Source organism: Streptomyces sp. NPDC086549 (assembly GCF_044746205.1).
In the GTDB taxonomy this organism is placed as follows: Bacteria; Actinomycetota; Actinomycetes; order Streptomycetales; family Streptomycetaceae; genus Streptomyces.
This window is the reverse complement of the sequence record NZ_JBIVBS010000020.1, coordinates 1-56022: the sequence shown is the minus strand read 5'-3', so window position 1 is coordinate 56022 and position 56022 is coordinate 1. Positions and strand designations below refer to the sequence as shown.

General features: G+C 68.8%; 50 protein-coding genes, 1 tRNA gene and 8 pseudogenes. 30 read left to right on the top strand and 29 right to left on the bottom strand.

What is annotated here, in order from left to right; all coding sequences use genetic code 11:
• Positions 1 to 378: 378 nt before the first annotated feature.
• Positions 379 to 2025 carry an IS1182 family transposase gene (locus tag ACIPSA_RS42010; RefSeq protein WP_402645089.1) on the top strand — a complete coding sequence of 549 codons (1647 nt, stop codon included), beginning with the start codon at positions 379 to 381 and terminating at the stop codon, positions 2023 to 2025.
• 83 nt (positions 2026 to 2108) lie between these two features.
• Here the strand turns inward: ACIPSA_RS42010 and ACIPSA_RS42005 are convergent, their stop codons facing one another.
• A complete protein-coding gene (locus ACIPSA_RS42005; protein ID WP_402645086.1) occupies positions 2109 to 2627 on the bottom strand; it encodes a transposase family protein in 519 nt (172 codons plus the stop codon).
• Positions 2628 to 2915: 288 nt separating this feature from the next.
• The gene (locus ACIPSA_RS42000; RefSeq protein ID WP_402645083.1) at positions 2916 to 3098 is read right to left on the bottom strand and encodes a hypothetical protein; all 183 of its coding nucleotides are present in this window, start codon (positions 3096 to 3098) and stop codon (positions 2916 to 2918) included.
• Positions 3099 to 3902: 804 nt separating this feature from the next.
• Here ACIPSA_RS42000 and ACIPSA_RS41995 point away from each other — a divergent pair.
• The 6 genes from ACIPSA_RS41995 (at position 3903) to ACIPSA_RS41970 (ending at position 8893) form a co-directional block, all read left to right on the top strand.
• Positions 3903 to 5465, top strand: a complete 1563-nt coding sequence (locus ACIPSA_RS41995; protein ID WP_402645081.1) for a sensor histidine kinase — start codon at positions 3903 to 3905, stop codon at positions 5463 to 5465.
• Between the two features lie 71 nt (positions 5466 to 5536).
• On the top strand, positions 5537 to 5929 hold the full coding sequence (locus ACIPSA_RS41990) for a roadblock/LC7 domain-containing protein (protein WP_402645299.1): 393 nt from the start codon (positions 5537 to 5539) through the stop codon (positions 5927 to 5929).
• 3 nt (positions 5930 to 5932) lie between these two features.
• Entirely contained in the window at positions 5933 to 6319 is a 387-nt protein-coding gene (locus ACIPSA_RS41985) for a DUF742 domain-containing protein (RefSeq protein WP_402645078.1), read from the top strand.
• Complete coding sequence (locus ACIPSA_RS41980; protein WP_402645076.1) at positions 6297 to 6920, top strand: GTP-binding protein; 624 nt, start codon at positions 6297 to 6299, stop codon at positions 6918 to 6920. The genes ACIPSA_RS41985 and ACIPSA_RS41980 overlap by 23 nt, the downstream gene beginning before the upstream one ends.
• Complete coding sequence (locus tag ACIPSA_RS41975; protein WP_402645073.1) at positions 6883 to 7497, top strand: GAF domain-containing protein; 615 nt, start codon at positions 6883 to 6885, stop codon at positions 7495 to 7497. Before ACIPSA_RS41980 ends, ACIPSA_RS41975 begins: the two co-directional genes overlap by 38 nt.
• Before the next feature lie 931 nt (positions 7498 to 8428).
• Positions 8429 to 8893 carry a site-2 protease family protein gene (locus ACIPSA_RS41970; RefSeq protein WP_402645071.1) on the top strand — a complete coding sequence of 155 codons (465 nt, stop codon included), beginning with the start codon at positions 8429 to 8431 and terminating at the stop codon, positions 8891 to 8893.
• Positions 8894 to 9103: 210 nt separating this feature from the next.
• Here ACIPSA_RS41970 and ACIPSA_RS41965 read toward each other — a convergent pair whose 3' ends face one another.
• The 3 genes from ACIPSA_RS41965 to ACIPSA_RS41955 form a co-directional block, all read right to left on the bottom strand.
• Positions 9104 to 9562, bottom strand: a complete 459-nt coding sequence (locus tag ACIPSA_RS41965) for a Fur family transcriptional regulator (protein WP_402645069.1) — start codon at positions 9560 to 9562, stop codon at positions 9104 to 9106.
• The gene (locus tag ACIPSA_RS41960) at positions 9559 to 10065 is read right to left on the bottom strand and encodes an ATP-binding protein (RefSeq protein WP_402645066.1); all 507 of its coding nucleotides are present in this window, start codon (positions 10063 to 10065) and stop codon (positions 9559 to 9561) included. The genes ACIPSA_RS41965 and ACIPSA_RS41960 overlap by 4 nt, the downstream gene beginning before the upstream one ends.
• 428 nt (positions 10066 to 10493) lie before the next feature.
• Complete coding sequence (locus ACIPSA_RS41955; RefSeq protein ID WP_402645065.1) at positions 10494 to 11294, bottom strand: alpha/beta fold hydrolase; 801 nt, start codon at positions 11292 to 11294, stop codon at positions 10494 to 10496.
• Between the two features lie 171 nt (positions 11295 to 11465).
• On the opposite strand from ACIPSA_RS41955, the gene ACIPSA_RS41950 reads away from it, so the two are divergent.
• A complete protein-coding gene (locus ACIPSA_RS41950) occupies positions 11466 to 11729 on the top strand; it encodes a hypothetical protein (RefSeq protein ID WP_402645063.1) in 264 nt (87 codons plus the stop codon).
• A 131-nt stretch (positions 11730 to 11860) separates the two neighbouring features.
• Here the strand turns inward: ACIPSA_RS41950 and ACIPSA_RS41945 are convergent, their stop codons facing one another.
• The gene (locus ACIPSA_RS41945) at positions 11861 to 12286 is read right to left on the bottom strand and encodes a hypothetical protein (RefSeq protein ID WP_402645060.1); all 426 of its coding nucleotides are present in this window, start codon (positions 12284 to 12286) and stop codon (positions 11861 to 11863) included.
• A gap of 124 nt (positions 12287 to 12410) precedes the next feature.
• Here ACIPSA_RS41945 and ACIPSA_RS41940 point away from each other — a divergent pair, with 124 nt between their 5' ends.
• The 4 genes from ACIPSA_RS41940 (at position 12411) to ACIPSA_RS41925 (ending at position 22542) form a co-directional block, all read left to right on the top strand.
• Complete coding sequence (locus ACIPSA_RS41940; RefSeq protein WP_402645057.1) at positions 12411 to 12959, top strand: CGNR zinc finger domain-containing protein; 549 nt, start codon at positions 12411 to 12413, stop codon at positions 12957 to 12959.
• Positions 12960 to 13644: 685 nt separating this feature from the next.
• A complete protein-coding gene (locus ACIPSA_RS41935) occupies positions 13645 to 17418 on the top strand; it encodes a S8 family serine peptidase (protein WP_402645055.1) in 3774 nt (1257 codons plus the stop codon).
• 104 nt (positions 17419 to 17522) lie between these two features.
• On the top strand, positions 17523 to 18527 hold the full coding sequence (locus ACIPSA_RS41930) for a helix-turn-helix domain-containing protein (protein ID WP_402645052.1): 1005 nt from the start codon (positions 17523 to 17525) through the stop codon (positions 18525 to 18527).
• A 490-nt stretch (positions 18528 to 19017) separates the two neighbouring features.
• A complete protein-coding gene (locus ACIPSA_RS41925) occupies positions 19018 to 22542 on the top strand; it encodes a S8 family serine peptidase (protein WP_402645050.1) in 3525 nt (1174 codons plus the stop codon).
• On the opposite strand, the gene ACIPSA_RS41920 is transcribed toward ACIPSA_RS41925, so the two are convergent.
• Positions 22517 to 22882, bottom strand: a complete 366-nt coding sequence (locus ACIPSA_RS41920) for a transposase family protein (RefSeq protein WP_402645047.1) — start codon at positions 22880 to 22882, stop codon at positions 22517 to 22519. The genes ACIPSA_RS41925 and ACIPSA_RS41920 overlap by 26 nt on opposite strands.
• 115 nt (positions 22883 to 22997) lie before the next feature.
• On the opposite strand from ACIPSA_RS41920, the pseudogene ACIPSA_RS41915 reads away from it, so the two are divergent.
• A pseudogene (locus ACIPSA_RS41915) lies at positions 22998 to 23449 on the top strand (Dyp-type peroxidase); the annotation flags it as partial.
• Between the two features lie 54 nt (positions 23450 to 23503).
• Positions 23504 to 23989 carry a MarR family winged helix-turn-helix transcriptional regulator gene (locus ACIPSA_RS41910; RefSeq protein WP_402645044.1) on the top strand — a complete coding sequence of 162 codons (486 nt, stop codon included), beginning with the start codon at positions 23504 to 23506 and terminating at the stop codon, positions 23987 to 23989.
• 449 nt (positions 23990 to 24438) lie between these two features.
• Here the strand turns inward: ACIPSA_RS41910 and ACIPSA_RS41905 are convergent, their stop codons facing one another.
• Positions 24439 to 25515, bottom strand: a complete 1077-nt coding sequence (locus ACIPSA_RS41905; RefSeq protein WP_402645042.1) for a PP2C family protein-serine/threonine phosphatase — start codon at positions 25513 to 25515, stop codon at positions 24439 to 24441.
• A gap of 268 nt (positions 25516 to 25783) precedes the next feature.
• On the opposite strand from ACIPSA_RS41905, the pseudogene ACIPSA_RS41900 reads away from it, so the two are divergent.
• Both ACIPSA_RS41900 and ACIPSA_RS41895 read left to right on the top strand, forming a co-directional pair.
• Positions 25784 to 25873 (top strand): annotated as a pseudogene (locus ACIPSA_RS41900) (DUF6766 family protein); the annotation flags it as partial.
• A 241-nt stretch (positions 25874 to 26114) separates the two neighbouring features.
• Positions 26115 to 26339, top strand: a complete 225-nt coding sequence (locus ACIPSA_RS41895) for a DUF5133 domain-containing protein (RefSeq protein ID WP_402645040.1) — start codon at positions 26115 to 26117, stop codon at positions 26337 to 26339.
• 390 nt (positions 26340 to 26729) lie between these two features.
• On the opposite strand, the pseudogene ACIPSA_RS41890 reads toward ACIPSA_RS41895, so the two are convergent.
• Positions 26730 to 28310, bottom strand: a pseudogene (locus ACIPSA_RS41890) (transposase).
• Positions 28311 to 28814: 504 nt separating this feature from the next.
• Between ACIPSA_RS41890 and ACIPSA_RS41885 the strand changes: the two are divergent.
• Positions 28815 to 29423 carry a YdeI family protein gene (locus ACIPSA_RS41885; RefSeq protein ID WP_402645297.1) on the top strand — a complete coding sequence of 203 codons (609 nt, stop codon included), beginning with the start codon at positions 28815 to 28817 and terminating at the stop codon, positions 29421 to 29423.
• Positions 29424 to 29677: 254 nt separating this feature from the next.
• Here the strand turns inward: ACIPSA_RS41885 and ACIPSA_RS41880 are convergent, their stop codons facing one another.
• Positions 29678 to 30427, bottom strand: a complete 750-nt coding sequence (locus tag ACIPSA_RS41880; RefSeq protein WP_402645037.1) for a serine/threonine-protein kinase — start codon at positions 30425 to 30427, stop codon at positions 29678 to 29680.
• A 690-nt stretch (positions 30428 to 31117) separates the two neighbouring features.
• Between ACIPSA_RS41880 and ACIPSA_RS41875 the strand changes: the two genes are divergently transcribed.
• Positions 31118 to 31513 (top strand): hypothetical protein, encoded by a 396-nt coding sequence (locus ACIPSA_RS41875; protein WP_402645034.1) that lies wholly within the window; start codon positions 31118 to 31120, stop codon positions 31511 to 31513.
• Between the two features lie 36 nt (positions 31514 to 31549).
• Here ACIPSA_RS41875 and ACIPSA_RS41870 read toward each other — a convergent pair whose 3' ends face one another.
• Positions 31550 to 33082, bottom strand: a complete 1533-nt coding sequence (locus ACIPSA_RS41870) for an FAD-dependent oxidoreductase (protein ID WP_402645032.1) — start codon at positions 33080 to 33082, stop codon at positions 31550 to 31552.
• Positions 33083 to 33200: 118 nt separating this feature from the next.
• Between ACIPSA_RS41870 and ACIPSA_RS41865 the strand changes: the two genes are divergently transcribed.
• On the top strand, positions 33201 to 33695 hold the full coding sequence (locus tag ACIPSA_RS41865) for a MarR family winged helix-turn-helix transcriptional regulator (RefSeq protein WP_402645029.1): 495 nt from the start codon (positions 33201 to 33203) through the stop codon (positions 33693 to 33695).
• Between the two features lie 110 nt (positions 33696 to 33805).
• Here ACIPSA_RS41865 and ACIPSA_RS41860 read toward each other — a convergent pair whose 3' ends face one another.
• From ACIPSA_RS41860 to ACIPSA_RS41835, 6 genes and pseudogenes are all read right to left on the bottom strand, one after another.
• Positions 33806 to 34231, bottom strand: a complete 426-nt coding sequence (locus ACIPSA_RS41860; protein ID WP_402645027.1) for an FAD-dependent oxidoreductase — start codon at positions 34229 to 34231, stop codon at positions 33806 to 33808.
• Between the two features lie 129 nt (positions 34232 to 34360).
• Positions 34361 to 34558 (bottom strand): annotated as a pseudogene (locus ACIPSA_RS41855) (flavoprotein); the annotation flags it as partial.
• A 126-nt stretch (positions 34559 to 34684) separates the two neighbouring features.
• Positions 34685 to 35656 carry a hypothetical protein gene (locus ACIPSA_RS41850; protein ID WP_402645294.1) on the bottom strand — a complete coding sequence of 324 codons (972 nt, stop codon included), beginning with the start codon at positions 35654 to 35656 and terminating at the stop codon, positions 34685 to 34687.
• A gap of 281 nt (positions 35657 to 35937) precedes the next feature.
• Positions 35938 to 36240 (bottom strand): annotated as a pseudogene (locus ACIPSA_RS41845) (Tn3 family transposase); the annotation flags it as partial.
• A gap of 480 nt (positions 36241 to 36720) precedes the next feature.
• Positions 36721 to 36794, bottom strand: a tRNA-Met gene (locus tag ACIPSA_RS41840).
• A gap of 125 nt (positions 36795 to 36919) precedes the next feature.
• Positions 36920 to 37267: a fic family toxin-antitoxin system, toxin component gene (locus ACIPSA_RS41835; protein ID WP_402645291.1), complete on the bottom strand. Its 348-nt coding sequence runs from the start codon at positions 37265 to 37267 to the stop codon at positions 36920 to 36922.
• Between the two features lie 184 nt (positions 37268 to 37451).
• Here ACIPSA_RS41835 and ACIPSA_RS41830 point away from each other — a divergent pair.
• The 3 genes and pseudogenes from ACIPSA_RS41830 to ACIPSA_RS41820 all read left to right on the top strand — a co-directional run.
• Positions 37452 to 37583: pseudogene (locus ACIPSA_RS41830) on the top strand (IS5/IS1182 family transposase); the annotation flags it as partial.
• Complete coding sequence (locus ACIPSA_RS41825) at positions 37578 to 37796, top strand: S8 family serine peptidase (protein WP_402645288.1); 219 nt, start codon at positions 37578 to 37580, stop codon at positions 37794 to 37796. The pseudogene ACIPSA_RS41830 and the gene ACIPSA_RS41825, both read left to right, overlap by 6 nt.
• Positions 37797 to 38048: 252 nt before the next feature.
• Positions 38049 to 38951 (top strand): NADP-dependent oxidoreductase, encoded by a 903-nt coding sequence (locus ACIPSA_RS41820; protein ID WP_402645025.1) that lies wholly within the window; start codon positions 38049 to 38051, stop codon positions 38949 to 38951.
• A gap of 20 nt (positions 38952 to 38971) precedes the next feature.
• On the opposite strand, the pseudogene ACIPSA_RS41815 reads toward ACIPSA_RS41820, so the two are convergent.
• Positions 38972 to 39725: pseudogene (locus tag ACIPSA_RS41815) on the bottom strand (transposase); the annotation flags it as partial.
• A 160-nt stretch (positions 39726 to 39885) separates the two neighbouring features.
• Positions 39886 to 41019, bottom strand: a pseudogene (locus ACIPSA_RS41810) (FAD-dependent oxidoreductase).
• Positions 41020 to 41130: 111 nt separating this feature from the next.
• On the opposite strand from ACIPSA_RS41810, the gene ACIPSA_RS41805 reads away from it, so the two are divergent.
• Entirely contained in the window at positions 41131 to 41859 is a 729-nt protein-coding gene (locus ACIPSA_RS41805) for a TetR/AcrR family transcriptional regulator C-terminal domain-containing protein (protein ID WP_402645022.1), read from the top strand.
• Between the two features lie 126 nt (positions 41860 to 41985).
• The gene (locus ACIPSA_RS41800) at positions 41986 to 42384 is read left to right on the top strand and encodes a hypothetical protein (protein WP_402645020.1); all 399 of its coding nucleotides are present in this window, start codon (positions 41986 to 41988) and stop codon (positions 42382 to 42384) included.
• Positions 42385 to 42460: 76 nt separating this feature from the next.
• Here ACIPSA_RS41800 and ACIPSA_RS41795 read toward each other — a convergent pair whose 3' ends face one another.
• From ACIPSA_RS41795 to ACIPSA_RS41785, 3 genes are read right to left on the bottom strand one after another with little or no spacing between them, the layout of a single operon-like run.
• Positions 42461 to 42871 carry a hypothetical protein gene (locus tag ACIPSA_RS41795; RefSeq protein ID WP_402645018.1) on the bottom strand — a complete coding sequence of 137 codons (411 nt, stop codon included), beginning with the start codon at positions 42869 to 42871 and terminating at the stop codon, positions 42461 to 42463.
• Between the two features lie 30 nt (positions 42872 to 42901).
• Positions 42902 to 43498 (bottom strand): NADPH-dependent F420 reductase, encoded by a 597-nt coding sequence (locus ACIPSA_RS41790; RefSeq protein ID WP_402645016.1) that lies wholly within the window; start codon positions 43496 to 43498, stop codon positions 42902 to 42904.
• A gap of 41 nt (positions 43499 to 43539) precedes the next feature.
• Positions 43540 to 44358 carry a 3'(2'),5'-bisphosphate nucleotidase CysQ gene (locus tag ACIPSA_RS41785; RefSeq protein ID WP_402645014.1) on the bottom strand — a complete coding sequence of 273 codons (819 nt, stop codon included), beginning with the start codon at positions 44356 to 44358 and terminating at the stop codon, positions 43540 to 43542.
• Between the two features lie 139 nt (positions 44359 to 44497).
• Between ACIPSA_RS41785 and ACIPSA_RS41780 the strand changes: the two genes are divergently transcribed.
• A complete protein-coding gene (locus ACIPSA_RS41780) occupies positions 44498 to 45406 on the top strand; it encodes a LysR family transcriptional regulator (RefSeq protein ID WP_402645013.1) in 909 nt (302 codons plus the stop codon).
• A gap of 353 nt (positions 45407 to 45759) precedes the next feature.
• On the opposite strand, the gene ACIPSA_RS41775 is transcribed toward ACIPSA_RS41780, so the two are convergent.
• The gene (locus ACIPSA_RS41775; RefSeq protein WP_402645010.1) at positions 45760 to 46758 is read right to left on the bottom strand and encodes an NADP-dependent oxidoreductase; all 999 of its coding nucleotides are present in this window, start codon (positions 46756 to 46758) and stop codon (positions 45760 to 45762) included.
• A gap of 122 nt (positions 46759 to 46880) precedes the next feature.
• Between ACIPSA_RS41775 and ACIPSA_RS41770 the strand changes: the two genes are divergently transcribed.
• A complete protein-coding gene (locus ACIPSA_RS41770) occupies positions 46881 to 47756 on the top strand; it encodes a LysR family transcriptional regulator (RefSeq protein WP_402645007.1) in 876 nt (291 codons plus the stop codon).
• 519 nt (positions 47757 to 48275) lie between these two features.
• Here ACIPSA_RS41770 and ACIPSA_RS41765 read toward each other — a convergent pair.
• Positions 48276 to 49832: a M4 family metallopeptidase gene (locus ACIPSA_RS41765; protein WP_402645004.1), complete on the bottom strand. Its 1557-nt coding sequence runs from the start codon at positions 49830 to 49832 to the stop codon at positions 48276 to 48278.
• A 376-nt stretch (positions 49833 to 50208) separates the two neighbouring features.
• On the opposite strand from ACIPSA_RS41765, the gene ACIPSA_RS41760 reads away from it, so the two are divergent.
• Complete coding sequence (locus tag ACIPSA_RS41760; RefSeq protein WP_402645001.1) at positions 50209 to 50451, top strand: transposase; 243 nt, start codon at positions 50209 to 50211, stop codon at positions 50449 to 50451.
• Between the two features lie 111 nt (positions 50452 to 50562).
• Here the strand turns inward: ACIPSA_RS41760 and ACIPSA_RS41755 are convergent, their stop codons facing one another.
• Complete coding sequence (locus tag ACIPSA_RS41755) at positions 50563 to 51057, bottom strand: hypothetical protein (RefSeq protein ID WP_402644998.1); 495 nt, start codon at positions 51055 to 51057, stop codon at positions 50563 to 50565.
• 75 nt (positions 51058 to 51132) lie between these two features.
• On the opposite strand from ACIPSA_RS41755, the gene ACIPSA_RS41750 reads away from it, so the two are divergent.
• The gene (locus ACIPSA_RS41750) at positions 51133 to 51462 is read left to right on the top strand and encodes a transposase (RefSeq protein WP_402644995.1); all 330 of its coding nucleotides are present in this window, start codon (positions 51133 to 51135) and stop codon (positions 51460 to 51462) included.
• Here the strand turns inward: ACIPSA_RS41750 and ACIPSA_RS41745 are convergent.
• Positions 51431 to 51832, bottom strand: coding sequence for a hypothetical protein (locus ACIPSA_RS41745; RefSeq protein WP_402644993.1), 402 nt, complete (start codon positions 51830 to 51832; stop codon positions 51431 to 51433). The two genes, ACIPSA_RS41750 and ACIPSA_RS41745, sit on opposite strands and share 32 nt — an antisense overlap.
• A gap of 241 nt (positions 51833 to 52073) precedes the next feature.
• Here ACIPSA_RS41745 and ACIPSA_RS41740 point away from each other — a divergent pair, with 241 nt between their 5' ends.
• Positions 52074 to 52658 (top strand): GNAT family N-acetyltransferase, encoded by a 585-nt coding sequence (locus ACIPSA_RS41740; protein WP_402644990.1) that lies wholly within the window; start codon positions 52074 to 52076, stop codon positions 52656 to 52658.
• 30 nt (positions 52659 to 52688) lie between these two features.
• Here the strand turns inward: ACIPSA_RS41740 and ACIPSA_RS41735 are convergent, their stop codons facing one another.
• Both ACIPSA_RS41735 and ACIPSA_RS41730 read right to left on the bottom strand, forming a co-directional pair.
• Positions 52689 to 53225 (bottom strand): transposase, encoded by a 537-nt coding sequence (locus tag ACIPSA_RS41735; RefSeq protein ID WP_402644987.1) that lies wholly within the window; start codon positions 53223 to 53225, stop codon positions 52689 to 52691.
• A gap of 277 nt (positions 53226 to 53502) precedes the next feature.
• Entirely contained in the window at positions 53503 to 54039 is a 537-nt protein-coding gene (locus tag ACIPSA_RS41730) for a hypothetical protein (RefSeq protein ID WP_402644984.1), read from the bottom strand.
• Positions 54040 to 54233: 194 nt separating this feature from the next.
• Here ACIPSA_RS41730 and ACIPSA_RS41725 point away from each other — a divergent pair, with 194 nt between their 5' ends.
• A complete protein-coding gene (locus ACIPSA_RS41725; RefSeq protein WP_402644981.1) occupies positions 54234 to 55025 on the top strand; it encodes a class I SAM-dependent methyltransferase in 792 nt (263 codons plus the stop codon).
• A 554-nt stretch (positions 55026 to 55579) separates the two neighbouring features.
• On the opposite strand, the gene ACIPSA_RS41720 is transcribed toward ACIPSA_RS41725, so the two are convergent.
• Positions 55580 to 56022 (bottom strand): transposase (locus ACIPSA_RS41720; protein WP_402644978.1); only part of this gene is annotated, 443 nt, incomplete at its 5' end.

Genomic DNA, 56022 nt, shown 5'->3' with positions numbered 1-56022 from the left:
CGAGGCGAACCCCGCACCTCGACGCACGACCCTGTCGTCTCGCAGGCGGGACGGCGGGACGCACAACGACTCACCTCGAGATCACACTTGACAACGTTGTCTTGAAGACGGAATGTCCGAACGAGTACTGCAGGGAGCCGAGAACCTTTCTCACCTCTCCAGCCGCTGGACACCAGACCGGCCTGGAGCACTGTCGCAACGTAGCTACCGGACGTGCCCACGTCAATATTGCGCGATAGGCCGGACCGCCTCTCCGGCGCGCAGGGTCATGTCCCCTGTGGGAAACCGTTGGCGAATTCTGCGGTGTGTTCCAACTGGCCGCCGCTGGGGGGATGATGGAGTGACCATGTGCGGGGACGTCGCGATGAGGTGAGTGTCGTGTCGCTGCATCCCCGTGTTCTCGGCGAGGTGCCGGAGCAGACTGCCGAAGTAGCCCGGCTGGCGTTTCCCAAGGGCTGCTTGTGCATGCGGATCCGTGAGGTGCTCGGGCCGCTGTTCCGTGACCAGGACTTCGCGGAGCTGTATCCGCGACGCGGTCAGCCCGCCTGGCCGCCCCACCAGCTTGCCCTCGTCTCGGTGCTCCAGTTCGTGGAGGGCCTGTCGGACCGCCAGGCCGCGGCCGCCGTCCGGGCGCGCATCGACTGGAAGTTTCTCCTCGGGCTGGAGCTCACTGATCCAGGGTTCGATCATTCGTTACTGACCGAGTTCCGTGATCGCAATCTCGCGGGCGGGAGCCCGGAGCGTCTGCTCGATCTGGTGCTGGAACGCCTGCGCGCAGTCGACCTGCTTAAACGTCCCGGCGGGCAACGCACCGATTCCACCCACGTCCTGGCAGCGGTGCGGCGACTGAACCGTCTGGAGCTGACCGCTGAGCAGCTGCGCGCGGCACTCAACGCGCTGGCTGCGGCAGCCCCCGAGTGGTTGGTCGAGTCGGTCCCGGTGGACTGGTTCGACCGCTATGGGCGCCGGATTGAGGACTACCGCCTGCCGCGCGGCGAGCGGGCCCGCACCGAGTACGGCGAGCGGACCGGAGCCGACGGCCCGCGGTTGATGGCCGCCGTCCACGCCCCCGATACTCCCGCCTGGCTGCGGCAGCTTCCGGCCGTCGAAACCCTGCGCACCGTGTGGATCCAGCAGTTCTGGGTGGACGACGGGCAGGCACGGATGCGAGAACCGAAGAACATGCCGCCGTGTCACTACCGCGTCGAGTCGCCCTACGACCCGCAGGCCCGCTACAGCATCAAGCGAGCGGTCGACTGGAGCGGCTACAAGGTGCACCTGACCGAGACCTGCGACCCCGGCGCCCCGCACCTGATCACCCACGTCGCCACCACCGTTGCCACCGTCACGGACGTGGAGATGACCCGGCCCGTCCACGCCGATCTGGCCGCCGTCGGCCTGCTGGCCGGCGAGCACTTCGTCGACCGCGGCTACGTCAGCGCCAACCTGCTGGCCACCAGCCGCAGCGAGTACCAGGTCGAGCTGGTCGGTCCGGTCCGTCACGATGTGACCTGGCAGGGAAGGGCCGGTGAGGGCTTCGACGTCGACGGCTTCGTCATCGACTGGGATGCGCAGCAGGCCATCTGCCCCCAGGGGCATCACAGCACCGGCTGGCGTCCACACCGGCAGCGGCCCGACTACGTTCAGTCCCTGGTCACCTTCGATCCGAAGCACTGCACCCCGTGCCCGGTCCGCGCCAAGTGCACCCGCTCCGCCAACTCACCCCGCAAGTTAGCCCTGGGACCACGTGAGGAACACGAAGTGATCCGCCGCGTTCGCCAGGCACAGCAGACGCCGCAGCGGCAGCAGCACTTCAACATCCGAGCGGGGATCGAGGGCACCATCGGCCAGGGCCTTCGCCGCTGCGACCTGCGCGGATCCCGCTACCGCAGCCTGGACAAGACACGATTCCAGCACGTGCTGACAGCCGCCGCCCTCGACTTCCTCCGCATCGACGCATGGCTCACCGGCATCCCACTGGCCACGACAAGGGCCTCCCGCTTCGCCCGCCTACGGCCCGGATAGCGCACCGCCGAATTCGCCAACGGTGTCCTCCCACGGACGTGACCCATCGGCGTCGGACGAGCAGCCGCCACACAGCACAATTTTCACGGCTGCGCCGACGTCCGGTACGCCGGATACAGATACTCATTGGTTTTCTCGCCCACGTCGAGCTGGGCCAGGACCAAGCCGCGGACGGGGTCGCATGCGGCGAGCACGTGTACCTTCCGGCCCTTGGCCCTGCCTGCTCCGCGCAGGCTCTTGCCGTCGACCGCCAGTGCGCGTAGCTGGCCGTCGGTGCCGGGGCACCGGTCAGCCAGCCAGCCGCCCACTGCCCGGTCCAACGCGTCGCCGTCGATGCGGCCCAGCAGCCGCCGTACCGTCGTTTCTGTAGGCGTGCACCGCTTCGGGAACAGCGGATCGGGCCGTATACCAAGGCGCTCCAGGACACCGGACGGGGCGTCAGCGATCCACTCGCCAACCGCCAGCAGAGAGGTCGCCCCGGCCAGAACCGCGCACGCGGTCAGCGCGAGCACGGCGACCAGGGCGTGCCGCACGCCGCGCGGGTCCCGGGGGTCGGGCACCTCGGCCAGTCGCTCCAGCAGGCCCGGAATCTCCTCGGGCACGGCCTCAGAATGCCGGCGGAGTTGGTCAAAGGCAGGCGGGATCGGCGATGATGCGTCGGCAGGCACGGTCTTCCAGTCGGATCACGGGGCGTCGAGAACTCCATGATCTTGGAAGCCCGTGCCTGCCCCGTTCCGGCGCCCCACCAAGCTGACAGACCGCCACGAAACTGACCCCACACGAGTATCCTGAAGTCCTGCCAGCCGGATAATCGGTGATCTGGACTCCAACAAGGTTCTGCGTCGCAGCTGGACCCACGGACTCACTGCACAGGCCCCCGACCACCCAGGTCAGCACCGCAGCTCCGCCTCGCGCTCGCACATCACCTCCACGGCGTCGGACAGCTGAGGTCGCGGCCCCGGGTGGGCCTCCCGGATGAGCTTCACCGCGTGAAGCCGCCGACCACTCCTGATCAACTCGTCCACCTCTTCCCGGACCACCGGCAGCAACGCGCCCCAGATCGAGTTCTCCATGCGCCGATCCAAGCAACTCATGCTCTCCCACCACCACCGTATTGACGGTGCGCCCCGCGCGAAGACCAGACCGCCGCCACGACATATCGGGGCAACCCGCTCAAGCCATGACTACGCCGAAGCCCTGCTGCACAGCATCCTGGAAAAAGGGCGTCCCCGGCCCGGATCGGGACCCGGACCTGAACCTGGTCTACCGGCAGCTACGCGGCGCACTGGTGGCGCAAGGGCTGCCGCGACCGCAAGAACGCGTCCGCAACACCGCCGGACGGCTCATCCTCACCCGCAATCACGCTTGTCAGCCCCCAAACGCCACCCCGACCGGCCCCGCGGGTCTGGGCTGGCCCGACCCGCAGCAATGGCGGCGCCGACCCGCCTCCGTCTGCTGTGTACCGCAGCGGGCCCGAGAGTTGCCTGCGCAGCACCGTGTTCTCGCGCCGGAGCACCAACAGCTCCGCGTCCTTGGCTGCGTCCCGGCGCAGCCAGCACCGCCGGGACGGAGAACAGCTTCCGAGTCACTCGGTACACGAGTGAGACGATCATCCGCACAGGGTTCCAGCAAGCTGTCACAGCGCGCCAGACCCACACCGAGTAGCAGCGATCAGTTTCCGAACGGTACAGGGACCAGCCTTCTGGCGACGGCTGCAGGCATGGTGCTGTCCCCCCTCGCACGCCGGGATCGGGTACCTTCGAAACGAAGGTGAGGACAACGGTTCGAATTCTATACGTGTCAGGGGCTGACATCCGGGTCCTTGTGCGCGGTAACGTGCGCGCTCGGCCCGATCATCGCACTGCTCAGGGACTGTTATGCCTGATCCTTCCATGCCGCCGGGCGACCGGCTGGCGTCGCCCGTGACCTCGTATGTGACCGAGGCGCGAGCCGGGTCCTTGAGGCGGCGTCTGGTGCTGTCGTCCGTACTGCCGACGGGCGCGGTCGCCGTTGCCGGTGCGGTGGCCACCGCGTTGGCCCGCGATGGTTACCTGGACCGTGTGGACCAGGGTGTGGTGTTCGGGGGTCTGGTCCTCACAGGCGCCATGGCGGCCGGGATCGCGGGTATACGGGCTTCGGCAGAGGCACGAGCAGTCACGAAGCACTGGGCGCAATTGTCCCGTTCGGCCGACCGGAACCGTGCCGAGCTGGCCGAGCTCACCCGTACCACAGCCGAGAGCCGGGCAGAACTGGAGTCACTGTGTCGTCGGTTGAGGGCTGGCGAGCATCCTGTACGGCGTCGGCCTGAACTGCCGCCGGAGACCGGCCCGGACGAACTCTCCCGCCTCGGATTCGAGATCGCCGCAGCCCGGCACGAGGCGGAGTCAGCCCTGCTTGAGACCGCCGCCCGTGCGGTCGGTGCGGAACACGGTTCCCGGCTGGAGCAGTTCGAGGTGTTCGCCAACCTGGCGCGCCGGCTGGAGTCCCTGGTGCACCGCGAAATCGGCCTGCTGGACAGCCTGGAGAACGAGGTCGAGGACCCCGACCTGCTCAAGGGGCTGTTCCGGGTGGACCACCTGTCCACCCGGATCCGCCGCTATGCCGAGAACCTGGCCGTGCTCGGTGGCTCGAACACCCACCGCCAGTGGACCCGCCCCGTCGGCCTGACCGACGTGCTGCGTTCCGCCATCGCGGAGATCGACCAGTACGCCCGGGTCAAGCTGGTCCCGCCCATCGACGGAGCGGTCAGCGGCCACGCCGTGGTCGACGTCGTCCATCTGCTGGCCGAGCTGTTGGAGAACGCGACGGTCTTCTCACCGCCCCAGACCACCGTGCACGTGCGGGTGGAGCCCGTTGCCGCGGGGATGGCGATCGAGGTCGAGGACCGGGGCCTGGGCATGTCCCCGGCCGAGCGCAACCAGATGAACAGCGTGTTGAGCGCACCCGACAAGGTCGCCCTCGGCGAGCTGCTGCGGGACGGCAGGATCGGCCTGTACGTGGTCTCCGTCCTGGCCCTGCGGCACGACATCGCCGTGCAGTTGCTGAGCAACGTCTACGGCGGCACTCAGGCCGTCATGGTGCTGCCCAGTGCTCTGCTCGGCCCGCAGCCGGCAGCTCCCGCGCGCCACACCGTCCCGACCCCTGACGCGGTACCGCAAGACCCGGTGGAGCCCGAGGCGGCGGACCCCCGGGCCACAGCGATGACCGTTGTCGCGAATCCGCGCGTGTCCGATTCCGAACCCCAGCCCGCCCCGGTGCCCTCCGACGGCGAGGGCGACCGTCCGCTGCTGCCTCAGCGCCGCCGCCGGGACCACTCCGCCGAACAGCCGCACCCGGTCCGCAGCGCCGGTGCTTCCGAGGACGTCGCACACGACCCGGGCCTGATGGCCGCGTTCCAGACCGGACTGCGCAGGGCCGAGGAAGCGGAGACGCCCTCATGACCGAGGTCGCCCCGCAGCCCGGGGCCCCGTCCAGCAAGCCGTTTCCTTCTGTCGAAGAGGAGTACTCGATCGTGGCGAGCGAAGACCTTTCCTGGCTGTTGACGGGTCTGGTGAACCGGGTGCCGCACACCCGAAGCGCCTTGTTGCTGTCCTCGGACGGGCTGGTGAAAGCAGCGGAGGGGCTCGACAAGGACGCCGCGGACCAGTTGGCCGCGCTCGCCAGCGGGCTGTACTCGTTGGCGCGCAGCGCGGGCCGGCACTTCGACGACGGCGGTGACGTGCGACAGATCGTGACGGAGCTCAGCACCTCGCTGCTGTTCGTCTCGGCCGCCGGGCACGGCGCGGTGCTCGCCGTGCTGGCCGGACGCGACGCGGATTCGGCGGTGCTGGGCTATGAGATGGGGATGATGGTGAAGAGCGTGCGCCCGCACCTGGCCACGCCGCCCCGCCACCCGGTGGGATAGCCGATGAGGCCGGTCCTTTCAGACGCGCCGCTGATCGACGAAGCGGTCGGGCGGCTGGTCCGTCCCTACACCCTGAGCGACGGCCGGACCAGGGCCACCTCCCACTTCACGCTGGTGACCATGGTGCGGGCCACCGGCGCACAGACGCAGGGCGCCTTCGGCCTGGAGCATGCGCAGGTACTGGCGCTGTGCGAGCAGCCTGTGAGCGTCGCCGAGGTCGCGGCCCGGATGCAGGTACCCGCCGCCGTGGCCAAGGTCCTGTTGTCCGATCTGGCCGAGGGAGGCGCGGTGGTCGCAGGCGACGCGACCCCGGCGGCCCCTGGCCACTACGCACAACCTGATCGAGACCTCCTGGAAGCGGTACGCGATGGCCTCCTCAAACAACTATGACCCGGTGAGCGCCGAAGTCCTGCCAGTGGGCATCAAGGTGCTGATCGCCGGCGGGTTCGGGGTGGGAAAGACCACCTTCGTCAACGCACTCAGCGAGATCGAGCCGCTAAGCACCGAGGAGATGCTGACCACCGTCAGCGCGGCCACGGACCGGCTGGACGGAGTGGAGAACAAGGCCACCACCACGGTGGCCCTGGACTTCGGCCGGATCACACTTAGTCCGTCCCATGTCCTGTACCTGTTCGGAGCGCCTGGACAGGAGCGCTTCTGGTTCATGTGGGACGAACTCTCCGAGGGAGCGCTCGGGGCGGTGGTTCTCGCCGACACCCGCAGACTGGAGCACTCCTTCGCGGCGGTGGACTTCTTCGAGCGGCGCGGCATCCCCTTCGTCGTCGCCGTCAACGAGTTCGACGGGGCCCACCGCTACCGCGGGGAGGAGGTCCGGACCGCGCTCGACCTCAGGCATGAAGTGCCGGTGGTGCTGTGCGACGCCCGCGTCCCGAGGTCGGGCATACGCGTGCTGCTCGGACTGATTCAGCATCTGATCACTACAAGGAGTTCCCATGGCGCCGACATCGACCAACCCCTCCTCCGGGCCTGAGTCCGGGATCGCCCTGCGCCACCTGCTCCTCCCCCCGGAGGATCCACAGGTGCGTGTCCGGTCCGAGCGACTGCGCGAGCTGGGCATCAATGCCCGTCCGGATGCGGAACTCGACGCCTTTGCACGGGAGCTGGCACACCGTACCGGCGGCTGCTACGCCGGGGTCAACTTCTTCCTCGACGCCGACCGCCAGTATTTCGCGGGGTTGTACAGCGCCGCACAGGACACCACGGCCCACGTGGGACCGCCGTTGCTGGAGGAACCGGTGCCCGGCCGCGTCATGCCCCGCGACATCGACATGGGCATCTGCCCGCACGTAGTCAAGCGCCGCCGGGCGCTGGTGCTGGAGGACATCCGGGACTTCCCGCGGTTCGCCGGTAACCCGGTGGTCGACGCGATCGGCGTCCACTCCTACCTTGGCGCACCGCTGATAGACAGCACCGGCGTGGTGCTCGGCACAATCTGCGTGGTCGACCAGGACCCGCAGCCGTGGGGGCACAAGGGACTGGAGACCATCAAGGCCATGGCTGCCGAACTGGTCAAGCGGCTGGAGGAGTCGGCGTGCGGTCGCAGCTGACCGGCGCCGCCGGACTCGCACGCGGCCGCCCCGGAGGGTCCCCGGCGCGGCCGTGCAGCACCCGACCACGGTCCTGCACTCCGGCTCTCGGCCCGAGGACCGCGTCCGATCCGCTTTCCGCACCAGCCGCCATTCCGCAGGCGGCAGCCGCTCGCCGAGCGTCCAGCAAGCGAGCCTACCCGTTCACGTCGAGCCCCGCCGTCACCGACCCGATCGTCAGACCGGAGAACCGGCCCGGTGGGCGCGAGGCGTCGGGGCGTTCACGGCGCGGGTTGACCAGCAAGGTCCATCTCTGTCCGACGACCGGACCCGCCCGCTGACCTGGGAGACCTCGCCCGGCCAGCGCGGCGACAGCCCGATGTTCGTCCCTATGCCGGCCGGCTTACGCATCCGCCGACGCGGCCCGAGCCGGCCACGCAGCCGACCGGACCGCGTGCGCGGCGACAAGGCCTATTCCAGCCGCGACAATCGTGCCTACCTACGGCGGCGCGGGAACAAGGCCACCATCGCGCAGCCGGATGACCAGCAGGCCCGCCACAAGAACCGGGGGCGGCCCCGGCCTTCGAGAAGGCCCAGTGCCGTCGTCGCAACGCGGTCGAGCGATGCGTGAGCAAGTGGAAGCAGTTCCGCGCCGTGGCCCACTCGGTGCGACAAGCTCGACTACACCTTCAACGGCACCCTGACCATCACAGCGATCGTCATCTGGCTTCGCGACACCGTCCAAGAGCCATCAGAAACGCCCTGGTCGGCTGATGTTTGCGGTGCTGCGGCTCCTGGGCCGATCGTCCCTGGCGCGAGCCGATCGGCCCCTCCCCGCGAGGCCACCGCAGCCGGACGATGAAGGCGCCACGGACCTGCTCCCAGCAGGGAGATCGGCGCCGCCCGCCCGAGCGACGCACGCGGAGCCGGTCGGAGGGTGAGGTGAGATTTCATGACCGAGACGCTGTCCCTCGGCCGGATCGCCGGCGTGCGGGTCGGCCTGCGCTGGAGTGTCCTGGTCATCGTCGCCCTGGTGACGGTCGCGCTGGCGCGCGGCCGGTTTCCCGGTGCCCATCCGGGCCACTCCCCCATCGTGTACTGGGCACTCGCCCTGCTGACCGCCGTCGTCTTCGTCGGCTCACTGCTGGCGCACGAACTGGCGCACGCCGTGGTCGCCCACCGCAGCGGCGTCCAGGTGGACGGCATCACCCTGTGGATGCTGGGCGGCGCGGCCCGCCTGCACGACGAGGCTCCGACACCGGCGGCGGAGCTGCGCATCGCCGGCGTGGGGCCGCTCACGAGCCTTGTGGTCGGGGGCGTAGTCGCGGGTGTCGCCGCGGGGCTGGACGCGCTCCACACGGAACCGTCGAGGAGGTCGGCGAGGGCGCCGACGGCTTCACGCCGGGAGACGAGGTGATCGGCTTCGACCGAGGGGTTCCGGCACGTGTGCGGGAGCGTCGGCGATATGACTGCGCGGGGGTCCTTCCCCGGCTGACCGACCGGCCTGCGAGGACCGACCGCCTCCTTGGTGGCGTGCCGGTCCGCGGCCCTGCGGACCAGGGCGGCCGGCGCCTCTCAGCATCCTGGTCGCAGCTCCGGTCCGTGCGGTCAATAGCGTCCCTTGCCGTTACGACGCCAGGGCCGCGGCCCGGCAGTCAGGACATAGGCCCCAGAACGTCACTGCGGCCTCCTGGATGTCGTACTCCTCCGGCAACTGTGGCTCCATACAGGGAGCCGCACCCACGGTGCACTCCACATCCCGGATGCCACCGCAGCAGCGGCAGACGAAGTGGTGGTGGTTGTCGTGGCGCTCGGCCTCATAGCGGGCCGGCTGGCCTGGAATCTGAGTGCACCGGACCAGACCGACGTCCGTGAGGGCGCGCAGCACGTTGTAGGTGGCCTGCAGTGACAGGTGGCCCGTGATCTGCTGCGCGCGCTCACGCAGGGTGTCGGCATCGAGGTGGCCGGCCGAGTTGGAGACAGCCGTCAGCACGGCCATGCGCGGAGCGGTCACCCGCATGCCCACCGTGCGCAGCCGCGCCGCGGCCAGCGCCATGGGTTCCTCGGCGGTGGTCGCGGCTGTCACGTTGCCTCCCACGTCCTGTCACCCTTCGCGATGTCCAGCCCATCCAGGCAGGTCTCGCCCATCCAGGTTGCTTCCCGGCCCTCCCGGGCGCCCCTCCCTTCCAGGTCAGGTGTGTCCGGGTCGGCATGGAGCTCGAACCACACGCTCTTACCCACGGGCCCGTGCTCACAGCCCCACCGCGCGGCCAGCATGTCCACCAGCGTGAGTCCGCGGCCGTGCTCATCCGCCGGACCTGCCTCCGTCGGACGGGGAGGTCGCGAAGAGCCGTCGCTGACCAGACAGCGCACATCGGATACCCGCTCGAGGGTGAGGCGCAGCGGACCGGCTGCATGACGCAGTGCGTTGCTCACCAGCTCGCTGACCAGCAGCTCGGCGATCGGGACCAACTGCCCCAGACCCCATCGAGGCAGTACGTCGCGTATGGCGGTCCGCGCCAGGGCGCACGCGCTCGGCGACCACGGCAACGACCACGGCCCGCCCACGAACGACTCCACACGGGCCACGCCCAGGGGCGCACCGGACAGAAAGTGCGGAGCTGAGCGCGGGCCAGGACTGGCCGCGTCGGCAATCGTTCCAGCCGGGCAGGATTCTCGGGGAGATGTGCGGTCCATGAGGGCGCACCTTCGGGGACGGTTTCAATCTCTCTTATGACCGTACGCCTTATCTGGAGTCGGTCAAGTATCTAGAAGCAACAGACATCATGATTCATGCAAGTATCTGGAGAATTCCCAGGAAACGCTGCCCGCAGTCGACGCACCGTGATGCGGTGCTCGGGCCGCGGCGCGGCCCAGCCGAAGAATTGCCTCTCCCCACCAAGGCGCCGCGATCAGCACCCCGAAGAGAACGCAGATGGTCGGGGGCAATACTCGGTGCCCGAGCGGGGAACTCGCGCATGCGCGAGTTCCCCGCTCCACGCCGTGTTCAGTCGTGGTCAGCGGACGGTGGCACGGGCGGCCTGCTCGATGAGGCGGGTGACCGCGCCCGGGTGGGAGACCGGTACGGCGTGGGAAGACTTGACCTCTACGGTGTGCGCGTGGGCTCGCTTGGCCATGAAGCGCTGCTCGTCCGGCAAGATGGCCTTGTCCTGAGTGGTGATCAGATCCCAGGAGGGGATGGCCTTCCAGCCTGCCTCGGTGGGCTTCTCGCCGAAGACCGACGCTGCCACCGGCCGCTGGGTGGCGGCCGCCAGGTCGGTGAGCGACTTCGGCACATCGGCGGCAATCACGTCGTGGAACTTGTCAGCCTTGACGTACAGGTCGGTGCCGGTGCCACCGCCGGGGAGCGGGAAGGGCACGGCGTCGAGGGCCGAGGAGAGCTCTGCTCCGGGGAACTTCTCGCCCAGTTCCCCCGGGGTCTCGCCCTTCTCGGGCGCGAAGGCGGCGATGTAGACCAGCGCCTTGACATCCGGGTCGCCCGCGGCGGCCTGACTGATCACGGAACCGCCGTAGGAGTGGCCGACAAGCACGACCGGCCCCTTGACGCTGTCCAGGAAGCTACGCAGGTAGTCCGCGTCGCCGGCCAGCCCGCGCAGCGGATTGGCCGGGGCCACCACCGGATAGCCCGCGTGCTGGAGGCGTGTGATCACACCGTTCCAGCTGGAGGCGTCCACGAAGGCACCGTGCACGAGCACGACCGTGGGTTTCGTCCGCGTCGGGCGGTGCTCGGCCTGGACGGCGTCGGCCGGACCGGTGACGGCCAAGGTCAGTGCCGCCACCGCCGCGGCGGCGCCCACAGCTGCGACGTGCTGCGGGCCGGACGGAACACAGTCTTCAGGTTCATGGTGACTCTCCTTACGGATACGGCCAGGCAGGCCTGGCCCGGTGACCCGGTGCGGTCGGACCGCGGTGGTGTGGAGGGTGACGGGGAGGTTGTCGCGCGGGGCCTTGGAACAGGGGCAGGTCTGGTGGGCGGCGTTGCCGAGTTCGATGGCGGTTTCCTGGTCGACGCCTCCGAGTTCGAGGTGGAGGACGGCGGTGAGGCCGAAACCGCCGTCGTCGCAACGCGGTTTGCAGAACGGCCGTCATCGGACCGCACTCGGCCGCCGTTGCGACCCTCGCTCCTCACGCTCACATCGGTGGTGCAGCCGGTTGCCATCGCGTTCCTCATGTCACGTGGCGAAAGAATCCGCTCGACGGGACTCTCCCCGCATCACCTGTTCAAGAAGTGACTCACGGCAGTGACGGAGAGGGGTCGGATCGTCGCCGTGCGCCCCCGCGGCTTCCCCGCCACTCCTCACGGCACGCCCTATACGGGTACGAGGCCGACCCGCCAGGCCCCGCACCTCTCCCCCAGGTGGGGCTACCTGGCCTTCAGGGGGTGCCGGTAGGACCTGCGCAGGGACGAGGCGACGAAGGGGAGCAACGGGGCAAGCATCTTGCCCTTGAGCGTGCTGGGATGACGGGAGAGTTCGATATCGATCCGCGTGCCGTCGCCTTCGGGGGTCAGCTGGAAGACCCACCCGCCACCAGGCCCGAAGACCTTCGAATCGTGCGTGGCGATGACGACCCTCCCCTGCGCGGCATCCCACTCGTAGCGGGCGCGTTCCCATGCGGAGCTGGTTCCTTCGGTCACTTCAGCCCAGGTGTCACCGATCGCGTGGACCGTGAGGTGCTCGGCGTCGATCGTGGGCCAGTTCCGGGCTCGCGCGGGACCGAAGTCGGTCAGCACCGCCAGTACCTCTGACGGGCTGAGCGAGGAGTTGAGATGAAAACGTGCGACGGCCATGTGGCGCCCCTCACAGTGAAAAGTAACCGCTCTGAACGGTGACTACCGTCGCATGGATCGAAGTAACCAGTCAAGCCGGTTATTCATGGTTGCAGACTCCAGGGTCACCGGCCAGACTGGTTACATGGAGCATGCCTTTCCGTGCGGGACACCCGCCCTCGACTTCTTGGGCACCCTGCGCGCCCGTCGCAACCCGGCACCCACGGAGAAGCTCGCCTCCCCCGAGCTCCTCGACTCCTGGTTCGTCGAATCCCGCATGCTCGACAACGCGCCGGGTTCCGATGGGTCGGACCTCGAAACGGCCCTGGAGCTCCGGGAATCGATCTACTCACTGGTCGAAGCGCGAGTCGCGGGCGCACAGCTCCCCGCTGCAGCAGTCGCCCTTGTGAACCGGCACGCAGCACAACCGCCAGTGGTGTTGCGACTCGGGCCCGAGGGCGCAAGCCGCCAAGGATCGGCGTCACAGGGCCTCGCGACCATCGCCCGCCAAGCCGTCGAGATCATCGGGGGCGGGGACGCCGCTCTGCTACGCGAATGCGGACGCCCCGAATGCACCCAGGTCTACCTCGATCGCTCCCGAGGCCACCGACGCGAATGGTGTGCCATGAGAACCTGCGGAAACCGCGTCAAAGCAGCCGCCTTCCGTGCACGCCGCCGCAGCCCCAGCAACTGAACATCAACCGGCAAGTCAAGCCTGCCGGGTGGTGTGTCGGGCCTCCGTGATCACCATGGCCGACCTTGGCCATCCAGCCGCTTGCGGTACCTCGACGAGCCGGGCAGCAGCGGTCCGCCGGACTTCCACGGCCGCATCCCCTGGCCCCGTGCCCGAGCCGGTCTCCCCGACCGGTCCAACCATCCCTCGTGGTGCCGGTCCTTCTGGGGCCCGAGGAGACGGCGGACAACATGCTCACCGGCAGGGCGTTCGCCAGGCCGGCGAAGCTGCTGGAAACGCTCAGGGCGCTCGACGCCAGGGTCGTGGAGGCATTGCCGAGCCATAGGCACGAAGCAGCTCTCAGGGCGTACAGCCCCGTAGGGGAGGCAAGCGCACCCGCGCCGCCACACTCTCGCCGGAACGCATCGAACAACTCTCCGCCATCGGCATGCGCCGGCCATAGAAGCCCTTCGTACGACCTCTCGGCCCGGCCGAGGATCGGACAGGATTGCGGGCATCGCGCTCGACGGGGACGGCCGCCGTCCGCTGTTCGTGCGCACATCCCGGCCGATCGGCCGCCGCGTGGTGTCGCCGTTGCGACATGTCCCATCCGTGCCAGCCGAATCGCATGACACGCCGTGCCGTGCCAGCTGATTCTGTCCCGCGCATGAACACCACACCGCGCACGAGGGAAGGCACGACACTGATGAGACGAATCCGCCTTGTGGCGGCGATTTCGGCGGGGTTGGCGCTCGCTGCCGGCGCCATGGCGCCCCTGTCCGCCGGCGCAAGTGGCCTGCGTGAGGGAGCCGTTGCGAGCGCGCCGGCCGGCGGTGCGGCGACAGTGCAGTTGATCACGGGTGACAGCGTGACCGTCACCAAGGCCGCGGACGGCCGACAGATCGCCTCCGTCTCCCCGGGGGCCGGCCGGCGGGGCATCGTCTTCCGGACCCTCGAGGAGGACGGGCACCTGACGGTGCTTCCGTCCGACGCCGGGGCCTTGGTGGCCGCGGGTCGCCTCGACCGGCGGCTGTTCGACGTGACCGCGCTGGTCGCGCAGAAGTACGACAAGGCTCACACCGACACGCTGCCGCTCATCGTGGCGGGCTCCGGGAGGGTGGCGGCATCGGCCGTACACGGCCTGACCGCCCTCGCAGCGGACGACTCGCCGGTCCGCAGGCTCGACAGCATCGACGCCCGGGCGATGCGCGTGCCCGGCTCCGACCTCGGCCGTTTCTGGCAGCAACTGGCGCCCGACGACAGGCAGATGAAGGCGGCAGAGGTCGCCGCCACGCCCCGGGTGTGGCTGGACGGCCGGGTGGGCGCCACGCTCGACCGCAGCACGGCCCAGATCGGTGCGCCGGACGTGTGGCAGGCCGGCTACCGCGGCGACGGCGTCAAGGTCGCCATCCTCGACACCGGAGTGGATCAGACCCATCCCGACCTGGCCGGGCGGATCGCCGAGGCCAAGGACTTCTCCGGCAGTTCCGGTACCGGGGACGCCTTCGGGCACGGCACCCATGTCGCCTCCATCGTCGGCGGCAGCGGTGCCGCGGCCGGCGGCAAGTACAAGGGTGTCGCGCCCGCCGCGCAGCTGCTGGTCGGCAAGGTCCTCGGCGACGACGGCTACGGCAGCGAGTCCCAGGTGATCGCCGGCATGGAGTGGGCCGCGTCGCAGGGTGCCAAGGTCGTCAACATGAGCCTCGGCTCCGAGGAGCCCACCGACGGCACCGATCCCATGAGCCAGGCGCTGAACGACATCAGCCGCAGCACCGGCACCCTGTTCGTCGTGGCCGCGGGCAACAGTGGGGAGCAGGGGGCGAGCACCGTCGGCTCCCCCGGTGCGGCCGACGCCGCCCTGACGATCGGGGCCGTCGACCGGGACGACTCGCTCGCCCCGTTCTCCAGCCGCGGGCCGCGCCTCGGGGACGACGCGGCAAAGCCCGATGTGACCGCACCCGGTGTCGGGATCGTGGCGGCTCGCGCGGCCGGAACGACGATGGGCTCTCCGGTGGACGAGCACTACATCGCCGCCTCCGGCACCTCCATGGCGACCCCGCACGTAGCGGGCGCCGCCGCCCTGCTGGCCCAGCGCCACCCCGACTGGACCGGCACGCAGCTGAAGGACGCGCTGATCAGTACGGCCCGCACCGTGTCCGGCCAGCAGGTCACCGAACAGGGCGGCGGCCGGATCGACGTCCGCGCCGCGGCTCTGGGCTCGGTCACCGCCACCGGCACCCTCGCCCTCGGCCCGTTCTCGACCACCTCCGGTGCCCCTGCCCCGTCCGCGCTGCGGTACACGAACACGTCCGACAAGGACCTCACCCTCACACTCGCCGTCAAGCTGGCCACCACCGGCGGCCGCGCTCCCGGTGAGGGCGCGGTACGGCTCGGCTCCGACTCGGTACGTGTGCCGGCCGGGGCGACGGCCGAGGTCCCGCTGGCCGTCGACCCGGCTCGTGCCGGGCAGGGCAAGTTCTACGGCTACGTGACCGCCGCGTCCGCCGACGGGACGACCACCGTGCACACCACGCTCAGCCTCGTGGTGCACGGGCCCGTCCACCGCATCACCGTGGAGACGTACGACAAGACCGGCAAGCGCGTCCCGGCCCTGCCGACGATCTGGGGACCCGACGGCTTCGTGGGCTACACGAGCACCGACCCGGCCGTCGCCGAGGTCGAGGAGGGCACCTACCAGGTGGACAACACCTGGCTGGACACGGCGGGCGACGGTCAGGAGCTGCGCGATGTGGTGCTGCCCGAGGTGAAGGTCACCAAGGACATGACCGTCACCCTGGACGCCCGCAAGACGGTTCCGGTGCAGATCCGCACGCCCCGGCCCGCGGAACAGCGCGGTGTCCTCAGCTACCAGACGTACCGGCAGATCGACGGCCACAGCCTGACCCAGGGCACCATGTACTTCGACGTCGCCAAGCGGCTGTACGTCAGCCCCACGGCGCGCGTCACCGAGGGCACCTTCGAGTTCGCCTCCCGCTGGCAGCTCGTCGCTCCGCTCGTCCGGGCGAAGGTGACGGGCAGCGACCTCGACCTGAACGCCTACTACATGCCCGCCTCGCCGCTCTTCTCCGACCGCGGGGCCACCCTGACCGCGGTCGACGCCGGTGACGCCGCCACCGCCGACTTCAGCCACGCCCGCGGCCGCCTCGCGGTCGTGAACGACCCGACCGGCGCGTACGAGAAGGACCTCGTCGCACGGGCGGCCGCGGCCGGCGTTCGTGCCGTGATGCTCGTCCACTTCAGCGACATCGGGTGGACCCGCTGGGACCCGCAGGGCGAGCGCTGGGCAGTGCCGACCGTGCGGATCGGCGCGCGTGCGGGTGCCGACCTCCTGGCGCGGATCGCCCGCCGCTCCACCTCGGTCACGTTCTCGGGCACCGCCCGCAGCCCGTACCTGTACGACGTGATGCAGGTGTCCGCGCAGCAGATCCCCCAGCATGTCGTGTACACGGTCTCCGAGCGCAACAGCGCGGTCGTACGGAGCACGTACGCGGACAACGGCGGTACCGGCTGGGCGAGCGAGCAGCGCTTCGGCTGGCGGCCGTACCAGAACACGGCCTGGCTGCAGTACACCCGGTTCGTCCCGACCGGCTTCACGCGCACCGAGTACGTCAGTGCCGGGGACACCACGTGGCAGCACCTGGTGCACCACACGACGACGTTCGACGTCGACATGCCGCTCGCCGTCGGGATGCGTGACACCCCGCGGACGTACCGGGCCGGAGCGCAGCCGGCCGAGACCTGGCAGGGCGCCGTCGTGCGGCCGTCCATCCCGATCGGAACCACCACCCCGACGGTTCGTGTGGGCAACGTGCTGCGGCTGAGGATCCCCGAGTTCACGGACTCGCAGTCCGGACACTGGTCGCGGGCCGCGCAGGGCGACGGCGGCGGAATCGGCGTGTCCGACGTGACCCAGACCGGCGACGCCGCGAGCGCCGTGCTCTACCGCGACGGCCAGAAGCTCGCCGAGACGGACAGCGCCTGGACGGACATTGCAGTGCCCACCGACACGGCCCGGTACCGACTGGAGCTGACGACGTCACGGAACCTGCCGGACTGGAAGTACGGCGTCGCCACCGCCACCTCCTGGTCCTTCGCGTCGGCCCGGACGGACACGGCCACGCCGTTGTCGCTCCTCCAGCTGGACTACCAGGTGCCGGTCGACGCGCACAACACGCTGCGTGCCGGGCGTACACACACCATCGGCGTCCACGTCCGCGCCCAGGACGGGCTGTCCGCCCCGCGCGGAGTGACCGTCCGCGTCGAGGCCTCCTACGACGACGGGCGCACCTGGCGCACGGCCGAGGTGGCCGACCGCGGCCACAACGCCTTCCAGGCCAGGGTCGCCGGGCCGTCGCAGGCGGCCACGGGCGCCTGGGTGACCCTGCGCGTCACGGCTCGCGACGCCGCCGGGAACACGGTGCGTCAGACGGTACAGCGCGCTTACGCCCTGCAGCGATAGGTGCCACTGCCTGGGGGCGCGCGGCCTGCCGTGCGCCCCCTTGCTCCCCCTCCTATGTAGTACGGTATTCAACCGTCGGAGTCGAGGATCCGGGGAGGGCGTTCGTGGTGCTGGAGGTCGCCGGTGTCTCGCACGAGGAGGAAGCCGTCTACCGGCTGCTCGTCACGTCCGGTCGGGCCACCACTCAGGACCTGGTCCAGCGTGCCGGTCTGCCCCACGCGGACGCCGCGCGGCTTCTCGACTCACTGGCCTCCAAGGGCCTGGCAAGTCATACGGACGGCACACCCCGGGTGTTCCGGGCCGCTCCCCCGGACGTGGCACTGCTGCCCCGGCTCAAGCGCAGCGCCGACGCGCTGGAGCTCGCCCGGTTCGAGGCCGACCGTCTGATCGAGTCCTACCGGGACACGATGCGCAGGCACGACGCCGGCCAGTTGCTCGAGGTCATCACGGGGGCGGAGGCCCTGCGTCAGCACCTGAGGCAGATCCAGGCCGGCGCGCAGGACGAGATGCTCTGGTTCTGCAGGGCCCAGTACGTGGCCATGCCGTCGGGCAGCAACGCCGAGGAGTTCCAGGCGCTGGCCCGGGGCGTACGCTACCGGGTGCTGTACGAGACGGCGTTCTTCGACGACGAAGGAGCCGTGGACAACGTGGTGGCGGGCGTGCGGGCCGGGGAGGTCGCCCGGGCCGTGCCGCATCTGCCGCTGCGCCTGGCGATCGCCGACCGCTCCGTCGCCGTCTTCCCCCTCGTGGCGGGTGGGCCGCACGGCAGCCCGGAGGAGCCCACCACCGCACTGGTCAGGGACAGCAATCTGCTCGCGGCCCTGATCGCCCTGTTCGAACGCTACTGGGAGGACGCCGTCCCCCTGAACGTCGACGGCGCCGGCGCCGTCTCGGGGACGGACGGAGCCGGGCCGTCCGATGCGCTCTCCCCCACCGACCGCAAGCTGTTGTCCCTGCTGGTGGCCGGAGTCGCCGACAAGGCGATCGCCTCACAGATGCAGCTGAGCCGGCGAACGGTCCAGCGCCGGATCCAGGCCATGATGGAGCGCGCCGGCGCGGCGACCCGGATGCAACTCGCCTGGCAGGCCGCACGCCGCGGATGGCTGTGAGCCGACCCGCCTCCTTGGAGGGCGTCGCCACTCGGCAACAGTGGGGCATGTGCCGGCGTACGGCTCCAGGTGGTGACCGCGGCGGGCTTCAGTGACCGCCGCCTGCCCCTCTGAAGCGCGCTGTTGGCGGGGCACACCCGTGACCGGGGTTCCTGCCGTGACCCCAGGTCCAGCAGCAGCGCAGTTGCTCCATGGCACAGGTGCGCCATGACACAGGTGCGCCATCCAACCCCATTGCTGGAGAGGGAGGGTGCCTCCATGATCCAAGGCACCTCCCGTTCTTCCATCATCTTGGGGGTTCTCCTTGCCCAAAAAGCCCGTTTCCAGACCGGGGTTGTCGGCCCTCACCGTGGTCGCTGCCCTGTGTCTCGGGACCGTACCGGCCACAGCCGCTGCGCCCGCAGGCCCCGTCATGTCCGTGCCTGCCGGAACCACACAGCGGTCACCTGGCGGCGACATACACACCGTTACGCTGATCACCGGTGACAAGGTGACGATCGGTACCACCGCCGACGGCACCGCGGTCCGGTCCTTCGAAGCCGCGAACGGAGCGGCTTCAGGCTTTCACCGCGCCGTCATGGACGGTGCGACGTACGTGTATCCGGACGCCGTCCTGCCCTATGTCAGCGCCGGAAAGCTGGACAAGCAATTGTTCAATGTGACCGGGCTGATCGCCGACGGCTACGACGACGCTCATGCCTCCCGGCTGCCGCTCATCGTGAACTACACCGACGCCGCCGCCAGGTCCCGGACCCGGCCGAAGGTGGCTGGTTCGAGCGTCGTCCGCCGGCTGGACACCATCCAGGGTGCCGCCCTCGCGCAGAACCGCGAGCAGGCCTCGGCGTTCTGGTCCGCGCTGACCCGCGACTCCGGCGCGGCAGCCCGCTCGGCGGCGACGCCGGCGTTCGCCGACGGCATCGCCAAGGTCTGGCTCGACACCAAGGTGAAGGCCGACCTTGCCGATTCGACCGCCCAGATCGGCGCGCAGCAGGTCTGGGCGGAAGGGAACACCGGCAAGGGCGTCAAGGTCGCGGTGCTCGACACCGGCGTGGACGCCGAACACCCGGACCTGGCCGGGCAGATCGACACCAGCACCAGCTTCGTCCCCTACGAGGAGGACGTCGCCGACTACAACGGTCACGGCACCCACGTGGCCTCGACCATCGCGGGGACCGGCAGCGCCTCCGACGGCAAGGAGCGAGGCGTCGCCCCCGGTGCCCAGCTGGCCGTCGGCAAGGTGCTGGACTCCGAAGGCAGGGGCCAGGAGTCCTGGATCATCGCGGGAATGGAATGGGCCGCCCAGGACCAGCACGCCAAGATCATCAGCATGAGCCTGGGTGGCGGCGGCGACGCCACCGACCCCATGAGCCAGACTGTCGACCGGCTCAGCCGCGACACCGGCGCGCTGTTCGTCGTCGCGGCGGGCAACGGCGGCCCGCACGCCATCAGCAGCCCGGGCGCCGCGGACGCCGCGCTGACCGTCGGTGCCGTGGACGCCAAGGACCAGCTGGCCGACTTCTCCAGCCAGGGCCCGCGTGACGGCGACGCCGGGCTGAAGCCCGAACTCACCGCACCCGGCGTCGACATCGTCGCGGCACGCTCGCACTACAAACGGGGTTCCGGCTACTACACCACGATGAGCGGCACATCGATGGCCACGCCGCACGTCGCGGGCGCCGCCGCGCTGCTGGCCTGCGAGCACCCCGACTGGACCGGCTCGCAGCTGAAGGAAGCCCTGGTCAGCAGCGTCAAGTCGACCCCGTCGTACACGCCGTACCAGGCGGGCGCCGGCCGGCTGGACGCGTCGGCGGCCGTGCATACCACGGTCTTCGCCACCGCGAGCGCCTACTCCGGTTTCCACACCTGGCCGCCGAAGTCGGGAGAGACCGACGTCCAGAAGGTGACATACACCAATGTCGGTGACGCCCCGGTCAACCTCGGCCTGGCAGTCGACGGCACCGTCCCGGCAGGGCTGTTCACCCTCTCCGACGACCGGATCACCGTTCCCGCGCACGGCACCACCTCGCTGGACCTGACCGCGCACCTGGACCGTCTGCCGGCCGATCAACCGCTCAGTGCCATGGTCACCGGCACGGACAGCGACGGGAAGGTGCGGGCCCGGACCCTGATCGGCGGAGCAAGGGAGGGGCAGCGGCAGAACCTGACCGTCGTCGCGAAGGACCGGTCGGGCCGGCCGCTGACCGGCAGGGTCGTCCTCACCGCTGAGCACCTCTTCACGGTCCTGGACCTCGACGAGTCCGGCACCGGCGCGGTACGGCTGCCGGTCGGCGACTACAGCGGATGGCTCTTCGCCGACGTGGAGGGGGCCAACGGGCCGCACTCACGGGGCATGGCACTGCTCGCCTTCAACGACGTGCAGCTGAACCAGGACCGCACGGTCACCCTGGACGGCCGCAAGACCCGGCGGATCCTGGCACACGTACCGAAGCAGACCACCACTGTCGCGCCGCGCCTGGATGTCCACCGGTCGTTCACCGACAGCCTGGTCGAGTCCTCCATGCTGCCCAACGAGTCCTATGACAGCATCTGGGCACTGCCGACCGGCAAGAAGGTCACCGCCGGCGAGTTCGAGTTCGGTGCCCGCTTCCGCCTCGAGCAGCCGGCGCTGACCGTGGGCACGGCGTCGAAGAACTATGCCGACCCGCTGGTCAAGCGCGCGGCCAAGCCACTGCCTGCCGGTACCCGGACGCTCACCGCGGTCTACGCCGGCGAGGGCACCGCGCAGGAGCTCGCCCGCCAGGACGTGCACGGCAAGGCCGTGGTGGTCGAGGGCGGCAGCACAGCCGGGATCAAGGCACAGGCGGAGGCCGCCGCGGCCTCGGGCGCCCAGGTGCTCCTGGTCGTCAACGAGGGCACCGGCCGGCTGCAACCCTGGGACGAGACTCCCTGGAGTCCCGAGAGCCCGGCCCCGCTGACAGTGGCGACCCTCGATGCCGACCAAGGCGCCGACCTGATCGGCGCGCTCCGGCACGGATCCGTCAGGCTGAAGGTCACCTCGCACCCCACCACCGACTACCTTTACGACGTGGTGCACCACTGGTCCGGCGCAGTCCCGGCGGACCCGACCTGGCAGGAGGAGCACAAGGGGCTCGGCAAGGTGAACGTCTCGTTCCGCAACTACCGGCCGGGCAAGGCGGCGGAGTTCCGCTCCGACGTCTGGCGGGGCTGGGCCGTCGGCAACCAGCTCACCGCTCCCGCCCAGGGCGAACGGACCGACTGGGTCACTTCCGGCGCCACCTGGCTGGACGACGCCTTCATCCAGGGCGAGACCGGACAGCACTCCATCGACGTCCTCCACTACCCGGCGCGGAAGACCGGCAAGGTCAGCTGGTTCGGGCCGATCCAACGACCCCGGATGGGCCCGATGGGCTACCAGCCGGTGCGCTACCTCGACACCATGTACATCACCGCGCCCGGCTGGGGCGACTCCGGGGCCGGACACGTGGGCGAAGCCGGCGCCAACTTCGACGTCAAGGACTGGATGGCGCTCTACCAGGGTGACCAGCAGCTCGACTGGGGCAACGCCGAGTGGCTGCAGGTCCCCGCACTCGCCCCGGGACGACTGCCCTACCGGCTGGTGGTCGACAACGACCGGGGAACCTGGGCCAACCCGTACTCGACGCACACCCTGACCGAGTGGAACTTCACCTCCGCGGCCACCGGGACCGAGTCGGTCGAGTCCCTTCCGCTGATCCAACTCGACTACGGTGTGGACACCGACACAGCCGGCAGAGCCGATCGGCGTGCCGACCTGACAGTGACCGCCTCGCACCTTACCGGCACCACCGCCGCCATCGGGAAACCCTCCCTGGAGGTCTCCTACGACGACGGCAGGACCTGGCGCACGAGCGACCTGACCCGCATCGGTGAGGGATGGCGGACCGACCTGAGCGCCCCGGGATCGGCGGACTTCGCCACCCTCCGGGTCACCGCCCGGGACAACGCCGGGAACACCGTCTCCCAGACGATCACCCGGGCCTTCGGACTGCGCTGACATCACCGACGGGATGATCAACCGGGCGGGGCTCAATCAACGGCCCCGCCCGGTCGGCATGTTCGGACAGGTGTGGACGCGCTCGTAGCACCGTGCGGACCACGCGCCGCACTTGCATCGAGACCACCACCCGTCGACTGTCCACCGACATGTCCGCCACCGTGCGTCCACGAAAGCCGTGCATCTTCACGGTCGGCATGCCGCACAGCGGGCACCGCACTGACTTCTGCCGGGGCCGCGCTGACACGTGGATCACCTCACCCTCGTCCGTCACATCCTCGACCACCAGTGCCGGCAACCCCGAAAACACCCTTCTCGCAAGGGAATTGACGTCTCGCATGTGATGCCAACGATGCCGGTCACGCTTCGTTACCACCTCTTACGTGACAGAGCCATTTAACGGCCCTGGCTCACATTCGGTGGTAGCAGAACGTGACTTCGCTCGCTGACATCGTGCGCGAGATGTCAACGAGCTTGCAAGTACGGTGCCTTCCGGGCTGGGTCCCCTGGCTGTCGAGGATGTGGTCGACGAGGGCGCGCGGACGGGGCTGGAGAAGCAGCGCCCCTCCACAGGGGACCCGCTGCCCGACTTCTCCTCCGACCACCTCGACAAATCCCGCAGCAACGACGACCTGTGGGCGCAGATCGGAGCCAACGACGCCCTCGTCGCCTTCCAGGCCCTGCGCGCGATCCAGAAGGACGCCGGCAGTGCCGCCCGGCTGCGCTGGCAGATGAACGGCTTCAGCCGCTCCCCGAGGCGACCGCGCGCCCCATGACGGCCCGCAATCTGATGGGCCAGATCGACGGCACCCGCAATCCGAAACCGACCGACACCGACTTCGAGGGGCACATCTTCGTGCCCGCACTGGGTGACCCGGAGTGGATGGCGAACGGCTCGTACGCCGTATCCGCAGGCTCAGTTGTACACAACTAAATGGCCCACCGGAGCCATCCTGGAGGCATGATGATCACGCCCACCCCCAGCACCGAGGACACCGCGGGCGAGGAGTCCCTGCGCCTGGACAACCAGATCTGCTTCTCGCTCCACGCCGCGTCCCGCGCCTTCAACAGCGTCTACCGAGTCGTGCTCAAGGACCTGGGGCTCACGTATCCGCAGTACCTCGTGATGCTGGTGCTGTGGGAGCACGGAGAGCTGCCCGTGAAGAAGCTCGGCGAGCATCTGCGGCTGGCCTCCGGAACCCTCTCGCCGCTCCTGAAGCGACTGGAGGCGGCGGGCCTCGTACGACGGGAGCGCAGCGCCCAGGACGAGCGGTCCGTGCATGTCCACCTCACGGACGATGGCGCGGGGCTGAAGCAGCGCGCACTGCTGGTGCCGCGCCGGATCGACGCGGCGACGGGCTTCGAGCTGGAGGAGATCATGGACCTCCACGCCCGCCTCGACTGGCTCACCCGGTCGCTGGACGCGGCGGCACTGGCCCCAGAATAAGGGGAAGGGGCTCTTCCCGTACCCCTGCTGCGCGGATACAGCCGCACCTGTGGAGCAAGGTTGCTGGCCTCCCAATTGCGCCTCTCTCGAAGCTTCAGGGCCGCGGCACAGCGGAGGTGCAAACAGGCACGCTGTCGAATACATGTCGAAGTCCGACCAGTCAGATGCCTAGTTGAGCAAAAGACACAGGTCAGCAGGCGGATGAGGGTCAACCTACAAGGCGCCTTCTAAGCACCTGGCCAGCGGCGGGAAGTGAACGCTCGCCGGAGAGTCAGGTGTCCTCCCGAACGCACGAGCGCCCTCCCGGGCCGTCCTGGGGCCGTGGCAAGGCGCTCAGCGGTGACCAACGTCGACAACTGCCGACAGCTCAGCCCGGCACCGGCAGCAACGGCCGGACGGCCGCCCAGTCCGCCCCTCCGGACGGTGGTTCCTGTTCGCGGTCGTGCCGGTCAGTGCCGGTCAGCCAGGATCATCGCCACATCGTCCGCCAAGTCACCCTCGGTATGGCGAATCAACGCTTGGTGCAGTTGCTCCAGGAATTCCGGTGGCGTGGTGTCGGCGCGTATCCCTTCCATGGTCTCCGGCACAGCGAAGAACTCGCCGTCACGGTTGCGGGCCTCGATCACGCCGTCGGTATACAGCAGCAGACGGTCACCGGGGGCGTACGGATAGCTCTCAGGCTTGCCGGGAAGGTCGGTGGTGAGGTCTTCGAGGCCGAGAGGCGGCAATGGCGAGGCCGGCATAAGCGGCGTAGCCCTCCCTTGGTTCAGCAGCAGCGGCGGCGGATGCCCACGGTTGATCAGTTGCACCACAGGCTCGTCCGGCACCTGTGCAATGAGCGCCGTGACGAACCCTTCCAGAAGAACTTCCTGCTCAAACGCACCCGGCACGGCGACTTCCCGTCGCAGCGCGGCCGCGCAGCGGTTCATGACCTCGGCGAGCTCATCCTCGTAGTGCACGGCTTCCCGGAACGCGCCCAACGCCACCGCAACGGCTCGGATCGCGGACAGCCCCTTGCCTCGAACGTCCCCCACGATCATCCGGACGCCGTACCGCGTCTGCACGGCCTCGTACAGATCACCACCCACCCGTGCCCCCGTCCCAGCCGCCAGGCACAGGCTGCCCGCCAACACTGGGCCCAGTCGCGCGGGCACGGGCCGCAGCACGACCTCCTGAGCCGCCACGGCGATCCGGCGGACCTGGTCAAGCTCTCTCTGCCTGCGCGCCTGCTCTCTTTGCCTGCGCGCCTGCACGGCGCTGCTGGCGACGAAACCAGCCACGGAGACAAGCGCCAGAGCCAGGAAATTGGTGTAGACCTGCAGGGTTCCCCAAGCGTCGTTATAGGTCGCAGTGGTCACGCTGATCGCCAGCGTGAGGGCTGCCGCCACCGTAGTTCCCTTGGTTCCCATCGTCACTGCCGCCAGCGCCGGGACCGCGGTGAGAAGGGGGCCGGTATAGATGAAGTGCGCAGGCGTGAGCTCGATGACCAGCACGGCCAGCGCAATCAAGAAGGGTACGCACTTCATCAGTGTGAAGAGGCCCCGGCTATGACCGCCTGCTCCTCGCCGAGGGGGTGAGCGCAAGAGCGACTGCATGCCCCAAGCCTGCCTTGCTGAAGCCCACGGGTCCACCCTGCTTCCCCCCGGGCCATCCGAAGACCGGCCCGGCCCGATTCTCGAGGCCGACGCCGACGCCGCGCGGTCAGCGCTTCGCGCCCTGGGTCGTCGGAGCCGTTGCCGCCGACGACCTCGTCCCGAACGCCTCTGCCGAACCCTGCAGGCGTCTCGCCGTGTCGCCATCCTCTCCCTCTACCTCCGCCAACGCGGATCCCCCGAATCCAAACCGGTCGGCGCCGCCCACGCCGCCACAGGAGTCGAGGGCTGAGGTCCACAAGCACCTGGCAGGAGTCACCCGCCTCATCTCGAAGCCCCACGTCAGCGGAATCCTCGCCAGCGCCGTGGACGAAGCAGCAAAGGATCTACGTCCGGGTCTGACGTGGCCGTTGGATCCGTTCTGCGGCTGCCCGCGCGCGCAGCCCCCAGGGTGCGGCGGGGGCGGACCACTGCGACCCTATGAGTGGCGGGGATGGTCCGAAAGAACGAGGACGGAGGCGGCCACCGCCACCATGCTGAGGGCGCATCCTCCGCTCTTACGGGAGCTGGTCGAACGGTGTGAGACGATGCGGCAGCGCATGGCGTGCAACGGCAGTGCGGAAGCGGCGCGACAGCTTGAGGACGTGGCGTACACACTGTGCGTGATCACGGGCACCGGCCGGTTGGACACCGCACTCTCTGTGGCCCGTCGGCAGCTGATCGATGCCATGGCACAGCAGCAACCTCACAAGCGCTGATAAGAGGGTTCGGCATTCGGGAGGAAGCCGGAGAGATGGCTATGGGGCGTCCCAGTCCTGGGCAGGTCTTCCGACGTGTCCGGAGGAACATCACCCTGCCGCCGAATGAGCCCTCACGGCGCTGACACGCGGCTGCGGGCTGACTGTCCCTGACCAAGGCCCGAAACCTGCCCGGCACGGCTCCGGCTGACCGGATGATCAACCTGCGCTTCTTCGCCCCGATGAGGGATCACCGCAGCCTGGCGCTGTCGCTGCTGAGCCGCTCCATGAGTTGGGGCCGATGCAGGCCGGCGAGCTGGGACGGTCTTCGAGACGGTCGCTCTGTCCGCAAGCCGCCTGCGTGCCCGTCGTGATCGAGCACGCAGGCCGCAAATAGCCTCGTCATGGATCTCAAGGGCGTCGGCTGGTGGGCGCAGTCCCTGGCGCTGTCGTCTTCTTGGGGTGGTGCCGGGGCACCACGTCCTGAGGGAAGGTCAACTGCTGGCTCATCCACTTCAGGGTGCCGGGCATCTCCCGTACCCAGGTCGGGAAGTTGTGGCTGCCTTGCTCGGGTTGGATCGACGCGACGCGCATGGGTGCCTTGACAGCCTTGATGAAGGCCAGCGTCTGTGGGTAACCCCGCTCGCCATGTTTGCTTTCAGCCACTAGGACGGAGACCTGTGGTGCGGGCAGGTGCTTCAGCCGCCACATCAGATCATGCTCCTTGACCTGGTTGACGCGACCCAGCCCGCTACCGAAGAGATTGCCGGTCGTGGGGTCGTCCTTGACCTTGTAGTCGGGCGACAGGGCACCGGCCATTGTGTACACGCTGGGGTTGCGCATCGTCAGCTGCAGGGCGCAACTACCGCCGGACGAATAGCCCATGACGCCCCAGGCACTGGCTTCGTGGCCCACCCGGTAGGTGGACTTCAGAGCCTCCGGGAGGTCCTTGGCCAGGAAAGTCTCGGTCTGCGGTCCGCCCGGCACGTCCACGCACTCGGTGTCGCGCGGCGGAGCGATCGTCGGCCGGATCATCACCATGATCGTCGGCTGCATCTAGCCGCTCCTTTGCAACCTTCCGGCAGTCGGCGACACCCGCAGATGCTCGGCGAGATTGAAGATGCTGCCGGGATAGCCGCTGAGCACCACGATCACCGGGAAGCGCTGCCTGCGGTACGCCTTCCGAAAGTACTGCGGTGGCAGGTAGACGAACGCGGGGTCGGCCACGCCCGTGCGGCGGCCGAGGACCTTCACGGAATCCACCCGGCCGTTCACCGCCGCAGGACCTGTGGGCAGTCCACTGACCCGGTTCAACTGCTCGTTGGTGGCGGGTTGTATCAGCGCCCCCTTCGCGGAGACGCCGTTGTCGGCTCCGGCGCGGGCCAGCGCGAGGAGGGCGCGCAGGTTCTCCATGGCGATCCAGGCCGTCAGCAGCGTCTGCCCGATCTTCCCCTCGCCCAGGAGCGCGTTCCACATGGTGGCGAACTGGTCGTCGGTGAGGTCCTCGCGGCCCAGCAGAAGCCGCCGTCTGGCCTGCCACTCCGGGTCGCTCGCCCGTCCGCGCCGGCCGCGCGACTCGGCGGTGGTGCGGCGCCTGACCATTGACAGCATCTTGTTGGCGAGCTGGACCACGTGGAAGTGGTCGACCACGACGGTGGCGTGCGGCAAGCCGACGCGGATCGCAGCGCGGTAGGTGGCCGACATGTCGATGGCGACGTAGCCGATGCCCTTTCTCCAGTCCAGGTCGGTGGTGGCGAGCCAGGCCAGGACGTCGGCGACGGTGCGGCCCTCGACCTGTCCGAGCCGTCCGCCGTGGCCGAGGGCGTCGACGAAGCCGGTGTGCCACCGGTCCCGGGTCAGGCACCACGTGCCGGTATCCGCATCCTGTTCCCAGCGGGGCCGTCCGCGGCGGGTCTCGTCGATGCCCAGGACTGCGACCTGCGGCGGAGGTGCCTCGGTGACGTCGCGGGCTTGCGTGCGGAAGGCTTCCATCACGGTCGGCCAGGACAGATGCAGATCCCGCGCGGCCTGGATGACCGTGGAGCCGGCGTCCCGTATGCGGCGCCCGGCCGCACCCCCGCAACCGGGCGGTCAGTCTGGCACCGGCCGGGATCTGTGGGATCTGCTCGGTGAAGGACCGGCGAGGGCAGTCGGCATCGCGGCACCACCATCGGCGCTTGTGCCAGCGGAACTCCAATCCGCTCTCCCCGTACGGGAGATCGCGCGGCCGGGTCACCGCCGAGCCCTTCACCCGGGTGGCGAACACCCCGCAGGCCGGGCAGGCCCTGGCCCTCTCGTCGGACGTGACCAGGTGAACTCGGCGCCTTCCGTCGGCCAGCTGCTCAACCCGCGCGACGGACACCCCGTCGAGGTCGAGCAGCGACGTCGTATCGTTGAGCGAGCTCGTGGCTCCTGCGTGATCGTTCTGCGTAGAGAACAGAGATGATCACGCAGGTCCACGGGCGTCCTGCATCCGGGGCCGTGCCCGAATACGTCATGACAATCGGCCGGGTGTGGTTCGCTGCTGGGGTGACTCAGAACTTGGAGATCGTCGCATTCGCATCCGCCGAGGCGTTCGAGGCATGGCTCGGTGAGAACCACGCCGTCTCACCGGGCATCTGGCTCAAGCTTCGTAAGAAGGGCCCCGGAATCGTCGCGCTGGACTACGTCCAGGCGCTCGACGTGGCACTCTGCTACGGCTGGATCGACGGCCAGAAGGGCAAGTTCGACGACCAGTGGTGGCTCCAGCGGTTCACCCCGCGCAAGCCGCGCAGCAAGTGGTCCAAGGTCAACCGGGACAAGGTGGCCGCTCTGATCGAGCAGGGTCGGATGCGTCCGCCGGGGCAGGCCGAGGTCGACCGCGCCAAGGCAGACGGCCGCTGGGAGGCGGCCTACGACGGCGCGAAGACCGCCACGGTGCCGGACGACCTCACGGCGGCCCTGACCGCCGACCCGGCCGCGGCGGCGTTCTTCGAGACACTGGACCGGCAGAACCGCTACGCGATCCTGTACCGGGTCCAAGACGCCAAGAAGGCCGAGACCCGGGCGCGCCGGATCGAGAAGTACGTAGCGATGCTGGCGAAGGGCGAGAAGCTGTACCCGTAGTCACGAAGAGGGACCGTGGCCGTGTGGTGGCCTGAGTTCCAGGCGCGCCTGCGGTCCCGGCAGTAGCCACCAAATGCCCTCACTGAGCGTGACGAAACGTCAGAGACCCTGAGCAGGCGCACCGCTCAAGATCGAAGACCCGCTTTACCAGGCAGGTCCACAGACCGCCCGACGCGCCGGAAGCTTCCGGGGCCGTGATCACTCGCGCCAGGGCAGCTTCAGCCCAAAAGCCGCTCCGACCTCGTTTCGTCCATTCACGGCGTGAAGCCCGTGATGGCGATCTCCCTGTCGATCAACGTGCGAACCGGCAGTGACAGCCAGCCTTGGGTGAAGGAATGGTTTGGGGTGAGCTGTTGGAGGACCTCGGCAGGGCTCGGGCGCTTGGCGGGATCACGGTCGAGGCAGCCGGCGATGATGGCGGCGAGCCTGGATGGCAGCAGGCCCAGTGCGACGGCGAGGGGTTCACCATCCGGGAAGGGGGCGACCCCGGCGGCATGGCACAGCACCATGCCGAAAGCGTAGAGATCAGCAGCGGGGGTGATCGTCGCACCGGTGAGTTGTTCCGGGGCAAGGAATCCCGGGGTACCGATGACGTGATCGGTGCGGGTGAGCGCGGTGCCGTCAAAGGCTCGGGCGATGCCGAAGTCGATGACGCGGGGGCCGGTGCTTGTGACGATGATGTTGCTGGGTTTCAGATCGCGGTGGATGACGCCGCTGGCGTGTATCGCCTCAAGTGCCTCGGCGACACCAGCGGCAAGCGTGTGGACGGTTCGCACAGGCAGGGCGCCCTGTTGCCGCAAGACCTCGCGCAGGGGTACACCGGGGATGTACTCGGTGGCCAGCCAGGGCGGATCGTCGTGAGGATCGGCATCGACCACCGGAGCGGTGTAGAACCCACCGACACGGCGTGAGGTTTCGATCTCGCGGTCGAACCGCCTGCGGAAGGTCGGATCGGCGGCGAAGTCGGCCTCACCGCCGCCGCCGTCCTCGTCCAGCCCCGGCACCTCCGGGTCGCGCAGCGGCCTGAACCCACCGCGAGTGTCACGGTGACGGCCCCCGCCGTACCCGTGACAGCCGCCCCGACCGGCGAGATGACGAACCAGCCGTCCATCTCTCCCACCCCATGACGACGCGGGGGTGTCTTGCTGCCCAGCAAGACACCCCCGCCGGTTCCGAACGCGTAGCGGCCGGCACCCGCGCGCGGCCCCGCCGACGCGCGAGCAGCACAGGACCCCACCCGATCCCCGAGGCGCTCCCGTACGTCCCGCCCGCTCCGCCTCACCCTTCTTCTCCAGGCAGGTGCGGCGTGGGGTGCGCAGAGGATATGTCGGGCTCCCAACCATCCCTGAAAGGCCTGGTGACCTGCGGATACACCGTCAGGTACCCGGTGAGTGCGGACAGTTGTCGGCCCGGTTGCCGGAGGGGTCTCCGACGGGGTTTCTGGCGTGGTCGGGGGCGGGGTTATCGCATCGTGACGCTGGTCGGGCCCTCGTGGTCGGTGGCCTGGTCGGGGCCGGCTGCCGGCCTGGACGGTACGCGCGGCACCGGGACAGGCCCGACGCCGCGCGTACGGGAGGGGCGAGGGTAGCGATGCTGAACTCGGACGCCGGCGGCGGGGACCGGCTGGCGCCGGCTGCGCTGGCGCAGTAGCGGATGGCGGCAACGGAACAGATGCACCTGGTAATCGCGCCAGGGTGCGGATCGAGCAGACCCGGCGCCGCCTGGCCGAGCTGCGCGACGAGGGGCTCGTCGACCGCATCACCCTGCCGCAGGCCGGCCGGACCCGGGTGTGGTTCGACACCCTGTACGGCGTGAACGTCGGCGCGGAGTGGCGCGAACTGCGGGACTGGCGGCCGCCGAGGCTGATCGCCGACCCCGCGGCCGCCAGGCCGCGCGTGGGGCATGCCCTGACGGTGACGGACACCGGGCTGGCCTTCCTGCAGGACGCCCGCCGCCCCGGCGACGTCTGCCGGCCGCGGGGAGAGAGGTGCTGCGCCGACGGCGGATTCGGGATGACTTCCGCTTTTCCGTCGCGCCTGGAGAGGGTGCGGGAGCGGCGGCCGCTGCTTGCGCGAGCGCCGCAACCATGAGTTGCACGCATGCGGCGGGGCGTCCTGGGCCCCGGTTCATCGCAGGCCGTGCGCGGCGGCCAGGGCCACGACGGCGGCCAGGTCGCGGGAGGGTCGGCGGGCTGCGACGTAGCCGTCCGGGCGGATGAGGACGAGTTCGCCGCCGTGTGTGGCGTGGGCGCGGTGGGCGTGGCCGTCCGTGTCGATCACCGTGCCGGGGCCGGTGGCGGTCGGGTCGGTGGTCACGCGGAATGCCCGCAGGCGGGAAGTGGCCGGGCCGTCCGGCTGGGGCAGGGGGCCGGGTCCGAAGGAGAGCAGCGTCCAGTGCGCGCCGCGCTGCAGGTCGAGCAGGCGGACCGGGCGGCCGGTGGCGGCATCCCGGCAGGGCGCGTCGGGAGCGCGACCGCCGGCACCGGGGCCGTCGGTGAGCCGGCTGTCGGGGTAGGCGATGGTCAGGCCGGTGGTGAAGTCGTCGGTCAGGCCGCGCTGCGCGGTGGGTCCGTCGCCGTCGTCCACCGCGCGCATCATCGCGCGCAGCCGGGCGGTGCTGTCGCCGAGGACGGCCTGGGCGACGGGGCGCCGCTCCTGCTCGTAGGTGTCCAGCAGCACGGGGTCGGCGTTGGCGAGGGCGGCGGCGAGCTTCCAGCCGAGGTTGTAGGCGTCCTGGATGCCGGTGTTCATGCCTTGGCCGCCCGCGGGTGAGTGGATGTGCGCGGCGTCGCCGGCGAGGAAGATCCGGCTGGCGCGGTAGCGGTCGGCGAGGCACACGTTGATTTTGTAGAGGGAGAGCCAGCCGGCGTCGGTGATGTGGACACCGGGGACCGCCGCGCGGGTGGCGAAGATGTGGCGGAGCAGTTCCAGAGACGGTTCCTGCGGGTCGTTCGCATCGGCGGGGACGGACGCCTGGAACTGCCACAGGTCGGTGCCGGGCAGGGGGAAGAGCGAGAGGATGCCGTGCTCTTTGCTCATCCACACGTGCTGGCAGTGGCGGGAGGGACCGTCGATCCGGACGTCGCCGAGGTGCCAGCGCTGGTCGGGGTTGGAGGTGCCGCTTAACGCGATACCGGCGTGCTTGCGGACGGTACTGCGGCCGCCGTCGGCTCCGACGGCGTACCGGGCTCGGATGGTCGCCTCCCCCGTCGCGGTCTGGACGGTGGCGGTGACGCCGTCGTCGTCCTGGTCGACGCCGGTCACCGCGGTGCCCCACTCGATGGTGCCGCCGAGGTCGGCGAGGCGGTCGCGCAGGATCTGTTCGAACTTGGGCTGGGAGAGCCATACGGGCGGGTAGGGGGCGTCTGGCGCGGGTGTTCCGGCCGCGACCTCGACGGCTTCGGAGACCACGCGGTCGCGGTCGTAGTGGCGGGTGGGAATGTTCACGGCTCCTTCCTTGAGGACGCGCTCGATCACGCCGAGGTCGTCGGCGACTTCCAGGGCGCGGGGTTGGATCGTCTTGGCGCGGGAGGCGGTGCTCGGATGCGCGGCCCGCTCGACCAGGCGGACGTCCACGCCGCGGCGGGCCAGATCGCAGGCGAGGGTGAGGCCGGTGGGGCCGGAACCGACGATGAGGACATCGGATGTGGGGTCGGTCATGGCGATGATTACCTACCTTAGGTATCCTTTTTCTGGCCGGGCGAAGCTGCTTTCGTCGCCCGGGTTCGCCGTAACCGTATACCTAACTTAGGTATCCATCAAGGAGTGGAGCAGAGGTATGAGAGAGAGAAGCGAGGCAATCACGGGGCTGCTGCCGCGCATGGCCCAGCTCAGCGCCCTGCTGAACCGCGGGCAACTGTTCGAACACGCCGCCACGGCAGCCGGGGTGACGCTGGAACGGCCTTCGATGACCATCCTCGTCATCCTCGACACCGCCGAACGGCCGCTACGAGTGGGCGAGATCGCCACCCGCATGCAGGTCGTCGGACCCCACGTCACCCGACACCTCAACACACTGGAGAAGCAGGGGATCGTCAAACGCGTGCCCGACCCGGACGACCAGCGGGCCCGCCTGATCGCCCTCACGCCGTCCGGGCAGCGGCTCGTCGACCGCTACACGGCCGTCATCGACAGCTGGTTCACCGCCGCCCTGGCCAAGTGGCCAGACCGCGACCGCACCGAGTTCGTCCGCCTGCTCGGACGCATGGTCGAAGACCTGACGGCTCAGCTCAACACGGTCATCGACAGCGGTACGGCTGACCGCACACATTGATCAACCGGGACTCCCGGCCAGTGACGCCCAAACATTTTCGCAGGTGAGGTCCATGATGCCGACCGGCAGGTCCTCCACTGCGCTGACGGCGAAGGCTGCCGGCGTGAGGGTCACATGCGCTGCCCGGTCACTTGGTGACCGAGGAGCAGATCGACGCCAGGGGTCTTTGCCGCATGGGACCTGATCAACGGGTCGAGGGTGCTGCGCCGAATGTTGTACGCGTACGGTAGCTCGGGGCCCGCCGGCTCGGCCCTCGGCTCGATCCATCCCCAGCGGGTGTACCAGCGGCCCTCGTTGCGGACGGCTCCCGCCTCCTCGAGAGCGGGGACGAGGCCGAGTTCGTCAAGCACCGGGTAGGCGCTGGCCTGGAGGGAGTGGGTGCAAAGCACCTTGTACGCTTCGGGGTCCGAGCGGCGTTCCAGCAGTGCAACGCGGACACCGCGTCGAGCGAGCAAGATCGCTGCGGCGCTGCCGGCGAGGCTGGCTCCGCTGACGACGACGTCGTAGTCGTATCCCGCGCTCTCAGGCTTGATCATGCGCTGATTGCCTCCTTCGGGTGGTGCCGTCGTGAGAGTGGTGCAGTGCCACTGCAGTCAGGAACATGATCAGTTTTCAGGAGTTGTGGATCGAGTGATGTGTGATCAGGCTGCGGTGACCTCCTCCGAATATTCGCAACGGACGGGATGGCCGGTCAGCCGTTCCAACTCCGACCGATCAGACGCTAGCCGACAGGCCGCGGTCGGTGTGAGGCCCAGGCACACGTCAAATCCACGAGCCTGCGCGTCGTCAATCGCCGAGGCAACATCGAAGACAGGCGGAGCCGTCGAGCCGAAGAGGTAGAGCACGCGGCGAGTTGTCGTCATGCACCTATCCGATCAGGCACAGGCGTTGGGAAGGTACAGCGCGGACAGCCGTGGCAGACGGCGTTGCAGCCAACCGCGGCCACACCCTGGTGGAGGTGGGGCGGTTCGCTGAGGCCATCGATGTCCTCACCCGCGCCGCTGACCTCTTCCGCAGGCTCGGCGACCGGTACAGCGAAGCGCGGGCGCTGGCTTGGATCGCGAGCAGGGAAGCCAGGTCGGGGTCAATGTCGAGGAGTACGTCGGATTGGGCGGCGAGTTGCCGGGACAGGGCCTGTTGCTGGGCGGCGAGGGCGTCCTGGCGTTGCGAGTAGACCAGTGAGGCGGCGGCCACGGCGAGGGCCAGGAGGGCGGCCAGGATGGTAGTGAGGGCATGGCGTCGCCAAGTGGTACGGGTCTGGCTCCTGGTGCTGGCGGTGAGGAAGGCGGTGGCGGTGGGGCTGGGCTGGTTCTGGTGGGGGCGGTCGGCCCAGGAGCGGGCGGCTTCCAGGCGGTGACCGCGTTAGAGCCTGCCGGGGTCACGGTGGGCCCGGTCCCAGCCGGTGGCGGCCTCTTCGAGGTCCTGGTGGATGAGGTGGCCGGCCCGGTCGGTGTCGATCCAGCGCCGCAGCTCGGGCCAGCGTGCAGCAGGGCCTCGTGGGTGATCTCGACGGTGTCCTGGTGGCGGGTGAGCAGGCGGCCGCGGGTGTAAGCGTCGATGACCGCGGCGGTGGCCGACGGATCGGTGCCGGCGTCGAGCAGGTCGGGGTAGGGCAAGCGGCGGCGGGTGTCGTCGACGCCGTCGCCGATCCTGACCAGGCGCAGGAACAGGGTGCGGGCGCTCTGCTGTGCGGCGGGGGTAAGGCTGGTGTAGAGGCGTTCGGCGGTGGTGGCGACGGCGTGGCTGATGCCGCCGCTCGCCTGGTAGCCGTCCACGGTCAGAGTGTGGCCGTGGACGGCTACCAGGTGGCGCGCAGCGCGTGGGCCAGCAGCGGCAGCCGCCCGGCCTCGTACCCCTTCCCCGGCCCGCCGGGCCGCGAGCAGCTGGGCACGGGTTTCGGCGAGTTCGGCGTCGACCGCCTCGGCCTGCTCCGGACGCACCCGGCGCCACAACGCCACCATGCCGGTGCGGGCCCCCTGCCAGGCATCGGCGGCTATCGCCCCCACCAGAGCCGTCCCGGCCGCCAGCGCAATCGGATCCATCACACGCCCCCCTACGCGCAACCCCGGAGAATCACGCTACCGGCGCACGCCGGAGAAAGCCGCATTTGCGCCAAAACTTCATCAACACGCGATTGACCGCGTGGGCCGGGTGCGTACAACAGGCGGTGGAACTGCCGCGGCATGCCGCCCGTAAGCGGCCCTGGCCGGGGCGGAGCGGCTCGCGTCCTTGCGGCCCCGCCTCACTCCTGTTCGCCGTCGTCATCGTCGTCGAGGTCGACGGCGTCCGGGTCGCGCAGCGGCCGCAGCCCGTCGACCGGCTGGGAGGCGGTAAAGCTGTAGCGGCCCAGGCAGTTGAGGTTCTTGTGCTTGAGCGGAGACAGCCACGCCACGTCCTCGTTCTTGATCTCGTGGCCCTCGGCACGCAGCTCGGCGACCGCGGCGTCGATGTAGCGTGTCGCCCAGAGCACCACGGCGTTCAAAACCAGTCCAAGTGATCCAAGCTGATCCTCCATCCCGTCCCGGTAAGCCTGGTGGATGGTGCCGATACTCGCTGTTCCATTGGTCCCCAAGGCCAGATGCTCACGGCCACACCACACGGCGGGGCACGATCCTCGGCACGTCCCACGCACTCCAAGAGCGGACACCCTCGACCCCTCGTTGATTGCGTAACTGTCTGGGTAATGAAGAGCGGGTCTGATGATTTTCAAGGCTCTGGCTGCAGTTCCGTGATCCCGTTTGATCGTCGAAGTCTGGGCGGAGGCACGGGCCAGGGGGTTCCATCTGGTGAGCTGTTTGCTGGCCGTCCGGCCACCACATAGTCGCGCTACTCCCCCGGCCTGGATGAGGGCCGCGAGGCTCGCCTGCACGGCGCATCGGGGCCGTGGGCGGTGTGCGGGTTGCGGTGCTGCTCGGGCCACCTGCCGCGGGCAGCACCGGTGAGCGGGTGCCCACCGCTCAGAAGTCCGGGGTCGGGGCAGGCGGATACGTCGAAGGGTCCGGCGGCTGCCGGACCCTTCGTCTCGTAGCGGGGACAGGATTTGAACCTGCGACCTCTGGGTTATGAGCCCAGCGAGCTACCGAGCTGCTCCACCCCGCGTCGGTCCCGCAACCCTACACGGCAGCACCGGGCGGGACCGAATCCATCTCCTGGGGTTTTCCCGATGCGAGGCGGACAGCGCGCGGCGGCGACCCGGCGACAGGTGAGGGGCCGCCGATGCGGTTTCAGGTGGCTTGCGGCCAGGCACGCAGGAGGCAGCGATCCTCGCGGCCATGCGGGGACGGATCCCGAAGCAAGTCACGCAGGGCGACGGCGTCCTCGCGGGGCTTGACCGGGAGGCCCGAGGCTTCCAGGTACATCACACCCGTCGCCGCGGCGACGACCATGTGGGAGCGCTCCAGCCAACGGTAGCGGCCGAGAATGTGCACCAGGGCGGAGGCACGGGCGTAGGCGCCGTCGCAGACGGGCTGCTCCAGCAGTACGGCCCGGTGGCAGGCGACCGCGGCCACCAGCACCCCGTAGCCGTCGGGAGCGGGATCACCTGCACCCGCAAGCTCCGCGACCTGCAGGATCTAGCGACCGTCGATGTGCAAGTCCATTACGCCGCGTACGCCCCCGGCGCCGGGCGATCCGCATCTTCAGCCTCGTCGAAGACCGCCTGGTGCTCGTCGAGAAAGTGCCGTGCTGCGTCCAGCGCGGTGGTGCGGGCGCACTGGTGGAGTGTCGGTATTCGAGAGTTGCAGTATTCGCCCGCAGGGCGAGCAGCCCCGCACCCGGCCCGGTCACGTCAGCGGTGACAAGGCGTACAGCTCTCGCCGCAACAGGCGCTGTCTGCGAAGACGCCGAGTCAAGCACACGATCCCGGAGCCGAGGGGCCATAGGGTGAACACAACGGTCGTCGGCACCTCGCAGGCCGCGGCACACGTGGCGGGACTCGCCGCCTACCTGCTGTCCACGTCGAAGGATCTGATCCCCGCGACCGTCGGAAAGGCCATCACCACTCTGACTGTCCCCCGACCGCCTGCTCGAACTGCCAGTGGGCAGCCGAACCTGCTGGCGTTCAACAGGCTCATCGCATTTGAGGGTGTAGCCGGTGACTGAAGCCGTCAGTCTCGAGCAGGGATCTCGTGGGTTCTCTACAGCCGCGCCTGCTCCTGTCCGCAGGCATGGGAACCGACGGGGCTGTGTGGGGCGAGGTGGCCCCGGAGGCAGCTCGCCACGTGTGGGCGGTCATGACGTAGGGTCGATGTATCGGAGTAGAAACGTGCTCTGGGGCCGAGCAGATAGCCGGACAGAGTACGCGCACACGCGGTATCGGACGATCCGCCACTTCTTCCGCGGAAGGAGTGCGTCATGAGGGCAGCACAGTTCAGCTGGTTTGGCGGCCCGGAGGTTCTTGAGATCGTTGACCTCCCCGATCCCCATCCCGGCGCCGGAGAGATACGGATCAAGGTCCGTGCCGCGGGGATCAACGCCAGCGACTGGAAAAAGCGTCAGGGCCTGATGGACCAGGAACTGCCACAGACCCTGGGCTACGAGGCTGCGGGCATCGTTGACGAGATCGGCGACGATGTCTCGGGTGTCACGGTTGGCGACCGGGTCTTCGGAGCCTCACCATACGGAGCCGCCCAAGCGGAGTTGGCCGTGCTGTCCTATTGGGCCCCGATCCCGAACTCGCTCGACTATGCGAGGTCTGCAGCGATCCCTGCGGCAGCCGAGACCGCAGCGCGCTCGCTCGACCAGCTTGGCGTCACAGCGGGCAGCACCGTGCTCATCAGCGGGGCATCGGGCAGCGTCGGGAGTGCCGCTGTCCAACTCGCCATGGAGCGCGGCGCGCGCGTCATCGGCACGGGTAGTCCAGGCACGCACGATGCCCTCCGCTCGCTCGGGGCTGAGCCGGTGGCATACGGCGACGGGATGCCGGAACGAGTCCGGGCAATCATGCCGTCGGGTGTCGATTTCGCACTGGACGTCGCTGGCAGCGGCGTCCTTCCCGAACTCGTGGAGCTCGCGGGCGCGCCCGAGCGCGTGATCACGGTCGCCGACTTCCGGGGCGCGCAGCAGACGGGCATCCGCTTCAGCCGCGGCGACACCGGCCGCGCCACCTACGCGCTGGCCCAGGTAGCTCAAATGACTGAAACGGGACGATTCTCCATCCAGGTCGGCCAGACCTTCCCCTTGACCGAGGTGGCCCACGCGCACCGCGTCGGCGAAGCCGGGACTCTGCGCGGCAAACTCGTGCTACTCGTGGACTGACCGGTCTTCGAAGGGACTCTTCACGATCGAAGGGGCAGTTGCGGCCTGAATCCGCCGGTCTCGAGCAGTGACCGTGCAATGTAGTTGGGCAGGTTGCGGAATCCGAGCGCGGATCCACGGAGGTGTTCGAGGCGGCCGTTGATCGCCTCTGTGGGACCGTTGGACGTACCGGGACGGTCGAAGTAGGCCAGCACATCGGCAGCTCGCTTCTTCAGGGTCCGGCCGAGCGTAACGACCTCGGCCAGCGCGCGAGGAACGCCGTGGCTGACGGACGCGATGAGCTTGTCCATCAGCGGGCGACCGCAGGTCCGGTTGGGCTCGCGGTAGGCGGCAACCATCCGTTGGTAGATGCCCCAGGTGGCCTCGACCTCGACGTGCTCATCAGCAGCGAACAGGGTGGCCAGCCGGTCCCTCTGCTTGTCAGTGAGCAGGTCCGCGCCGGTGTGCAGGATCCGGCGTGCCTTGTAGAACGGAGGGATCCATGACCGCGACCGCGTCGGGGAGTTCTTCGGCAGCGGCGGTCTTGAACCCGGTGAACCCGTCCATCGCAACGACATCCACCTTCTCGCGCCAGGACTCCTCGCGTTCGGCCAGCCCGGTCTTGAACGCCTGCTTGGAGCGGCCCTCGACCATGTCCAGCAGCCGGGCGGTGCCGGTGCCGTCGCGGATGCTGGTCAGATCGATGATCACGGTGCCGTACTTCTCGCCGCGCTTGGTGTGGCGCCACACGTGTTCGTCGACCCCTATCACGGCCACGCCGTTGAACCGGTCTGGACCCTTCATTGACTTGGAGTTCGTCATGCGCGCACTGGCCCCGCATGCCGAGTCAGGTGCCCGAAGCCGCCGTCGTCGCCCAAAAGCTGGCGGTGGAGCGAGCTGAGTACCTTCGGCTTGTGGATGCTGACCACAGCGCTGCTCCTTCATGGCGTCTCGCTCACTCGGTCGGTTCCTGGCCAGTGAGCAGGTCGAGCAGGCCGGCGGGGGCGTTGTCGCCGAAGATGAGCTGGTGGTTCTTGTCGGATTCGGCGGCGAACCGGGCGCTGCGGGAAAAGAGAGCCTGCTCGTACTCCGCAAGGGCGGCTTCGATGTCGTAGGGATGTGCGGCGATGGCTTTGGCGAGTTCGGCGCCGTCGAACATGGCGAGGTTGGCGCCCTCCCCGGCGAACGGTGACATGAGGTGGGCGGCGTCGCCTAGCAGCGTCACTCCGGGAACGCGGTCCCACCGGTGGCCGATCGGCAGGGCGCTGATCGGGCGCGGGGCGAGGGCGGTTTCCCCGTCAGTGATGAGTGCGGTGAGTTCGGGCGCCCATCCGGTGAATTCTGCCGCGACCTGGGCCGCCGCCGTTTCGGGACTGGCGAGGATGGCGGCGATCCATTCCTGCGGCTTATTGAGCGCGACGTAAGTATGCAGAACGGCGTGGGCCTCTCGATGGCCGAGGATCCCCTTGTCGGCCATGACGGCGAACAGGGAACCGTCGCCGGTGGCCTTGGCCGCTGCGGGGTGGCGCTGGTCGGCGTCGTACAGGTAGGTCTCGATGAACGACGTGCCGACGTACTCGGGCTTCGCGTCGGAGAGCAGCGGCCGGATCCTCGACCAGGCGCCGTCCGCGCCCACAAGGAGGCCGGTCGTCGCGGTCGGCCCGTCGGCGAACGTCAGCTCGTGCCTTCCGTCTCCGAGGGGGCGGACACTGGTGACTTTGTGTCCCCACTGGATCATCTCGTCGGGCAGCGAGTTGATCAGGATCCGACGCAGGTCTCCGCGGAGCACCTCGGGGCGCCCGCCCGTGCCGTCGTCGGGCTGGTCGAGCAGAACCGCGCCGTGCTGGTCGAGCACGCGCACGGCCTCGCCGCCTTCGTGGATGATCGCGCGGAACTCGTCGGTGAGGCCGGCCGCTTCGAGGGCGAGCTGCCCGTTGTACTCGTGGAGGTCGAGCTGGCCGCCCTACGTGCGGGCGTCCGCCGATGTATCGGCTTCGTAGATGGTCGCGGGGATGTCGTGCAGGTGCAGGACCCGGGCGAGGGTCAGGCCGCCGAGCCCGGCGCCGACGATCGTGACGGGAGTGGTCATGGTGGTTTCCCTTTCGGCTGGACACGCTCTACTCGGGTACAGTGTTCGCAGTAATGGCGTCACGATATCACTACTGCGAACAGTGAGCGCAGTAGTGAGGAGGGAAACCCGATGGACGACGCTCACACGGTGGTCTGGAACCGGCCGGAGCGGGCCGCGAAAGGCCCCGCACCCTCACGCACCCGGGCGGAGATCACCGCCGCCGCCATCGCGATCGCCGACGCCGAGGGCATCGAGGCACTGTCCATGCGGCGCGTCGCCAAGGAACTGGGAACGGGCACAGCCTCGCTCTACCGCTACCTGGCGTCCAAAGACGACCTGCTCGATCTCATGCTCGACGCCGTAGCGGGCGAAGACGGCGGCCCGCCTGCCCCCACCGGCGACTGGCGCGGCGATCTGCGGACACTGGCCTATCGCTCCCGGGCCACCATCCACCGGCATCCCTGGATGACCTCCCTCGCGGCAGGGCGCCCATCACTTGGACCGAACTCCCTCGATGCCACCGAACACGCACTCGCCGCCCTCGATCCCCTCGGCTTCGACATCGACATCATGATCACCGTCGTCGATACGCTGCATGCCTTCGTCCGCGGCTACGCCATCGGCGAGCTCGCCCAGCAAGAAGCCGTCCGACGCTCCGGAGTCGGCATCCAGCAATGGATGGACGCCCACGCGCCCTACCTCGACAAAGTCGTCAAGGCCGGGCGCCATCCACTCCTCGCCCGGGTCATTCGTGATGCCGAACTTCCCCACGCGGCCGACAGCGCCGAGCGAGGTTTCCAACTGGGACTCGAACGACTCCTCGACGGATGGGAGGCCAACCTCCCCATCCGGCCCTGACGATTCGGCAGCGCCAACTGGGAGGTTCCTCGGCGAACTCCGCACTCCGACGTCGGCCTCGGCGCGCCGAACCCCCGACGCAGCACGATTCCCAGAAGCGCCCTCTGCCCGGGCAAGATCAAGAACATGACGCCAGACTGGCAGGTGATGGTGCGCAGGATGGTCGACTTGCCGCCGCCGGTGCCTGCGGAGATCAGGACGTGCGAGGAGTCGGCGTCCAGGTCGACGGAGACCGCCTTGCCGCCGGATCCGACGCCGATGACGCGTGCGGACTCCCTGGCCTTGGCCATCAACTCCCGGATCTTAGGGTCCTTCAGCAGGGCCTTCGCCGGGGGCTTGCGGGTCTTCTTCACCATCACGTACGTCTCGCGGCCGGCCACGTGCCAGGAGAACGTCACGCCCTCCAGTGCGAGCTTCTGCCTGATGAGGTCGGCGATCAGGTCCTTGGAGAAGTCCAGGCGCCCCGGCACGTCGACGCGTATCTCTGCGGCGTCGTCGGAGAAGTTCTTCGGGATGTGGAGGTAGCGGCGCGGGTCGGTCCGCTCCGGCAGCCTGAGCGGCAGCACGAGCGCCTCATGCAGCCGGAAGACCCACTCACGCATCAACTCCGGCGCTTGCGGGTCAGCAGCCCGTACGTGACACCGCCGACGGTCAACGCGGAGGCCGCGCCGATGCCGCCGGTCTCCAGCGCGGCGAGGGTCTGGTCCCGGTTCTCCCACAGATCCTGGGCCATCTGCCATCTGGTGTCCGGGCGCCTGCCGACCAGGTAGGCGCCCTCCCCCGCCGCTGCGAGCCAGGTGATCCGGAAGGCCAGGCGCTGCGACCCGGCCCGGTAGGAGGAACGCCCCACGCGGCCTTCGGCCTTCGCCAAGACCCGGGTACCCGAGCGCCAGAACGTCGCGTCGGTCCGCTTCACCCCGTCCATGGGGCGCCCGGCCAGGAACCGGCCGATACCGAACGCGAGGGATTCGGCGGTCTCTTCCACCTGCTTGTCGAACTTCGTCTGCGCCATGCCGTGCCCCGGCGGTGCACTGTGTGCGGATCAGCGGGCGATCGAGATCGCGAAGGGCGCGAATCCGCTGGACCGAATCACGTGCGGTACGAACAGTATCGCGGCCTCCGTGGCGCGGGCGGTTTGGATTCCGCCGAGGTCGGTGATCCATTCCTTGCGCCAGCCGAGGTCGGTGAGCAGTTCACGGACGGTCTGCTTGGCCTGCGGGTCGTCGCCGGAGAGGAAGGCGTCGGGCGCCTGGGTGAGCGTGGCCGGTGCGGTCATCACCGAAAAGAGCATGGTGTTGAGTGTCTTGACGACGCTGGTTTCGGGGAGCGCTTCTTGGAGGTGCTCGGCGAGGCTTGAGCCGGGGTAGATCAGGTGGGCAGGCAGTCCGTCCGGTCCGTCGACGGTGGCGTTGGAGACGTCGACGAGGATCTTGTCGCGCAGTTCCTCGCGCAGGGCGACGAGCCGGTCCAGCGAGCCGGCTCCCGGGGTGGCGTTGATGACGATCTGGGCTGTCCGGGCAGCGTCGGCGGCGGCGCCCGGCGCACGGTCCGCCACGGTCACCTCATACCCTGCCCGGGTGAGGGCTGTGGCCAGGTTGCCGCCGACGCGGCCGTTTCCGAGAACTGCGATCGTGGTCATGATGATCTGGTCCTTCCGTGCGTGCAGGTTGTGGTGCGCGGTCAGCGTGAGAGCGAGGCGACGGCCTCGGCGTGGACGCCGGGCGCGGCGGCCAGGAGGCTCTCGCTCTGCGGGGTCCAGGGGCGGCCCTCGGCGTCGGAGATCTGTCCGCCGGCCTCGGTGACGAGCAGCGCCCCGGGCAGCAGGTCCGCGCGGGCGCCGGCGAACTGCCAGAAGGCGTCGATCCGGCCGGCGGCCACGTTCAGCAGGTGCAGGGTCGCGGGCACGGCGGTGCGGACGACGAGCGCGTCGAAGAGCATCGCGGTGATCGAGGAGCCGACGCGCCGCACGACCTTCTCGTCCTCGTCCGGCCGGGCCTGGCTGGTGGCCACGATGCTCAGGCCGAGGTCCGCGGTCTGGGAGACGTGCAGCGGCCGGCCGTCGAGGTAGGCGCCCGCGCCGGTGAGCGCGGTGTAGGTCTCGCCGGTCAACGGGAGGTGGACCGCGGTGAGCACCGGCTGGTTCTCACGCACGAGGGTGGCGGTCACCGCCCACTCCGGCAGGGCGTGCAGGTGGTTGACGTTGCCTTCGGCCGGATCCACGACCCACCATTCGCCGGGCGGCAGCGCCCCGCCGTCCAGCTCGTCCTCCACCCAGCCGGCGTCCGGGCGCAGGCGCGTGAGGCGGGGGCGCAGGATGTCGAGGGCCGTGGCGTCGTTGGCGGCGAGCGCGCGCATCAGCTCTTCGCGAGTCTGGTAGCGGACCACCTCGCCGAAGCGCTCGCGCAGCGCCGAACCGGCCGCGCGCACGGCGATCGCGGTCTGGCTGAGCAGGTCGGCGTCGGAGGCGGCGACGTCAGTGGTCTGAAGCGTTTCGGACATGGTGGTACTCCCGTGTGAGGAGGGGTGATGAGGCCGGTCGAGGGCCGAACTGCGCGATATTTCTTGCGCTTTCGCCTCAACGGTATGCAGCCCCGTAATTAACTTCAAATGCATGTCAAGCACGGCTAGGATTACTCCCATGCAATTGGATTTGAACCTGCTCGCCGCGCTCGACGCGCTGCTGGAGGAGGGAAGTGTGGCCGGGGCGGCCGCGCGCCTGCACGTCACCGCCCCCGCGATGAGCCGGAGTCTGGGCCGAATCCGGCGCACGACCGGGGATCAGATCCTGGTGCGCACCGGCCGCACGATGACCCCGACGCCGTATGCAATCGCCGTCCGGGAACAGGTGCACGAGCTGCTGCACCAGGTCCAGGGGGTGCTGGCACCGAGCCGTGAACTCGATCTGGCAACGTTGGAGCGCACCTTCACACTCCGCTGGCATGATTCCCTGGTCGCCTTGAGCGGCCCCACACTGCTCTCGGCCGTGCGCGGACAGGCGCCGGGCGTGCGATTGCGCTTCGTCGCGGAATCGAGCATCGACACCCCCGAGTTGCGGCGCGGCGAGGTCGACCTGGAGGCGAACGCCAACCGGCCGAGCGCACCGGACATCCGTGCCGAGAACGTGGGGGAGACCCGCCTCGTCATCGTCGTGAGGCAGGGGCACCCCCTCACCCGAGTCAGGACCGTCACCGCAAAACGGTACGCCGCCGGTGAGCACGTCACCGTCTCGCGACGTGGAAACCTCAGCAATGCCCTCGACGACGCCCTCGCGCGGCTCGGCCTCACCCGCCGCGTGGTGGCGACCGCGCCCACGGAAGCGGCCGCGCTGGAGTTCGCGCGCGGCTCCGATCTCCTGATCTGCGTCCCCGAAGCCACCACGCGGTCAGCGGTCGCCGACCTCGGCCTGGTCGTGCTCCCCCTCCCGCTCGAACTGCCGTCGGCACCGATATACCTGTCGTGGCATCAGCGCTACGACACCGACCGCGCCCACGCCTGGCTGCGCGGGCTGGCGCGAACCGCGCTGGCCATGCGCGGAGCGTCGTCGTAGTCGGCGCCGTCCGGCCGCTTCACTCATACGTCCACGCGCCCACCTCGATGCCGCACGGCCGACCGCTGTGCGGACCCGCATCAGATCACCAGCCCCCGGCAGTAGGCGTACACGACCAACCTGAACGGGGTCGCGACGTCCGAGTTTGCCGAGAACGCAGGACACGAACGTCTTGATGGTCTCCCGGCTGCTGACGGTGAAGCAGATCGCCGCCGCGTTCGGCGACGTGCCGAGCGACCGCGCCGCTGCGGGTCAATTGGTGGTGTCTTCGGTCAGGACCGCTTCCAGCTCGGGCACATTCAGCTCGTCCAGGGCGAGGGCGTAGTTCGCCACCGCCTGCTGGAGTTCGGCGATCACGAGACCACCGTCAGCACGATCTTGCCTTGGAGGTGGCCCTGCGCGGCTCGCGTGTGTGCGCTGCCCGCCTGGGGCAGCGGGTAGGTGCTGTCCACCCCGACCTGGAGCTTGCCCTCGTCGAACAGGCGCCCGATCTCGGCGAGCTGGGGGCCGTTGGAACGCACCTGAATGTTTGAGACTGTGATGCCCAGACTCGCGGTCTCTTCCGGGTCGTACTGGGCGAAGAACACCGGAAGCATGGTGCCGCCGCGCTTGAGCACGGTCAGGAAGCGTGAGCTGTCCGGGCCACCGACGGTGTCGATCACCAGGTCGACACCGCTGACCACGTCTGCGCCCTGCGTCCTGGTGTAGTCGATGAACTCATCGGCGCCGAGCTTGCGCAGGAACTGCTCGTGCCGGCCCGAGGCCACCGCGATTACGTGTGCCCCCTTCCATTTCGCCAGCTGCACCGCGAAGTGGCCCACTCCACCGGCGGCCCCATTGACCAGCACGGTCATCCCTGGCGTGATCGGCACCGGCTGGTGCACCTGGCCGGTGAAAGGAGACGGCACGTCGTGGCCGAGATCAACCAGGTACTGCCAGGCCGTAAGCACGGCCATCGGCGCCCCAGCCGCCTGCACGTGGTCGATACCGGCCGGCTTGTGAGCCAGGTCCGAAGCCGGCGCGGCCACATACTCGGCGTACGTCCGGCCGTCGAATCCGGGGAACCGCAGCATGCCGAAGACCTCGTCACCGACGGCGAACCCCAGCACGTCCGGAGCGACCGCCTGGACCACGCCCGACATGTCCGTTCCGGGGATCAGGGGGAACTCCAGCGCCGGCCGCACCTCGGCCGGCATGACCTTCATCCCCTCACGCAGGTACCAGTCCGGCGGGTTGATTCCCGCCGCGTGCACCCGGACGAGCACCTCGCCCGGGCCGATCTCGGGAACCGGCACCTCGTCATACTGCAAAACTTCCGGCCCGCCCGCTTCGTGGAACTGGATCGCCTTCATCGCGCCTGTCGCTTTCTTGGGGAAACGTTGCTCCTTCAGTCAAGGCCCAGGACGGCATGGCCGTCCAAGACCGGTTCGGCAACCTGGCCATTCCGAAACGGCATGACGCCTACGCTGGAAGGGTGAACGATCTCGGACAGGACCTGGAACTGCGGCTGGTGCGCTACTTCACCGTGGTGGCGGCACACCAGCACTTCGGCCGGGCCGCCGCCGACTTGCACGTGGCCCAGCCGGCGCTGAGCCGCCAGATCCAACGGCTCGAGAAGTATCTCGGCGCACGACTGCTGGACCGCGAACCCAAGGGCACCCGGCTCACTCCGGCCGGCCAGAGGTTCCTCCCCCGGGCCCAAGCCCTGCTGCAGGCCGCCCGCCAGGCCGAGCTGGCCGTGCGTGAACAAGCCGAAACCGAACGAATCGCCATCGGCTACGTTGAAGACCTGGTGATCACTTCCGCCGTACGGGAACTGCGCCGCCGTCACCCGGACGCCGAGATCGCCACCCGGTACCTGAGCTGCCGCGACGTCGGGGCGCTGTCCGACAAGCGCATCGACGCCCTGATCGCGCGGGCTCCGCTGCCGCTCGCCGCCGACGACGTGTTCACCACCCCGCTGTACGAGGAGCCTCGGATGCTCGTGGTCCCGCGCGGCCATCCCTTGGCCGACCGCACGTCGGTGACCGCGGAAGAACTGGCCGGCGAGGAGGCGGCGCCGTGCGCCTTCGAGACCGCGGACTGGACTTCCTACCGGATCCTCGGGGCCGGCGTGCCGCCGATCGAGAGCTACGAGGACAAGCTCGAACTCGTCGCGAGCGGCAGGGCGCTCGCCGTGCTACCGGTCGGCGATCGGCGTAGCTCACTGCGTCCCAACCTCGTCACCGTCCCGATCGAGGGCGCTCCCCCCAGCCAGGTCGTCCTGGTCAGCCGCAAGGGCGACCCGAATCCGATGATCAGGAATCTCCGGCTGGCGGCCAAGGCCGTCCTGACCGCCCCGGCAGCCTGACCGGGACCCGCTTGGCGCTGAACTGCCCCAAGCGGTGCTCACGCGCGCTGTGTTCGTCGCGCATCTGCCGGTATCGCTCGGGTTGTGCCGGCTCAGCGTCCGACCTATGGAACGGCGATCAAGCACGCCGTCTCGACCAGGAACCGTTGCCGTATCGCGTGAGGGTGCAGGGAAGCTTCAGATCCGACCACGTCAACACACGTATTGTTCAGGGTCGTCGTTGAGATGCGCTCCGGAGCGCTGCCTGTCGCGAGCGGCAGCCCGCCAACGCCTAGATCAACTTCCTAGCGTTGTTTTTTCGCTGGAAGCCCCCAGGTGCCCTAGGCTAGGAGCTGGCCACAGCGCTGGGCTGAGAGTGTTCGCCCGGGACAACGCCTCCCACTCGGCCAGCAGGGCGAGGAGAGACAAATCGGGTCGGGCCTGCATGATGTGCTTCCTCGCAGCCAAGAAGAATCAGGGGTTCCGGATCACCGGGAGTGATTCGGAACCCCTGGGCAAAGGCCAGAGACTACGGTTTGGCTAGGCCACGTTGACCGCGCTCCAGGCGGCAGCCACGGCCTTCGCCTCGGCGCCGTCCGGGCCGTACAGGTCGCCGGCCGCCTTCAGGGTCGCCTCACGGGCGGCCTTGTAGTCGGTCGTCGAGGTCATGTAGGCGGTGAGTGCCTTGTACCAGATCTTGTACGCCTTGTCCCGGCCGATGCCGGTGACCGTCGAACCGTTCGACGTCGGGGAGTCGTACTCGACACCGTTGATCGTCTTCTTGCCGCTGCCCTCGGACAGCAGGTAGAAGAAGTGGTTCGCGATGCCGGAGGAGTAGTGGACATCGAGGTCCCCGGCGCCCTGCTTCCAGGCGTCCAGCGAGTTGCCGTCCTTGCTGGGCTTGTCCATGTAGCGCAGCGGCGTGCCGTTGCCGTTGATGTCGAGCTTCTCGCCGATGAGGTAGTCGCCGACATCTTCCTTGTTGTCGGCGAAGAACTCGACCGAGGTACCGAAGATGTCGCTGGTCGCCTCGTTGAGCCCGCCCGACTCACCGCTGTACTCCAGCTTGGCGGTGCGCGAGGTCAGACCGTGGCTCATCTCGTGGCCGGCCACATCAAGAGAGGTCAGGGGCTTCTTGTTCCCCTCACCGTCACCGTACGACATGCAGAAGCAGCCGTCGTCCCAGAACGCGTTGACGTACGCGTTGCCGTAGTGAACCCGGGAGTACGCGGCCTTGCCGTCGCCGCCGATGCCGTCGCGGCCGAGCTCCTTCTTGTAGAAGTCCCAGGTCATCGCGGCGCCGTAGGCGGCGTCCACGGCAGCGGTCTGCGGGTCGTCGCTCTTGCCGTTGCCCCACTTGTCGTCGTCGTCCTTGACGATGTCGCCGGTACCGCTCTCGCCCTGGTGCAGGTCGTAGGTCTTGTGGCCGCCACGGTCGGCGTCGGTGAGCTCGAAGCCCGACCCCGTCTTGGTGCTGGAGAGCGGGACCTCGCCGCTGTACTGGCTGGTGCCGGTGCCGGTCTCGATGGCCTGGTAGTGGTACAGCTCCTTGCCTGTGGTGGCGTCGGTGATGACGTGCAGCCGGCTAGGGGTGCCGTCCTGCTGGACACCCGTCTTGACCGTCTCGAAGGCGAGCACGGGATTGCCCTTGCCTCCGGCCCAGATCACCTTTCGGGCGTCGGCCGCCGCCTTGAGGGCGGCGGTGGTGGCCGCCACTGATATGCGGACGTTGCTGGCCTTGGTGACGCCCTTGAGCTTGCCGTCCTTGGCGGTGTGGGTGACGAGGTCGCCGCCGAGTACGGGCAGCCCGGCGTAAGTGCGGTCGTACCGGGTGTGCACCGTGCCGTCGGGGTCCTTAATGACGTCACGCACGATCAGTTTTTCCTTGGCACCCAGTCCGAGAGTCCGGGCAGCCGACGCTGCTTCCGTCTGCGCGGCCTTGACGGCCGCAACGCGGTCAAACGTCCCGCGGCCCTGGGTGCTCGCCTCGGCTCGTTCCGGGGTGGCCTGCGCCGCACCAGTCTGTGCCGCGATCACGGCTGCGGCCGCCAGGGCCACAAGGGCGGCGGTAGGGCGGGTGTTTGCATGGAGGGTCATGTGGTCTCCATCGATCGTTCCTGTGGGGGGATGCGAAGAGCCTGGCACCCGGCGAGAGAAGTTGACAGGACACGGACACACACCTCACAACTCCTCGACGTTTTCCGTCCGCTTATGGTGATGGAGTGTTCGATAGTCGGCAGAGTTTGACGCAGCATCAACCGAGCCCAGGCGGGTTCTGATTTGCGGAGCATGAACTCAGCCGGGTCTTTCCAGCTCCACATACACCCTTGGGTGCGCACGAGTCGACGCGGGGCTTCCCACAGCGCTCGCCAATCCGACGTCCCCGCAAGGTTCGTACGCCAATAGCCACTGCTCTGCGGCCAAGTGGGAGGTTGCCAGCACCCGCAGAGAGGTCCCCTCTCCCAACGTCACGGTGGCCGTGCCCCAGGACCGCAACGGGTCGTTCGAGCCGCAGCTGGTGCCCAAGCACGCGCGGAGGCTGGCCGGGTTCACCGAGCAGGTCCTGTCACCGAATGCCCGGGGCACGTCGGTGACGGAGATCCGCTCGCGTCTGGTCGGCATGCACGGCGTCGAGGTCTCCCCGGACCTGATCGGCAAGGTCACCGACGCTGTTGCCGACGAGCTGGCGGCCTGGCACAACCAGCCACAGGAGTGATCGATAACTGTCCTGAGTGAACGTTCCTGCATTCACCCTCTGACCTGGGCTTTCACGGAATTGCGGTCAGAACCCAGGTAGATCACGGCTTCGGAACGTGCGGGGAGAGTCTCATAGCGGATCTTGATCCGCAGGGCGTCCATGTGGATGATCGGCCATCCGCCGCCAGTCGATCCCCGCCAGATGGGACGGCCAGCCGCCTCCACGTCGTGCTGCCCGCTCGGGGTCGCCCAGCTCCTGCAGTTCCCGGGTGATGCGCTGGCGCCAGTGCAGCAGCGTTGCCTCGTTGCACTTGTTCTTCGGCGTGTCACGGAACGGACCGATGCGGACGAGGTCCTGGCAGTCCATCTCCACCGCGTTCAGTTCCGCTGCCGCCCGGCGCACCTCAGTCTCCGGAACACTCCACTGGCCCCCGCTTGCCTTCACCGTCGCCACCACACGGCCGCCGAGCAAGACGTACCCCACCCGAGCACTGGCAGGAGAACAGGTGAACGCCGCAGAAGCCGTCGGCACAGCACTCTCGGTCGTCAAGCCGACCCACAGAACGTCCGCAGCGCCCAAAGGAATCAGGCCACCGCTACGCCCCGGAATGACACGCTCAGGCATACCGACAGGCTAACGGCCCGCACTGTGCCTCCCCTCGTACCGTGGAGCCTGTGATTGCAGGGGAAGTTGGGGTTCATGGGGTCCAAGCAACGTACGTACGAGCCTGAGTTTCGTGAGGGTGCTGTACGCATCGTGATCGAGACCGGGAAGCCGATACCGGAGGTGGCCGAGGAGCTCGGGGTGCATCCGGGCACGCTGCACAGCTGGGTGTCGCGATGGCGGCGCAATGGCTCAACGACGTCGGACCGGCCCGTGTCCGACGGCTCCGTCGGACGGCTGCGGGAGAGCGAGCGCACTGAACTGGACCGGCTGCGGCGGGAGATGAGCGAAAAGAACAAGCGCATACGCGAGCTGGAGATGGAACGTGATGTCTTCAAACGCTGCATGGCCTTGTGGGTGAAGTAGCTGGAGCGGACCCGGCCCGCCTGGCCGGGGTGATCAGCGACTGCAAGGCCGAACAGCGTGGTGTCACCGAGCGGTAGCCGATCCCAGCATCGGCCAGGGCGAGGGCGAACTCGGCTCGCATCTCCAGGAGTTGCCCCATCGAGGTCAGTTGCCCGAATTCCGCGATCTTCCTGCGCCAGCGAGGGTCGCCGGTGGCCGTGGCGTCGAGTGCGGCCGCCATCGTCTCCAGGGCGTCCAGCCCGACGAGGACAGCCAGGTTCGTCCCTGCGGCAACTTCCATGACCCGCACGGGGTGGGTGTGGGAAGCGTCGGTAAGCCACCGCTGGAGCACCGGGCGGGCGGCGGAGGGCTGGGAAGCGTCGCTGGTCATCGATTCGATCTCGCCCGGCCGGTGGCCGGGGGTGGGCCAAGGCGCCGGTGGGATCAGGGCGGCCGTCCCGGTCTCGGCGGACCGCGTCCGCAACCGTCAGAAGCTGGACTCCCGTGATCGCGACGGAATGAGGCGATCTCGCCTCGATCTGGCTTACCTGCACCCCATCCGACGGGCCAGGCTCCCGATCTGGCAGAAAGTACCTGATCACACAGCGGGTGCGGGTGTTATGGTCCCTCGCATGGCTGAATTGATCGCTCCCACAAAACGGCTGCATTCCTCGTGGCTCACGGCGCGTGACGAGTGGCAGCCTGGTGCTCACCAGGACGGGGCTGGCCTGCGTCTGGTTGGTGAAGATGACCTCGACAGCCCGGAAGGGTTCGCCTCATGGGTCGAGCGACTGCGACAGCAATCGGATCGGTCGCTGCCTGTCGGGGAAGGACGCGTCCACGCCACTCACTGGTGGATTGTCGACGGCGAGACGTACCTCGGGGCCATCGACCTTCGGCACTATCTGAACGCCTTTCTGTTGGAAGGCGGCGGACACATCGGCTACAGCGTTCGGCCTTCCGCCAGGAGACGCGGACTGGCCACGTGGGCGCTGGGAGCGGTTCTGCTCAAGGCGCCGGCGCTGGGTCTGGACCGGGTCCTCCTCACCTGTGACGACGGCAACGTCGGCTCGGCGCGCACCATCGAAAGCAACGGCGGCGTCCTCGAAGATGTGCGCAGCACCGAAACCGGAGTCAAGCGCCGCTACTGGATCACTCTCAACGACGCTGGTCACAGCCATTCATTGATAGCCGCGACGAGGACGGTCGCCTCGTAGCGGACCGCGAGCTTGATGCCTCTATGGATGTCAACACGCTGACGCGGCGGTGCACTTGGGTGGGTTGATCGTCTGGTAGATCTCTCGTGCGACGTAGCGTTTGAGGCAGCGGATGGCTTCACGGCGGGACTTGCCTTGGGCGACACGACGCTCCACGTAGTCGCGTGTGCGGGCGTCCCAGCGCAAGCGGGCCAGGACGATGGTGTAGAGGGCGGAGTGGGCCTGGCGGTCGCCGCCTTGGTTGAGCCTGCGGCGCTGGGTCTTGCCCGAGGATGCCTCTACCGGGCTGACGCCGCAGAGTGCGGCGAAGGATGACTCGCTGCCCATCCGGTCCGGGTTGTCGCCGGCCGCTATCAGCAAGGCGGCAGCGGTGTCCGGGCCGACGCCGTAGCGGTCCAGCAGACGCGGTGCGCAGAGGGCGATTGCCCTGGTGATCCGTGTGGTGAGGTCGTTGATCTCCTCGGTGAGATGCCGGATGCGCCTGGTCAGCAGCCGAAGTGTGTGACGGGCCTGGCGGTGGGACCGCTTCGGGACGTCACCCGGGGATCTGCAACCTCCCGGGGCCAAGTGGCCAATATCGAGGGGCCGCTGAACGGCTCTGGCACAGATCTTGGGGAGCTGTCGCGGAGCGTCACCGCGGTGTTCGATTGCGGGGACTCAGCTCTGTGTGAGACCGCGTACGCTCCCCTTCTCACGACCGGGGATGATGCTCCGTCAGCTCTGTGACGCCTCCGTATCGAACGGCAGTATCACTTGCTGTAGCCGCTCCCCAAGATCTGTGCCAGAGCCCGCTGAACGACGTCACAGCCACATTCAGGACTGCTCCGGGCCGGAGACTTACAGGTCAGCTCGGTCGAATGGGCCGCTCACGCACCTCCCTGGCCGCGCCCCGTCGGGCCGAGGAGATCCAGGCCAGGTTGCCGCGCTCGTCGGTGAGGGCGAGGAACAGCAGGCCGTGGGACTTGTGCTTGCCGCTGTAGTTTTTGCGGCTGGCTTTGCCGGTGCGGCAGCGGGTGCGGATCAGGGTGCCGGCCAGCAGCACGACCTCGCCGCCGCCTCGGGCGATCTTCTTCAGGGCGCGGTCCAGGCGCGGTGCTTTGGCAGCGAGCAGAGCGATCACCTCGTCGCACCGGCGGCGGATCGTGGTGGCGGAGATGTCGTTGCCGCCGGCCAGGTCGGCGGCGCGCTGGCCGTAGCGCAGCGCCGCCAGCACAAGCACCGCGATCTGGCCGGCGGAGCGGGACCGCCAGCGGGAGCCGATCGCCTTCAAGTGGGCGGGAAGCAGGTCAGCGACGTAGTTGACGGTGTTCGCGGACAGCGGCAGGCGCCACTGGTAGACAAGGGATCCGGCACCCTCGGAGGGTTTGTTGGTATTCGTCACACAATCCCAACCGCCACCGAGGGTGCCTCGTCACGACCCAGCGCTTACGCACCCGCTGCGCGACCACCCGGCGAGCCCGTGGGCACCTTTGACGCCCGCTAATTTCGTTGAGCCCGCACCTGTGATCGTGTTGGCTATCGGCATCGAACTGTCAGTACCGCTGATGTCCGCTTGGCTGTAGCAGGGAGTTAAACGTGCAGGACATTGTCGTCGACCCCGGTGTCCATAATCGGGCAGCCTGGGACAAGTATGTCCAGGAGGGCAATGAGTGGACGAGGCCGGTGAGTGCTGAGGATGTCGAGCGCGCCCGCATGGGCGACTGGTCGATTGTTCTCATCGGGCGTGAGCCAGTCGACCGCTCCTGGCTGCCGACGGACCTGACCGGCAAGGACGTGTTGTGCCTGGCCTCCGGCGGTGGCCAGCAGGGTCCGATCCTCGCCGCCGCAGGGGCGCGGGTCACCGTGTTCGACAACTCGCCCCGCCAGCTCGGCCAGGATCAGATGGTGGCGGCGCGCGACGGACTTGAGCTGCGCACCGTCCTGGGTGACATGCGCGACCTCAGCGCCTTCGGCAACGCAGCATTCGACGTTGTGTTCCACCCGGTCTCGAACGTATTTGTACCCGACTTGGCGCCGGTGTGGCGTGAGTGCTTCCGCGTCCTGCGACCGGGCGGAACTCTGCTCGTGGGCTTCCTCAACCCTGATGTGTACTTGTTCGACCACGAGGCCCTCGACGAGCGCGGCGAGCTGGTCGTCGTGCACAAGCTGCCCTACAGCGATGTCACGCAGTACTCCGCCGAGGAACGCGCCACGAAGTTCGGCGCGGATGCCCCTCTTGAATATAGTCACACCCTCACCGACCAGATCGGCGGGCAACTCGCCGCGGGGTTCGTCCTCACCGGCTTCGCAGAAGCACCGGACCAATCCAACGCATCCGCCCAATACATGTCGAACTATTTTGCGACGCTGGCGGTAAAGCCAGGCTGACCCAGCCGCGACGCCGGCCGAGACGGCCGTGAACAACCAAATGCCATGCGAAGATTGGCCACTGGTTTATTCGATGTGGCCAATCTCCGACTGGCCAAGTGGAGCGCTGCGCCAGCCGACTCCCACTAACTTCGCTGACCCGCTAACGTCAAACGATCGAGACCACAGACAACCGCCCCCGACCAGGCCGAGCACCCGCGACCCCCGCCATGCCAGCACCCTGACCAGCCAATTCAGGATGGTGGATCTTCAATAGCGCTCTCGTCCGCGACCCATCCGGTGATTCTGGGCGGCTGAGCAGCAAGCGTGCTGCGGGGGGGGCGGCCTGCTGGTGGCGGCCAAGCAGGTCAAGGACATCCGACTGCAGTTCCCGCGCCATGCGGAAGTGGGCGCTGAGGATGGGCGAGGTCTCGGCGCCTAGTTCGCGGGACCTGCCAGGAGATGGCCGCCTTGTTCCGGTATGGACGTGGTGCCGGCGCGGGTGGAGGCACTGCGGTCGAAGGCGAAACGCCTGGTCGCGCGCGGCTGGCTGGCCGAGCCGCAGCCGGGCCGGTTCACTCTCGCCCGCGGCGTGAGCGGGCCAGGCGGCGGGTCATGAGCAGGATCATCGACCAGTAGACCATCGCCTCGGCACTGGTGGTGCGCCGCTCGAAGTCGCGCACCAGGCGGCGACTTCGCATCAGGTGGGCGAAGAGGCGCTCGACGATCCACCGCTTGGGCAGCACCACGAACCCCTTCTGGTCGTCGCTGCGTTTGACGATCGCCAGCACCAGGGCGAGCGCGGCCAGGCAGTACTCGACGAGGCTGCCGGTGTAGCCGCCATCAGCCCAGATGAGGGCCAGCAGGTGGTGTGCGTCGGCGACTTGTCGCAACAGGACCTCGGCGGTGGCGCGGTCACCGGTGTCCGCGGCGGTGACCATCACGCCCAGCAGCAGGCCGAGCGTGTCGACCACGACGTGCCGCTTGCGCCCGTTGATCAGCTTGCCGCCGTCGAAGC

Coding starts and splice junctions, on each gene's coding strand:
- ACIPSA_RS42000 (WP_402645083.1), bottom strand. CDS start 3,098: ATGGAGAACTCGATCTGGGGCGCGTTGCTGCCGGTGGTCCGGGAAGAG.
- ACIPSA_RS41995 (WP_402645081.1), top strand. CDS start 3,903: ATGCCTGATCCTTCCATGCCGCCGGGCGACCGGCTGGCGTCGCCCGTG.
- ACIPSA_RS41985 (WP_402645078.1), top strand. CDS start 5,933: ATGAGGCCGGTCCTTTCAGACGCGCCGCTGATCGACGAAGCGGTCGGG.
- ACIPSA_RS41980 (WP_402645076.1), top strand. CDS start 6,297: ATGGCCTCCTCAAACAACTATGACCCGGTGAGCGCCGAAGTCCTGCCA.
- ACIPSA_RS41975 (WP_402645073.1), top strand. CDS start 6,883: ATGGCGCCGACATCGACCAACCCCTCCTCCGGGCCTGAGTCCGGGATC.
- ACIPSA_RS41970 (WP_402645071.1), top strand. CDS start 8,429: ATGACCGAGACGCTGTCCCTCGGCCGGATCGCCGGCGTGCGGGTCGGC.
- ACIPSA_RS41945 (WP_402645060.1), bottom strand. CDS start 12,286: ATGGCCGTCGCACGTTTTCATCTCAACTCCTCGCTCAGCCCGTCAGAG.
- ACIPSA_RS41940 (WP_402645057.1), top strand. CDS start 12,411: ATGGAGCATGCCTTTCCGTGCGGGACACCCGCCCTCGACTTCTTGGGC.
- ACIPSA_RS41935 (WP_402645055.1), top strand. CDS start 13,645: ATGAGACGAATCCGCCTTGTGGCGGCGATTTCGGCGGGGTTGGCGCTC.
- ACIPSA_RS41920 (WP_402645047.1), bottom strand. CDS start 22,882: ATGCGAGACGTCAATTCCCTTGCGAGAAGGGTGTTTTCGGGGTTGCCG.
- ACIPSA_RS41910 (WP_402645044.1), top strand. CDS start 23,504: ATGATGATCACGCCCACCCCCAGCACCGAGGACACCGCGGGCGAGGAG.
- ACIPSA_RS41905 (WP_402645042.1), bottom strand. CDS start 25,515: ATGAAGTGCGTACCCTTCTTGATTGCGCTGGCCGTGCTGGTCATCGAG.
- ACIPSA_RS41895 (WP_402645040.1), top strand. CDS start 26,115: ATGCTGAGGGCGCATCCTCCGCTCTTACGGGAGCTGGTCGAACGGTGT.
- ACIPSA_RS41885 (WP_402645297.1), top strand. CDS start 28,815: ATGACAATCGGCCGGGTGTGGTTCGCTGCTGGGGTGACTCAGAACTTG.
- ACIPSA_RS41870 (WP_402645032.1), bottom strand. CDS start 33,082: ATGACCGACCCCACATCCGATGTCCTCATCGTCGGTTCCGGCCCCACC.
- ACIPSA_RS41865 (WP_402645029.1), top strand. CDS start 33,201: ATGAGAGAGAGAAGCGAGGCAATCACGGGGCTGCTGCCGCGCATGGCC.
- ACIPSA_RS41860 (WP_402645027.1), bottom strand. CDS start 34,231: ATGATCAAGCCTGAGAGCGCGGGATACGACTACGACGTCGTCGTCAGC.
- ACIPSA_RS41850 (WP_402645294.1), bottom strand. CDS start 35,656: ATGGTGGCGTTGTGGCGCCGGGTGCGTCCGGAGCAGGCCGAGGCGGTC.
- ACIPSA_RS41820 (WP_402645025.1), top strand. CDS start 38,049: ATGAGGGCAGCACAGTTCAGCTGGTTTGGCGGCCCGGAGGTTCTTGAG.
- ACIPSA_RS41805 (WP_402645022.1), top strand. CDS start 41,131: ATGGACGACGCTCACACGGTGGTCTGGAACCGGCCGGAGCGGGCCGCG.
- ACIPSA_RS41800 (WP_402645020.1), top strand. CDS start 41,986: ATGACGCCAGACTGGCAGGTGATGGTGCGCAGGATGGTCGACTTGCCG.
- ACIPSA_RS41795 (WP_402645018.1), bottom strand. CDS start 42,871: ATGGCGCAGACGAAGTTCGACAAGCAGGTGGAAGAGACCGCCGAATCC.
- ACIPSA_RS41790 (WP_402645016.1), bottom strand. CDS start 43,498: ATGACCACGATCGCAGTTCTCGGAAACGGCCGCGTCGGCGGCAACCTG.
- ACIPSA_RS41785 (WP_402645014.1), bottom strand. CDS start 44,358: ATGTCCGAAACGCTTCAGACCACTGACGTCGCCGCCTCCGACGCCGAC.
- ACIPSA_RS41780 (WP_402645013.1), top strand. CDS start 44,498: ATGCAATTGGATTTGAACCTGCTCGCCGCGCTCGACGCGCTGCTGGAG.
- ACIPSA_RS41775 (WP_402645010.1), bottom strand. CDS start 46,758: ATGAAGGCGATCCAGTTCCACGAAGCGGGCGGGCCGGAAGTTTTGCAG.
- ACIPSA_RS41765 (WP_402645004.1), bottom strand. CDS start 49,832: ATGACCCTCCATGCAAACACCCGCCCTACCGCCGCCCTTGTGGCCCTG.
- ACIPSA_RS41755 (WP_402644998.1), bottom strand. CDS start 51,057: ATGCCTGAGCGTGTCATTCCGGGGCGTAGCGGTGGCCTGATTCCTTTG.
- ACIPSA_RS41750 (WP_402644995.1), top strand. CDS start 51,133: ATGGGGTCCAAGCAACGTACGTACGAGCCTGAGTTTCGTGAGGGTGCT.
- ACIPSA_RS41745 (WP_402644993.1), bottom strand. CDS start 51,832: ATGACCAGCGACGCTTCCCAGCCCTCCGCCGCCCGCCCGGTGCTCCAG.
- ACIPSA_RS41740 (WP_402644990.1), top strand. CDS start 52,074: ATGGCTGAATTGATCGCTCCCACAAAACGGCTGCATTCCTCGTGGCTC.